Genomic DNA, 57,671 nt, shown 5'->3' on the forward strand with positions numbered 1-57,671 from the left:
GTTCGGCGAATTGCGGCGGCATACCTGACCGGCCTGTGAGCCGCGCTCGGCAGGTTGCCTATCCGAACGAATGACGTTTCGGGTTCCTACTGCCCGAACCCCGTCAACCCGATCAGGCTTCCCGCCGCGAGCAGCCACAGCGGATGAATCTTGGTGCGTAACGCGAGCACGGCGCACACGCCGGTGATCGCCCACGCGATCCACGTCGGATCGGAGGCCTTCGTGATCAGCATCGCGCTCGCGGTCACGAGTCCCGCCGTGACCGGCACGAGCGCGCGCTGCGCAATGCGCCGCCATGGCCGGTCCTTGAAGCGGTCCCACGCGTGTAGCGCGGCCACCGTCACGAGCGAGGACGGCCCGAACTTCGCCACTGACGTCACGAGCATGCCGGGCCAGCCAGCCACATGCCAGCCCACGAGCGTCACGATCATCATGTTCGGCCCAGGCGCGGCCTGCGCGAGTGCGAAGAGCGCGCTGAACTCGCTCGCGGTCATCCAGTGATGCACTTCCACGACCTGGCGCTGCATCTCCGGCAGGATCGTGTTGCCGCCGCCGAACGCGAGCAGCGAGAGCTGGCTGAAGATCGTGGCGAGCGCGATTAGCGTGGCGCTCATCGTGCGTCTCCCGAGCGGCGGGCGGCGCGGGCCGCGACGGCGATGCCGATCGGCGTGAGCACGAGCATGGTGGGCAAGAGCGGCACGCGCAACAGGGCGATGGCGATGAAGCCGAGCAACGCGATTACGGCGGCGGCCGGCTCGCGGCGCAGCGGCAGCACGATCTTCACGGCCATGGCGACCAGCAGCCCGGCCGCGGAGGCGGCCAGGCCGACGAACAGGTGCCGCACATGCGGGTCGTTCTGCGTGCGCTCGTAGAGCACGCCTAGCCCGATCACGACGAGCGACGGGCCCGCGATCAGTCCGAGCAATCCGGCGACGGCGCCGCGCCAGCCCTTGAAGCGCATGCCGAGCGCCACGGAAAGGTTGATCACGTTGCCGCCCGGCAGGAATTGGCACAGGCCAAGCAGATCGGTGAATTCGGAGGCCGAGAGCCAGCGGCGCTGCTCGACAATGGTGCGGCGCGCGAGCGGCAGCGCGCCGCCGAAGGAGGTGAAGCCGAGGCCGAGAAAGCCAAGGAACAGATCGCGCACGCTGGGTGTGCGGGGCGCTTCGTTGTTGAGAGTGACGTTGGCCTCGGACGAGGCGGAGGCGGGATTGTGTTTCATGCAGAGACCTCGATGGCAAGTTCGAAGCGTAGCGCCGAACGCCCCTCGCGCAAAACGATTTCTCGGCCGGGTTCTTGTGACCTAGAATCACAAGCATGGCTCGCTCCCTTCCTCCCTTTCCCGCGCTGCGCGCGTTCGAAGCCGCGGCACGGCACAACAGCTTCACCGCCGCGGCGGCCGAGCTCCATGTGACTCATGGTGCAATCAGTCGCCAGGTTGCGGCGCTGGAGACGTGGGTGGGCGTGCAGGTGTTTCATCGGCATGGCAAGCGGGTCGCGCTGACCGAGGACGGGCGGCGCTATCTCGGAGCCGTGCAGGGCGCGTTCGAGAGCATCGCGCGCGCCACGACGGAACTGCGCGATACCGGCGTCGTCCACGTGCTGCGCGTGAATGCGCTGCCCACCTTCGCCATGAAGTGGCTGCTGCCGCGACTTTCGCAGTTCCAGCGTCTCGCGCCCAACGTCGAATTGCGCCTGGCCACTTCGAATGCGCCCGTCGAGACGCTCGATGCATTCGACGTTGCCGTGCGGCGCGGCCCGGCGCATTGGCCGGACTGCGCCAGCCGCTATTTTCTCGACGAAACGGAGTTGCCGGTGTGCAGTCCAGCGCTATTGAAGCGTACGCCGATCCAGTGCGCTAACGATCTCGCGCGCCATGTCCTGCTGCACTCGGATACGCGTCCCGACGCGTGGCGCACGTGGCTGGCCGCTGCCGGCGTCACGGCCAAGTGCAGGAAGAAGCAGTCGTTCGATCATTTCTATCTGGCCTTGCAGGCCGCCGAGGACGGCCTCGGCGTGGCGCTCGGCCCGCTGCCGCTGCTTGACGACGAACTGGCTTCGGGGCGGCTCGTCGCGCCGCTCGCCGGCCCGCACCTCGATGCGCGCGGCTATTGGTGGGTTGCCCGGCGCGAGGTCGCGGACGTGCCCGTCGTCGCGCAGTTCTGTCGATGGCTGGAGGAGCAGGCGAGTGCGCTGCCAGGCAGCACGAACGTGATGGGATGAGCGTGGGCGGGCGTTGCGCGCAAGCCACTCGCCTGAAAGCGCGAAGAAAGACTTGCGAGTGCGCCGGGCTTGCCCAGCGTGAGCGATGTGAGCGGCGCGAACGGTGCAAATGCCGCGCGCACCGGATCGTAGTGCAGCGCTTTTGCCGCGATGCTGCGGCGCACTCGAGCGCGGCGCGGGGCGCCGACGCTCGAGCGACGTCAAACATCAAAGATAGAACATGCGGTCTTCGTCGGGTTCGGGGCGGTTCGGATGTTCCTTCTCCGCTTCCTCGCCGCTGTCCTCATAGAACTTGAGCACGGCTTCGAGCACCTGGTCCGGGTCGTCGATCACCTGCATCAGGTCCATGTCTTCCGGATTGATGAGGCCCATCGGCACGAGCGCCGCGCGGAACCAGTCGAGCAGACCCTTCCAGAAGTCGGCGCCCACCAGAATGATGGGGACGTGGCGCGATTTCTTGGTCTGGATGAGCGTGAGCACCTCGGCCAGCTCGTCGAGCGTGCCGAAGCCGCCCGGCATCACGATCACGGCGTCGGAGTTCTTGACGAAGGTGACCTTGCGCGTGAAGAAATGACGAAAGCGCAGCGAGATGTCCTGCCACTGATTGCCCGACTGCTCGTGCGGCAACTCGATGTTCAGGCCCACGGAGGGCGACTTGCCCGCGTGCGCGCCCTGGTTGGCCGCTTCCATGATGCCGGGGCCGCCGCCGGAGATCACGGCGAAGCCCGCGTCCGACACTTTTCCCGCGATCGTTTTGGCGAGCTGGTAGTACGGCGAGTCCGGTTTCAGGCGTGCAGAACCGTAGATGCTGACCGCTGGCCGGATCTCGGACAGGTATTCGGTCGCCTCGATAAACTCTGCCATAATCGTGAACATTTGCCACGATGCGCGCGCCTTCTTGGCCGTCGCGCGCTCTTGATCTGCGAGTGAACGCAGACTCGGAATCACTTTTCTCTTGTCCATAATGCCTGAAGAACTACGCGTGGATACAAAGTTACAGCTACACACTCGGCTGGAAGGTAAGACCCTGCTGCTGGTCGACGGTTCTAGCTATCTCTATCGTGCCTTCCATGCGATGCCGGATCTGCGCGGTCCTGACGGCGAACCCACAGGCGCGCTATACGGCATCATCAACATGCTGCGTCGCATGCGCAAGGACGTTACGGCAGAGTATAGCGCGTGCGTGTTCGATGCAAAGGGCAAGACGTTTCGTGATGACTGGTATCCGGAGTACAAGGCGAACCGGCCTTCCATGCCCGAGCCGCTCGCGGCGCAAATCGAGCCCATTCACGAAGCGGTGCGTGCGCTCGGCTGGCCGCTCCTGATGATCGAAGGCGTCGAGGCCGACGACGTGATCGGCACGCTCGCCTGCCAGGCGGAAAAGCATGGCATGAAGGTGGTCGTCTCCACCGGTGACAAAGACCTCGCGCAGCTCGTGACCGAGCACGTCACGCTCATCAACACGATGACCAACGAGATGCTCGACCGCGAAGGCGTGATCGCGAAGTTCGGCGTGCCGCCCGAGCGCATCGTCGACTATCTCTCGCTGATCGGCGACACCGTCGATAACGTGCCGGGCGTGAACAAGTGCGGCCCGAAGACGGCGGTGAAGTGGCTCACGCAGTACGGCACGCTCGACGGCATCGTCGGGCACGCCGATGAAATCAAGGGCGCCGTGGGCGGCTATCTGCGCGACGCGCTCGAATTCCTGCCGATGGCGAAGAAGCTCGTCACGGTCGAGACGTCATGCGATCTTTCTCCGCATCTGGAGTCGATCGAAGCTTCACTCGTCACGCGCGGCGAAGCGCGCGAAGAACTGCGCGATATCTTCGCGCGTCACGGCTTCAAGACCTGGCTGCGCGAAATCAATGAAGCCGATCAGACCGTGCCGGCCGCAACAACCGGCGATGCGCCCGAGAAAGATGCGGGCGTGCAGCCCGCGTTGCTCGTCGAGGTGCCGCGCCACTACGAAACGATCCAGACGTGGGCGCAGTTCGATGCGTGGCTCGGGAAGATCGAAGCGGCAAAGCTCACCGCGTTCGACACCGAGACCACCGCGCTCGATCCGATGGTCGCGAAGCTCGTCGGCATGTCGTTCTCGACCGAGCCGGGCAGCGGTGCGTATCTGCCGCTCGCGCATCGCGGGCCCGACGCGCCCGAGCAACTGCCGCTCGACGAGGTGCTCGCGCGCCTGAAGCCCTGGCTCGAAAGCGGGACGCACAAGAAGGTCGGCCAGCACATGAAGTACGACGAACAGGTGCTCGCGAATTACGGCATCGAGCTGAACGGCGTCGAATACGACACGCTGCTCGAATCGTACGTGCTCGAATCGCATCGCACGCACGACATGGACAGCCTCGCGCTGCGCCATCTCGGCATCAAGACGATCAAGTACGAGGAAGTCGCGGGCAAGGGCGCGCAGCAGATCGGCTTCGACGAAGTGCCGCTCGAAACGGCCGCTGAATACGCGGCCGAAGACGCCGATGTCACGCTGCAACTGCACCTCGCGCTCTATCCGCAGATCGCGCCCGAGAAGGGCCTCGACTACGTGTATCGCGAGATCGAGATGCCCACTTCGCGCGTGCTGCGCAAGATGGAGCGCAACGGCGTGCTGATCGACACGGAACGCCTTGAAAAGCAGAGCGCGGAAATTGCGGTGCGGCTCGTCGAACTCGAGCAGGGCGCCTATGCGCTCGCGGGCGGCGAGTTCAATCTCGGCTCGCCGAAGCAGATCGGCCAGATCTTCTTCGAGAAGCTGCAACTGCCGGTCGTGAAGAAGACGCCGAGCGGCGCGCCTTCCACCGACGAAGAAGTGCTGCAAAAACTCGCCGAAGATTATCCGCTGCCCAAGCTGCTGCTCGAGCATCGCGGCCTCGCCAAGCTCAAGTCCACGTATACCGACAAGCTGCCGCGCATGGTCAACGCGCAAACGGGCCGCGTGCACACGAATTACGCGCAGGCCGTGGCCGTGACGGGGCGTCTCGCCTCGAACGATCCGAATCTGCAGAACATTCCCGTGCGCACGGGCGAGGGCCGGCGCATTCGCGAGGCGTTCATCGCGCCGCCGGGCTGCAAGATCGTGTCTGCCGATTATTCGCAGATCGAACTGCGCATCATGGCGCACATTTCGGGCGACGAATCGCTGCTCGCGGCGTTCAAACGCGGCGATGACATTCACCGCGCCACGGCGGCGGAAGTGTTCAGCGTGACGCCGCTCGAAGTGAGCAACGACCAGCGGCGCATCGCGAAGGTCATCAACTTCGGGCTGATCTACGGCATGAGCGCGTTCGGGCTCGCGTCGAATCTCGGCATCACGCGCGACGCGGCCAAGCTCTATATCGACCGCTATTTCGCGCGTTATCCGGGTGTAGCGCGCTATATGGACGAGACGCGCATGGACGCGAAATCGCGCGGCTACGTCGAGACCGTGTTCGGCCGCCGCCTGTGGCTGCCTGAAATCAACGGCGGCAATGGTCCGCGCCGCCAGGCCGCCGAGCGCGCCGCCATCAACGCGCCGATGCAGGGCACGGCCGCCGATCTCATCAAGCTCTCGATGATCGCCGTGCAGAAGTGGCTCGACAAACGCAAGATCGGCACGAAGATGATCATGCAGGTCCACGACGAACTGGTGCTCGAAGTGCCCGACGAGGAGCTCTCCGAAGTGCGCAAGTGCCTGCCCGAACTGATGTGCTCGGTGGCGAAGCTGAAGGTGCCGCTCGTAGCCGAAGTAGGGGTGGGGGCGAACTGGGAAGAGGCGCACTGAAAGGCGTACTAAAGAGAGGCAGCGGGCGCGCATGAACGAGAAGCGCCCCGTCTGCGTGCATGCGCACCGAACGATCGTGCTTGCTGCCGTAACGAATCGGTCGGCGAAAGAGTCGTAACCAGGCCGTAACCGTAGCCGCGCCATTACGCAAGCGGCCGGTGCAGATGTCGTTAATGCGCACCGCGCGTCTTGCCGCGGTGCGCCGCGTCGGCCGACAATAAGCCGGAGACCGACGCCCGCGCTGCCGATGCGCGCCGATATTGAATATCGGATGAGCGTCGGACCTTCCATCGCCAGTCGACATGCACGGAGAGTCTATGCACCGCTTTATCGTTGTGGGAGGAGGCGCCGGAGGTCTCGAGCTGGCAACGCGGCTGGGCGATCGTTACGGCAAGGCGCATAAGGGACGCGTGCCACAGGCGAGCGTGACGCTGGTCGATCGCAATCCGACGCATATCTGGAAGCCGCTCTTGCACGAAGTGGCGGCGGGCAGCATGGACCCGTTCACGCAGGAGCTCGAGTACGCGGCGCAGGCGCGCTGGCATGGCTTCGAATTCCAGCAGGGCGAGCTGACCGGGCTCGACCGCACCGCAAAGCGCATCACGCTCGGCGCGGTGCAGGACGAGGACGGCGGCGAGATGCTGCCCGAGCGCGTGCTCGAATACGACACGCTCGTGCTCGCGATCGGCAGCACGACGCATTTCTTTGGCGTGCAGGGCGCGGCGGAAAACTCCATCGCGCTCGACACCGTCGCGCAGGCCGAGCGCTTTCGCAAGCGTCTCATCGCGGCGTGCATGCGCGCCGAGCATCAGGAACCGGAGCCCTGGATTCACGGTCAGCACGATCACGAAGGCAACGAAGTGCCGCGCGTGCAGATCGCGATCGTCGGCGCGGGCGCAACGGGCGTCGAGCTTTCCGCCGAGCTGCGCAACACCGCGCAGGTGCTCTCGGCCTACGGCCTGCACAAGCTCGATCCAAGCCATGACGTGGGCATCGTGCTGATCGAATCGGGGCCGCGCATTCTGCCTGCGTTGGCCGAGCGCGTGTCGTCGGCCACGGCCGAGCTGCTGCGCAAGCTCGGCGTGCGGATCATGACCGGCGAGCGCGTGATCGAAGTCGCGCCCGGCGTCGTGCGCACGGCGAGCGACAAGTCCGTGCGCGCCGACCTCACGGTCTGGGCGGCGGGCATCAAGGCTCCGGCGGTCCTCTCGCAGCTCGACGGTCTGCCCGTGAACCGGCTCGGCCAGCTGGTCGTGCGGCGCACGCTGCAAACCGAAATCGACGACAACATCTTCGCGCTCGGCGACTGCGCCGCCTGCGAGTGGCCTGGCAACGAGCGGGGCGTGCCGCCGCGCGCGCAGGCCGCGCATCAGCAGGCGTCGTTCCTGCTTCGTTCGATGGGCGACCGGCTCGCCGGCAAGCCGCTGCCCGAGTTCACGTATCGCGACTTCGGCTCGCTCGTCTCGCTCGGCCACTTCAGCGCGGTCGGCAATCTGATGGGCGGCCTGATCGGCGGCAGCATGCTGATCGAAGGGCTCTTCGCGCGCTTTATGTACATGTCGCTGTACCGGCTGCATATCGCGGCGCTGCACGGCTATGCGCGCATGGTGCTCGATACCTTCGCGCACTGGCTGCGGCGCACGACGCTGCCGCGCGTGAAGCTGCACTGACGCCGGCAAGGCGCCTGGTGAGGGCGCGGCGCCGGCTTGTATGGTTGTTTTGCGGTTCTTTTTGTATCGTGCTTTCGAAAGGAGCATCGCATGCTCAAACCTGAAGTCGACAGCCTCGTCCCGCACGTGCCGTTCGACCGGCGCACGTTCATCAAGGCCGCACTCGGCAGCGGTTTTGCCGTTGCGGTGCTGCCGGTCTCCGCGCAGACCATCCATACGGACAGCGTGGGCCTCGAAGCCGGCGAGATCGCGTTCGAGTCGAGCGGCACGCTGATTCCGGCATACCGCGCGCAGCCGCGCGGCAAGACCCATCTGCCGGTGATCATCGTGATCCACGAGATCTTCGGCGTGCACGAGCATATCGCCGACGTGTGCCGGCGCTTCGCTAAGCTCGGCTATCTGGCCATTGCACCGGATCTGTTCGAGCGCGAGGGCGATGCGTCCGTGTATCCGACCGTCCAGCAGATCGATCAGAACATCGTGAGCAAGGTGCCCGACGCGCAGGTGCTCGGCGACATCGACGCAGCGCTCGACTGGGCCGGCCAGCATGGCGGCGATCTCAAGCGCGTGGGCATCAACGGGTTTTGCTGGGGCGGGCGGTACGTATGGCTCTATGCCGAGCACAATCCGCATGTGAAGGCCGCGGTGTCATGGTATGGGCGCGTGGCCGGCAATCACACCGCGAATGCGCCGCAAAATCCGCTCGATCTCGCGGGCGAACTGCAGGTGCCGGTACTCGGGCTCTATGGGCGTCAGGACAACAGCATTCCGCAGGACACGCTCGAGCAGATGAAGGCCGCCATCGCGCAAGGGCCGCAGGGCGGCCGCGGCTCACAGTTCGTCGTCTACGATGACGCGGGCCATGCGTTCTTCGCCGATTACCGGCCAAGCTATCGCAAGGCCGATGCCGAGGATGGCTGGAAGCGTGCGATCGCGTGGTTCAAGGAGCACGGCGTCGGCTGATCTGATGGGGCCGCCGCCGTGCGAGGGCAAGCATGCTTGCGTTGGGCGTGAGCGATGGGCGAGCCTCAGGGGTTCGTGCCCGTCGCCACAGGCCGCGACGGATCCGAACACCATTCGCTCCACGAGCCCGCGTAGAGCGCCGCGCCGTGCATGCCGGCGATCTCCATGGCCAGCGCGTTGTGGCAGGCGGTCACGCCCGAGCCGCATTGGAGCGCCACGTGCTCCGGCGTCTTGCCCGGCAGCAGGGCGCCGAACTCGTCGCGCAGCGTGTGGGCGGACTTGAAGCGGCCGTCGGCGGTGAGGTTGTCCTTGAAGAAGCGGTTGAGCGCGCCGGGAATATGGCCGCCCACGGGATCGATCGTTTCGTTTTCGCCGCGATAGCGGTCGGCGGCGCGCGCGTCGATCACCGTGAGTTCATGCGTCGTGAGATTGCGCTCGATGGCCTGCGCATCGACGGTTACCTGTAGCGGCGCGCCGGCCTTGAAGGTGCCTTGCGTGGCCGCAGGGACATCCTTCGAGAGCGGGAAGCCGGCGGCCTCCCAGGCCTGCAGGCCGCCGTCGAGCACGGCGACCGAATCGTGGCCGAGCCAGCGCAGCAGCCACCAGAGCCGTGCCGCGTACATCCCGCCCTGCGCGTCATAGGTGACCACCTGCTGCCCCGCGTTGAGCCCCCAGCTCATGAGCGTGGCGACGAGCGATGCGCGATCGGGCAGCGGATGACGGCCGTTCTTCCCGGTCTTCGGGCCCGAGAGGTCGCGGTCGAGGTGGAGATAGCGCGCACCCGGCAGATGGCCGGCCGCGTAGGCGGCTTCGCCCGCGGCGGGATTGGCGAGATCGAAGCGGCAGTCGAAGACGAGCACGCTGCCAGGCGCCGCGGTGAGGCGCTCGTGGAGGTTGGCGGCCGAGATCAGCGTGGTGTAGTGCGTGTGGGGCATGACGGCTCCTTGAATCGTGCGTGGCCGGCGGTTCGCAGTGGTCTTTGCCGTGCCGGCCCGATGCCGTCAGTCTAAACAAAAAGACGGGCCGAAGCCCGTCTTTCCGTGTTGTGCCGATGCGCCCGCGAAGGCTGCGCTCAGATCGTGCCGAGCTCGCGCCGCAGGAACTCGTGGAAGTGCTGCATGCCGTCTTCCATCGGGCTCTGGTACGGGCCGACTTCCGAGACGCCACGCTCGAAGAGCGCGCGGCGGCCGGCGTCCATGCGCTCGGCGATCTCGTCGTCTTCGACGGCCGTTTCCATATAGGCGGCGCGCTCGGCATCGACGAACTCGCGCTCGAACAGCACGATTTCCTCGGGATAGTAGAACTCGACGATGTTCGTGGTTTTCTGCGTGCCGTTTGGGATCAGCCACGAGCAGATCAGCACATGCGGATACCACTCGATCATGAGACCCGGGTAGTACACCATCCAGATCGCACCGAACTCGGGCGGCTCGCCGTTACGGAAGCGCAGGACTTCGTCGTGCCATTTGCGGTACGTCGGGCTGCCAGGCTTGCCGAGCTGACTGTGCACGCCCACGGTCTGCACGCTGTACCACTCGCCGAACTCCCACTTCAGGTCGTCGCACGAGACGAACTGGCCCAGACCCGGGTGGAACGGCACGACGTGGTAGTCCTCCAGATAGACCTCGATGAAGGTCTTCCAGTTGTAGTTGCACTCGTGGATCTCGACGTGATCGAACATATAGTCCGTAAAGTCGAGATGTTTGGCCGGCCCAAGGCGTGCAAGATCGCGCGCGACGTCGCGCCCGGCCGACTCGAAGAGCAGGCCGTTCCACTTCTGCAGCGGCGTGCTGTTCAGGTTCAGGCAGGGCTTGTCCGCGAAGTGCGGCGCGCCGAGCAGTTCGCCCTTGAGGTCATAAGTCCAGCGATGCAGCGGACATACAATGTTGTCTGCCGTGCCGCGACCGTTTAGCATGATGGCCTGACGGTGGCGGCAGACATTCGAGAGCAGCTCGATCTCGTTGCTCTGGTTGCGAACGAGCACGCGACCCTCTTTCTCGCTGGGCAGCGCAAAATAATTCCCCGCCTCGGGCACCATCAATTCGTGGCCGACGTAGCGAGGACCTTTCTGGAAAAGCGTTTCGATCTCGCGCTTGAGAAGCGCTTCGTCAAAGTAAGCCGTGACTGGCAGCTGGCTGTGAATGGACTTCAGCTGCAATGCATTGCTCAGATTGGACATTCCCACTCCCGATGAAGACGTGAAAGCAGTGAACAACCCAACCATCGAAGATTCGATTTAGGGAGCCGGGCATTGTATCCTGGTTGCTCCCAGTGGGGTAGCTAAGTTGCTGATTTTTGCAGGAATTGCGTCGAGAAAACGCCAGGAATCGGGTACAAACCGCGACAATAAAGCGCAAAATGCGACCTTCCGGCACCGATTCGCGCCAGCCTTCGCCATGTGGCAGGGAGGGCACAGGAGCCGGCGAGCGGGGTGGGCTGGGGGCTTTTGCCGTAGAATGTCCGCCTTGTTTCATTTTGGCGACCACCCATGGCGAAATCCGCATCGAAAGACCGCGCCGGAACGGACGCAGGCACGGACGAACCGGCTGTGGCCGACTCCCTGCCGCAGAGCTACGAGGCGGGCCTCGCCGAGCTCGATGCGCTGGTGGCGCGCATGGAAGGCGGCAGCTTGAGCCTCGAAGAGTCGCTGGCCGCCTACCGCCGCGGCGCCGTACTGGTGAAGTTCTGCCAGCAGCAGCTCGAAAAAGTTGAACAACAGGTGCGCGTGCTCGACGGCGAAACGCTGCGGCCCGTGCCCCTCAATACGACAGGCAGTTCCGCCGCTGGCGGAGACGACGATCTATGACATTTGACCAATGGACCCGGCAGGTGCTCGACCGGGTCGAGAGCGCGCTCGATCACTATTTGCCGGCTGCCGACGTGCAGCCCGCGCCGCTGCACGACGCCATGCGCTATGCCGTGCTCGGCGGCGGCAAGCGCGTGCGCCCGCTGTTGTGCCATGCCGCGGGCGAACTGACCAGCGCGACGCCCGAGGCGCTCGACGCGGCGGCCTGCGCGCTGGAGATGATCCACGTCTACTCGCTCGTGCACGACGACATGCCCTGCATGGACGACGACGACATGCGCCGCGGCAAGCCCACCGTACACGTCAAATATGACGAACCGACGGCGCTGCTGGTCGGCGACGCGTTGCAGTCGCAAGCTTTCGTCACGCTGACGTCGGATGTGCCGGGTCTGGGTGATCAGGCGCGGCGCCAGGCAGCGCTCGTGCGCGAGCTCGCGCTTGCGAGCGGCTCGATCGGCATGGCCGGCGGCCAGGCGATCGACCTCGCGAGTGTGGGCCATTCGCTCACGCGCGCCGAGCTCGAAACGATGCACCGTCTGAAGACCGGCGCGCTGCTGCGCGCCGCCGTGCGCATGGGCGCGCTAGCCGGCGCAACGCCGTCGGCCGACACGCTCGCCGCGCTCGACAAGTATGCAGCGGCCGTGGGCCTCGCCTTCCAGGTGGTGGACGACATTCTCGACGTCACCGCCGACTCGGCCACTCTGGGCAAGACCGCTGGCAAGGACGCGAAGGACGGCAAGCCGACCTACGTCTCGATCATCGGCCTTGATGCTTCACGTGTGCTCGCGCAGCAGTTGCGCGCCGACGCGCACGCGGCGCTTGAACCGTTCGGCACGCGCGCGCAGCGCCTCGCCGAGCTCGCTGATCTGGTTGTGAACCGGGTGAGCTGATTGCGCCAACCCGCCCGCGCGCATGAACGGAAAGTCATGTCATGCGCGGACAGAAGTGCGGGAGCGCTCGATTTCCTACAATGGAACGACGATGTACGACTTGCTGAAAACCATTGACGACCCGGCGGATTTGCGCCGCCTCGATCGCCGCCAGTTGCAACCGCTCGCCGACGAACTGCGTGCCTTCGTCCTCGACAGCGTCTCGCAAACGGGCGGCCACCTGTCGTCCAACCTCGGTACGGTCGAGTTGACGATCGCGCTGCACTACGTGTTCGACACGCCGCGCGACCGCATCGTCTGGGACGTGGGCCATCAGACCTATCCGCACAAGATCCTGACGGGCCGCCGCGACCAGATGTCCACGCTGCGCCAGTTCGGCGGCATCTCCGGTTTCCCGAAGCGCGACGAGTCCGAATACGACACGTTCGGCACCGCCCACTCGAGCACCTCGATCTCGGCGGCGCTTGGCATGGCCGTCGCGAGCAAGCTCAAGGGCGAGAACGCCATGGGCATCGCCGTGATCGGTGACGGCGCAATGACCGCCGGCATGGCCTTCGAGGCGATGAACAACGCGGGCGTCGAAGACGACGTGCCGCTGCTCGTCATCCTCAACGACAACGACATGTCGATTTCGCCGCCCGTGGGCGCGCTCAATCGCCATCTCGCACGCCTGATGTCGGGCCGCTTCTACGCCGCCGCGCGTGCGGGCGTGGAGCGCGTGCTGCGCCATGCGCCGCCGGTGCTCGACCTCGCGCGCAAGCTCGAAGAGCACGCGAAGGGCATGATCGTGCCGGCCACGCTGTTCGAGGAATTCGGCTTTAACTACATCGGGCCGATCGACGGCCACGATCTCGATTCGCTGATCCCCACGTTGCAGAACATCAAGGAGCTGCGCGGCCCGCAATTCCTGCACGTGGTGACGAAGAAAGGCCAGGGCTACAAGCTCGCCGAAGCCGACCCGGTTCTCTACCACGGTCCCGGCAAGTTCAACCCGGCCGAAGGCATCAAGCCGTCGACGGCGCCGAGCAAGAAGACCTATACGCAGGTCTTCGGCGAATGGCTCTGCGACGCGGCCGAGCTCGACTCGCGCGTGGTCGGCATCACGCCGGCGATGCGCGAAGGCTCGGGCCTCGTCGAGTTCGAGAAGCGCTTCCCGGACCGCTATTACGACGTCGGCATTGCCGAGCAGCACGCGGTGACGTTCGCGGGCGGTCTCGCGGCCGAGGGCCTCAAGCCCGTCGTCGCGATCTACTCGACCTTCCTGCAGCGCGCCTACGACCAGCTGATTCACGACGTGGCGCTGCAGAACCTGCCCGTGGTGTTCGCGATCGACCGCGCGGGCCTCGTCGGCGCCGATGGCGCGACGCACGCGGGCGCCTACGACCTCGCGTTCATGCGCTGCATCCCGAACATGATGGTCATGGCGGCGTCGGACGAAAACGAATGCCGCCAGATGCTCTACACGGCGCTCCAGCAGGATTGCCCGACGGCCGTGCGCTATCCGCGCGGCGCGGGCACGGGCGTCGCGACCGTCAAGCAAATGGCCGCGCTGCCGGTGGGCAAGGGCGAAGTTCGCCGCGAAAGCAATGCACCCGCAGGCAAGCGCGTCGCGATCCTCGCGTTCGGGACGATGGTTGCGCCGTCGCTCAAGGCCGCCGAGGAGCTGGACGCCACCGTGGCGAACATGCGCTTCGTGAAGCCGCTCGACGCGGCGCTCGTGCGCCAGCTCGCCGAGACGCACGACTACCTCGTGACCGTCGAGGAAGGCTGCATCATGGGCGGTGTGGGCTCGGCCTGCGTGGAAGCCCTGCTTGAAAGTGGGGTTATCAAGCCCGTACTACAATTAGGCCTCCCCGACCGCTTCATCGACCACGGCGACCCGGCCAAACTGCTGGCCGGCTGCGGCCTCGACGCGGCAGGGATCGCGAAGTCGATTCGCGAGCGTTTCCTCGACAAAGCCGCGAGCGCGTCCGGCAAGTCGGTGATGCGCGTCGCCTGAGTGGGATAGCGCCTTGCGGCGTGGCCGGCCTCGCATGATCTGGCCGGCTCGCGAGCCGCGGCAGTCCATTCACAATTGAACCGGCGGCCGGGTTGCAGACCCGGTTTCGCCAGCCAGCGCCGGCTCTTGCCGGCGCTTGCCATTTGCGCGCCGCCAGTTTGTTGGCGCGGCCTGAGGACAAGAACATGAATCAGATGAACCCGGCCTTCGTGATGCCGGACGTCCAGAGCTCCGTCGATACCCGTCAGATCCCGATCCAGCGCGTGGGCGTGAAGGGCGTGCGCCATCCGCTGACCGTGAAGACGGGCGCGGGCGACGTCCAGCCGAGCGTCGGCATGTGGAACCTCGACGTTCATCTGCCGGCGGACCAGAAGGGCACGCACATGTCGCGCTTCGTGGCGCTGCTCGAAGAAAACAAGGTGCCGCTCGAACCGGCGACGTTCCGCACGATGCTGGCCGCGATGCTCGAGAAGCTCGAGGCGCAGGCGGGCCGCATCGAAGTCTCGCTGCCGTACTTCGTGAAGAAGGTCGCGCCGGTCTCGGGCGTGGAAAGTCTGCTGGACTACGAAGTGACGCTCACGGGCGACGTGCGCAACGCTCAGACGCGCCTCTTCCTGAAAGTGCTCGTGCCTGTGACGAGCCTGTGCCCGTGCTCGAAGAAGATCTCGCAGTACGGCGCGCACAACCAGCGCTCGCACGTGACGATCGATGCCGAGCTCGCGGGCGATCTGCCCGTGGAAGACCTCATCCGGATTGCCGAAGAAGAGGCGTCGTGCGAACTCTGGGGCCTGCTCAAGCGCCCCGACGAGAAGTTCGTGACGGAGCGCGCGTACGAGAATCCGAAGTTCGTCGAGGATCTCGTGCGCGACGTGGCCGTGCGCCTGAACGCCGATGCGCGCGTGATCGCCTATACGCTCGAAGCCGAGAATTTCGAATCGATCCACAATCACAGTGCGTATGCCGTGATCGAGCACGACAAGCGCGTGGCGGGCTGATCGTCAAGCCGATCGCGCCGCGACAGACGCCAGATGCAAGAAAGCCGCCCACGAAAGGGCGGCTTTTTCATTGGCGCGAGGCTTTTACTGCTGCGCGAGCGACGCCAGATCCCAGCGCGGCTTCACCGTGAACGCGTAGTCGCGCGTGGCCTGCTCGGGCCAGCGCGCGAGACGTAGCGCGCCCGCGAGCGCGATCATTGCGCCGTTATCGGTGCACAGCGAAAGATCGGGGTAGTGGACTTCGAAGCCGCGCTTTTGCGCCGCGGCCGAAAGCGTTTCGCGCAACTGCTTGTTCGCGCCCACGCCGCCCGCTACCACGAGGCGCTTCATCTTCGTGCGCTTGAGCGCGGCGATCGACTTGGCGGCGAGCACGTCGACGGCGGCATCGACGAAGCCGCGCGCGATATCGGCCTTGCCTTGCTCGCAGATGTTCGGGCCGAGCTTCTTCACGTGCGTGAGCACGGCCGTCTTGAGGCCGCTGAAGCTGAAGTCGAGGTCGCCCGAATGCAGCATCGGGCGCGGCAGCTCGATGGCGCCCGGCGTGCCGAATTCGGCGAGACGTGAGACTTCCGGGCCGCCCGGATAGCCGAGGCCGAGCAGCTTGGCGGTCTTGTCGAACGCTTCGCCTGCGGCGTCGTCGAGCGTTTCGCCGAGGGTCTCGTAGACGCCCACGTCGGTCACGCGCATCAACTGCGTGTGGCCGCCCGAGACGAGCAGCGCGACGAAGGGAAAGGGCGGCGGCGCGTCGACGAGCAACGGCGAGAGCAGATGTCCTTCGAGATGGTGGATGCCGACGGTCGGCCGGTTCCACGCCATGGCGAGCGCGTTGGCGACGCTCGCGCCCACCAGCAGCGCGCCGGCGAGCCCGGGGCCCTGGGTGAAGGCAATGGCGTCGATGTCGCCGCGCGCGGCGCCGCTCTTCGCGAGCACTTCCTCGAGCAGCGGCAGCGCGCGGCGGATATGGTCGCGCGAGGCGAGTTCGGGCACGACGCCGCCGTACTCGCGGTGCATGGCGATCTGCGAGTGCAGGGCGTGGGCGAGCAGGCCGCGCTCGCTGTCGTAGAGCGCGAGGCCGGTTTCGTCGCAGGAGCTTTCGATGCCGAGAACGAGCATGGTGGGGCGTGCGGCGGCACGGGCGCCTGGCAACGAAGCCAGGCGAAAAACCGCCGCTAAATCAAAGTGAAAGGCGAACTTTAAAGTATAGCAGCGCGGGCGAAACCCGGCTGGGGGCGTCCGGCGCGCACGGGACCAACCCTGCGCCACCGCGGCGGCGGGCGCAGGTAGAATGCGCGCCATGGAATCATTCGACATCGCCGTGATCGGCGCAGGCGCGGCCGGCATGATGTGCGCGGCGGTGGCCGGTCAGCAGGGCCGCCGCGTGGCGCTGATCGACCACGCGCCGCGACTCGCGGAAAAAATCCGCATCTCGGGCGGCGGACGCTGCAACTTCACGAATCTGCACGCGAGCCCCGCCAACTATCTCTCGAACAACCCGCATTTCTGCCGCTCGGCGCTCGCGCGCTATACGCCGCGCGACTTCCTCGCGCTCCTGCGCCAGCATCGCGTGACCTGGCACGAGAAGCACAAGGGCCAGCTCTTTTGCGACCAGTCGAGCGAGGCGATCATCGACGTGCTGCGCGCCGAGTGCGACGCCGGCGGCGTGGCATGGCGCCGCCCGCTGCCGGTCGAGGCGGTGAGCCATGCCGACGGCGCGGGCTTCACGCTCGGCACGCCGCAGGGGCCGATTGGCGCGAAAGCGCTGGTGATCGCCACGGGCGGTCTGTCGATCCCGAAGATCGGCGCGACCGATTTCGCTTATCGAATCGCAAAGCAGTTTGGCCACAAGCTCGTCGATACCCGTCCCGCGCTCGTGCCGCTCACGTTCGCGCAGCAGGACTGGGCGCCCTACGTGCCGCTCGCGGGCGTCTCGCTCGAGGTGCACGTGGCGACCGGCGAGCGCAAGACCGGCGGCGCCTTCGACGAGGATCTGCTGTTCACGCACCGCGGCCTTTCCGGGCCCGGAGTGCTGCAGATTTCGAGCTACTGGCAGCCGGGTCAGCCGATTCGCGTGAATCTGCTGCCCGAGCGCGCCGCGACCGATGCGCTGATCGAGGCGAAGGGCGTGACGAAGCGCCAGATCGGCAACCTGCTCGCCGAGTGGGTGCCGACGCGCCTCGCGCACGCCTGGCTCGATACGCATCAGGTGCCGCTGGAAGCGCGACTTGCCGATCTGCCCGACAAGACGCTGCGCCGCATCGGCGAGGGGCTCGCGCAATGGACGCTGACGCCGACCGGCACCGAAGGCTACAAGAAGGCCGAAGTGACGCGCGGCGGCGTGGATACGCGCGAGCTCTCGTCCGCGACGATGATGAGCCAGCGCGTGCCGGGCCTGTACTTCGTGGGCGAGGCCGTCGACGTGACGGGCTGGCTCGGCGGCTACAACTTCCAGTGGGCGTGGGCTTCCGGGGTGGCCGCCGGCGAGGCCGCGGCAGAGTTCACGACGGCGGCGGGCAAGGTCTGACGTTCGCTAGCGGCGGCATCGCACGATTACGATTTCGACGGACGCGGCGCGTCGAGTCTCGGGGGGCTTGACGCTTGTCATTGTTGACCTGGCGGTGGAGGTTCACGCTGGAACACTGATCCATTGGGAAGAGGTGCGAAACGTGAATCAACCAGATCAACAGGAAGAGTGGGTGCAGTGCGGCGTGCCGCTACGGCGCATCATGATTGCGGTGGACGATTCGAAGGCGTCGATGCAGGCGCTGCGCTTTGCGGCGCGAGTGGCGCCGCGCGACGCCGACGTGCGCATCGTCTGCGCCGCCGAGCAGCCGCGCGCCTGGCAGGCCGGCGGTGCCTATACGGCGGGCGACGCCTGGCTCAAGGACACGCTCGCGGCCGCGCGCCAGGAGTTGCGACTCGAAGCCGAGCGCACGCTCGAGCAGGCCATGGCCGCGTTCGACGGACAAGTCGCATCGGTTTCGGGACACGTGCTCAATCTCTCCGGCGAGGCCGGCGCGGTGGTCCACGCATTGAGCGCGGCGGCCAGCGAATGGCAGGCCGACGTGCTGATCGTCGGCGCTCGCCATCGCGGGCGCATGAAGCGCTGGGTGGACGGCTCGGTGTCGGGCGCGCTGGCCGTTTGTGCGCCGTGCCCGCTGCTGGTCGTGCCGGCCGAATACGAGACCTGCGGCGAGCCGCGCTTCGCGCGCATGCTGGTGGCGACGGACGGCAGCGAGGCATCCGCGCAGGCGATCGAGGCGGCCATGCGGCTCGTCGAGCCGCAAATCGCGTTGCGAGCGATCTATGTTGTCGACCGCAGCAGCGTGGCCGGCGGTCCGGTGGCCGCGCCGGGGCTCGAGGAAACGCTCACCGGGGTCGGGCGCAACGCGCTCGCCGCTGCGCGCGAGCAACTCGAGCCGGCTGGCTGCGCCTGCGAAACGGCGCTCGTGGCGACCGGCCTCATGCGCGACGACATCGCCCACGCCGTCCTGCGCGACGCCGAGCACTGGAACGCCGATCTGGTCGTGCTGGGCACGCATGGTCGCCGCGGCGTCGCGCGCTGGCTGCTTGGCAGCGTGGCCCAGCGTGCCGTCGAGATCACGCATCTGCCGTTGTTGCTCGTCGGGCCTGGCGAAGGCTGATGGGCCGCGCAAGCTGCATCGGCTCTCTCTTTTGGGAAGCAGGCCGGGCAGTTCGCGCGCTTGGGGCGTGCAGTGGGCTGGTCTGGTTTGGCTATTCTCGCGGCCCGCGTCAGGTTCTTCGGGCACACTGATTCCGGTCCGTGAAGCCGCATCGAAGCCGTTCCGAAGCCCTTTGACAAGCGATAAACGAAGCAGCAAACGAAGCGGCGAACATGGGCCTGCGGGCCGCCGGGATTGGGGTTTCTCCCCCAGCCGGTCACACAATGGGCAAGCAGGGAACTGCTATACTTGATTCTCTTTACCTCCTGATCCGTTATTGGAAAATGACGACCATCCGCGTAAAAGAAAACGAACCCTTTGAAGTTGCCATGCGCCGCTTCAAGCGCACGATCGAGAAGAATGGTCTCTTGACCGAGCTTCGTGCGCGAGAGTTTTACGAAAAGCCTACGGCTGAGCGCAAGCGCAAGAAGGCAGCGGCGGTGAAGCGCCACTTCAAGCGCCTTCGCAGCCAGATGCTGCCCAAGAAGCTGTACTGATTTCCGCGTCGCCATGGCTTCCGTCTATCTGGAATTCCCATGGCAACGCAAGCAGCCGGCACTGCCGCCGGGCCCGTCCGGAAACCCGGACCGGAGCGGCAACAAGGCCTGCGCTGTCTATATGGTGTGGCCGCAGCTGTGTCGAATCCGCACCGACCCGCCTGGAAACGCTTCCAGGCGGGTTTTTGCATTCTTGTGATGTTTCGGTGCGATGGTTTGGCAGGGAGTTTGGCTCAGTGGCCGCACTGCCCGGGTTCGCCCGGGGATTGTGCAACCCCAACGCAATTCAGGTGAGTGATGAGTCTCAAGGACCAGATCAACGACGACATGAAGGCCGCGATGCGCGCGCGCGAAAGCGAGCGTCTCGCCACGATTCGTCTGCTGCTCGCCGCCATCAAGCAACGTGAAGTCGACGAGCGCGTGACGCTCGACGACGCTGGCATTACGGCGGTCATCGACAAGATGATCAAGCAGCGCAAGGACTCGATCAGCCAGTTCGAGGCGGCGGCCCGCATGGACCTCGTCGAGAAGGAAAACGCCGAGCTGCAGGTCCTGTCGGCCTATATGCCCGAGCAGCTTTCGGACGCGCAAATCGCGGCCGAAGTGCAGGCAGCGGTCGCCCAGGTGGGCGCGAGCGGCCCGCAGGACATGGGCAAGGTCATGGGCGTGCTCAAGCCCAAGCTGGCGGGCCGCGCCGACATGACAGCGGTCTCCGGCCTCGTCAAGGCCGCGCTCGCGAAGTAAGGGCCGCGCCTCGCGCGGCGCCGGCCCTTGCGCCGTGCGCCGCTGCGAGGTCCGTACGGGCCGTGCTAACGCACGTGCCCGGCCTCTGATACCCGAGCGACGAGCCCTGATGATTCCGCATTCGTTCCTGCAGGATCTGCTCAACCGCGTCGATATCGTCGACGTGGTGGGCCGCTACGTGCAGCTCAAGAAGGGCGGCGCGAATTTCATGGGCCTGTGCCCGTTTCACAACGAAAAGAGCCCGTCCTTTACCGTTAGTCCAACGAAACAGTTTTATCACTGCTTCGGCTGTGGCGCGCACGGCACCGCGATCGGCTTCCTGATGGAGCACGCGGGCCTCACGTTTCCCGAGGCCGTCAACGAACTCGCGCAGTCGGTCGGCCTCACCGTGCCTCAGGAGCCTTCGCCGATGCGCGGCGGCGCCTATGGTGGCAGCGGCGGGGCGGGCGCCGGGTCCGGCGGCTACGCGCCGGGCGTCTCGAAGGCCGTCTCCAATGCGCTTTCGGACCTCATGCAGACGGCTTGCGACTACTACCGCAAGCAGCTACGCAACGCGCCGAATGCCATCCAGTATTTGAAAAAGCGCGGCCTCACGGGCGAAATCGCGGCCCGTTTCGGCCTCGGTTACGCGCCCGACGGATGGCAGAACCTCGAATCCGCGTTTACCGATTATCGCGACGATGCGCTGGTCGAAGCCGGCCTCGTCATCGTCAGCGAAAAGCAGGACGCGCAGGGCCAGGCGCGCCGCTATGACCGTTTCCGCGACCGCGTGATGTTCCCCATCCGCAACGTCAAGGGTCAGGTGATCGGCTTTGGCGGGCGCGTGCTCGACGGCGGCGAGCCCAAGTATTTGAATTCCCCGGAAACGCCGCTATTTAACAAGGGTAGCGAACTGTACGGGCTGTTCGAGGCGCGACTCGCGATCCGCGAACAGCACTACGTGCTGGTAGTCGAAGGGTATATGGACGTGGTCGCGCTCGCGCAACTCGGATTCCAGAACGCGGTGGCCACGCTGGGCACCGCGTGCACGCCCATCCACGTGCAGAAGCTGATGCGTCAGACCGATACGGTGATCTTCAGCTTCGACGGCGATGCGGCGGGCCGGCGCGCCGCGCGGCGCGCGCTGGACGCGTGCCTGCCTCATGCGGCGGACAATCGCACGATCCGCTTCCTGTTCCTGCCCTCGGAGCACGATCCGGACAGCTACGTGCGCGAGTACGGCACCGAGGCGTTCAAGGAGCAGGTCGACCGCGCCATGCCGCTCTCGCAGTTCATGTTGAATGAAGTGCTGGTGGGCAAGGAGCTGGATCAGCCGGAAGGGCGCGCCCGCGCGCTGTTCGATGCGAAGCCGCTGTTGCAGGCGCTGCCGGCCAACGCGCTGCGCGCGCAGATCATGCACATGTTCGCCGACCGTCTCGACGTGCCGTTCGAGGAAGTTGCGGCGCTCTGCGAAGTCGACGCCCGCATCGCCCAGGCCGCGCGTCAGGCGCCCGCGCGCAAGGACCGGCACCTCGTGACCGGGATCGAGCGCAAGGCGCTGCGCAACCTGGTGATGCATCCGCGCATCGTGGCGCAGCTCGACGAAGAGGCCGAACAGGCGCTCATCACGCTCACGCGGCACGGCGAACTGTTCGAGGAAGTGACTACGCACGCACGTGCGCTGGGCGACGCAGCCGAGTTTCAGCTCCTTTCGGACCTGTTGCGAAACGGTGCGAACGCCCCCACCTTCGAGGAGATTTTTCGCGAAATTCTGGACTATGATGAAAACGTTCGGGATTTGCTGATGAAAAATCCAGAAGATGGCGCCGTGATCGAGGAGCGCCGCGAGCAGGAGCGGCTCGTGGGCGAGGAACTGGCGGCGGCAATCCTGAAAATGCGCTTCGACGCTTGCAGCGAGCGGTTGGACGTGCTTTCGCGGCAGTCGCGTCATACGCCCGAGGAGCTGGCCGAATATGTGAAACTGAATCAGACACGGGCTGACATGAAACGTCAGCTCGGGCTGTAGGGAAGGAACGTGCGCGGGCGATTATTACCGTGCGTGCTATAATAAAAGGTTTTCAGCGGTTTGTTTTTGTTGTTTGTTTTTGTTTTTTCCGGGCGGGCAGCTCAAGTATCACTCGGAGGTCATTCGCCGGGCGATACCCCAAGATGTCCAGTTTCCAGCAAGGGCGGAATGGCAATGGCAAAGACTACAGGCGGAAAAAAGGCGACAGGCAAAGGCTCGACGGAGCCGACCAGCAAGGTCACGAAGGCCCAGGACGCACCACCCGCCAGTTCCCGCCGCAAGGCGGCGACCGCCAGTCATGAAGTCCCCGCAGTCCGGAAGAAAGCCATGGCTGCTTCGGCCGCGCGAGCGGCGCCAAATCGTGCGGCGAAAGCCGCGACTCACCCGGCAACGAAGCGGTCCGGTGGTCCGAGTAGTGCAAGGCAAGTGCCTGCCGTTGCGGACGATGCGGCAGAGCGCGAGGCTCCAGTATCCACGGTTCAAGAGGCTGATGTCCAGCAGCCGCGAGTCGAGACTACAGCCGGTACGGCGAACTCCATGACGAAAAAGCTGAATGAAGTGTCCGTCGATGACGACGCAAACCAGAGCGAAGAAAGCACGCCCACCGCGGGCAAGGGTGAAAAAACCACCCGTGCGCGCGACCGGCGAGCGAAGGAAAAGGCGCTGCTGAAAGACGCATTCGCGTCATCGCAGCCCGGGACCGTCGAGGAACTCGAAGAGCGGCGCAACAAGCTGCGCGCGCTCATCAAGCTTGGCAAGGAGCGCGGTTACCTCACCTACGCCGAAATCAACGATCACCTGCCGGACAACTTCACCGAGACCGAGGCGATCGAAGGCATTATCAGTACCTTCAACGACATGGGCGTGGCCGTCTACGAGCAGGCGCCCGATGCCGAAACGCTGCTCCTGAACGACAACGCGCCCAACGCTTCTTCGGACGACGAAGTAGAAGAGGAAGCCGAGGTCGCGCTCTCCACCGTCGACTCCGAATTCGGCCGCACGACCGACCCGGTGCGCATGTACATGCGCGAAATGGGCACGGTCGAGCTGCTCACGCGCGAAGGCGAAATCGAAATCGCCAAGCGCATCGAAGACGGCCTCATGCACATGGTCATGGCAATCTCCGCTTGCCCGACCACCATCGCCGACATCCTCTCGATGGCCGAGCGCGTGGCGAACGACGAGAGTCGCGTAGATGAGCTCGTCGACGGCCTGGTCGATCCGAACGCCGAAGACACCGACGGCTTCAATGCGAAGGAAGCCGAAGAGATCGAGAACGAGCAGGAAGAAGACGAAGAGGAAGAGGAAGAAGAGGAAGAAGAAGAGGACGACGGCGCAGCCCAGGCGACGGCCAATGCGGCGCAGCTCGAAGCCCTCAAGCGCGCCTCGCTCGAAAAATTCGCGCTCATCAGCGAGTGGTTCGACAAGATGCGCCGCGCGTTCGAGAAGGAGGGCTACAAGTCGAAGTCCTACCTCAAGGCGCAGGAAACGATCCAGAACGAGCTGATGTCGATCCGCTTCACGGCGCGCACCGTCGAGCGTCTGTGCGACACGTTGCGCGCGCAAGTGGATGAAGTGCGCCAGGTCGAACGCCAGATCCTGCATACGGTCGTGGACAAGTGCGGCATGCCGCGCTCGGAGTTCATCGCGCGCTTCCCGGGCAACGAAACCGATCTCGACTGGTCCGACAAGATCGTTGCCGAGAGTCACTCGTATAGCGCGATCCTCTCGCGCAACATCCCGGCGATCCGCGAACAGCAGCAGCGTCTGCTGGACCTGCAGGCGCGCGTGGTGCTGCCGCTGAAGGACCTGAAGGAAACCAACCGCCAGATGGCGGCCGGCGAACTCAAGGCCCGCCAGGCGAAGCGCGAGATGACCGAGGCCAACCTGCGTCTCGTGATCTCGATTGCGAAGAAGTACACGAATCGCGGCTTGCAGTTCCTCGACCTCATTCAGGAAGGCAACATCGGCCTGATGAAGGCGGTGGACAAGTTCGAATATCGCCGCGGCTACAAGTTCTCGACCTACGCGACGTGGTGGATCCGCCAGGCCATCACGCGCTCGATCGCGGACCAGGCGCGTACGATCCGCATTCCGGTTCACATGATCGAGACGATCAACAAGATGAACCGCATCTCGCGGCAGATCCTGCAGGAAACCGGTCTCGAGCCGGATCCGGCCACGCTCGCCGAGAAGATGGAAATGCCGGAGGACAAGATCCGCAAGATCATGAAGATCGCGAAGGAACCGATCTCCATGGAAACGCCGATCGGCGACGACGACGATTCGCATCTGGGCGACTTCATCGAGGACAACAACACGGTGGCGCCGGCCGATGCCGCGCTGCATGCTTCGATGCGCGATGTGGTGAAGGACGTGCTCGACTCGCTCACGCCGCGCGAGGCGAAGGTGCTGCGCATGCGCTTCGGTATCGAGATGAGCACCGATCACACGCTCGAGGAAGTCGGCAAGCAATTCGACGTCACGCGCGAGCGGATTCGCCAGATCGAGGCGAAGGCGCTGCGCAAACTGCGTCACCCGAGCCGTTCGGACAAGCTCAAGTCCTTCCTCGAAGGGAACTGAAGGTTGTTTGAGATGGGTCCGGGAACGCGGTTAATTGCGTTCCGCGGATAGTCAGGCGGGGGCGGTTCGTGTAGTATGTCGGCCTGCCGTCGAAAAGCCCGGCCTCTGTGTAGACCGGGCTTTTTTGTTGACTTCCCCTCGTTGTAGCTTCGTGGGCCGGACGCCGTGTTGGTTGCAGGCAGCGGACTCATAATCCGCCGGAGAGATCCCGTCGTCGGTTCGAACCCGACCCGGCCCACCATTCGTTATTCCATCAACTTCTGGGACGTTCCGTTCGGATCTCCCAAACCCTTGCTGGGTGGTCACTTGAGACCATTTCCTGCTCCGTCGATTGCTGTTGCGACCCGTTGACTTCCTTAGTTTCGTGGGGGTAGTTTTGGGGGTATGCCGTCCTTCTCGGCAGGAGATACCCCCATGCCCCTCTCCGATACCACTATTCGCGGCGCCAAGCCCGGCGTCAAGCCGGTCAAGCTGTCCGATGCCGGCGGTCTCTATCTTCTTCTGACTCCAAGCGGATCTCGCCTGTGGCGTATGAAGTACCGTTTTGCAGGGAAAGAAAAACTGCTTGCGCTCGGCGCCTATCCGACCGTATCGCTAAAGGACGCCCGTCACCGGCGCGACGAGGCGCGGAAGAAGCTTGCAGCGGGCTACGATCCAGGCGAAGCCAGGAAAGCAGAAAAAGCGACGGCAAAAGATCGCGCCGCGAACAGTTTCGAAGTCATTGCGCGAGAGTGGTTCGAATTGACGAAAGGCAAATGGGAGGCGGAGTATGCCAGCCTCATCATGCATCGTCTGGAGCGCGACATGTTTCCGTCTATGGGAGGGCGTCCAATCGCTGAGATCACGGCCGTAGAGCTATTAGCCGCGCTACGGAGGATCGAAAAGCGAGGCGCGATCGATACGGCACATCGTGCCTTGCAGAAGTGCGGCCAGATTTTCCGCTACGCGGTGGTAACCGGGCGAGCAGACCGCGATCCAACCGCCGACCTTCGCGAAGCTCTCAAGCCAGCACCGAAACAGCACTACGCGTCGATCAAGGATCCGAAAGCTGTTGGAGCACTGATGCGCGCGATTCGGGACTATGTAGGTGGCTTTGAAACGAAATGCGCACTGCTAATCGGCATTCTGACCTTTGTACGCCCGGGCGAGCTTCGAAAGGCAGAGTGGACCGAATTCGACCTGGACCATGCTGAGTGGCGCCTCCCTGCTGTCCGGATGAAGATGGGAGAACAGCACATCGTGCCTCTCTCGACGCAGTCGCTAACGATCCTAAAGGATCTTCATTCGGTAACTGGGCATGGACGTTACCTTTTCCCAAGTGTTAGAACCGCTTCTCGGCCAATGAGCGAGAACACAGTGAATGCCGCTCTTCGTAGGCTTGGATATACGCGAGAGGAAATGACGGGTCACGGGTTCCGCAGCACTGCATCCACATTACTCAACGAACTGGGGTGGCACCCGGATGCAATAGAGCGGCAGCTATCACACGGCGAAAGAGATGAGGTGCGCGGCGCTTACAATTTCGCTGAGTATCTTCCTGTCCGAAAGAAGATGATGCAAGCGTGGGCTGACCATCTCGATCAGTTGGAACGTGGAGCGAGATTGTTGAGGATAGGACTTTCCCGCACAAGCTGACATCAGCTAGATGCAAAAAAGCGAATCGAAGAAACCCGCAAGCACGGCGACGCGTGGCGACGTCCTCGCCAGCGAGAGCTAGGTATTTTTCTGTTGAATCATCGAAAGCATCGAAGGTGTACTCGCCTTTGGCCGATACTTATTGATGTCACGAAATTGTTATCGCTTTCGGATATTGAAGAGATAATCTAATTCAATATGTTTCCGCTCGGGTTTAGTTATCTTTGAGTATCACCGATACTCGGATGCCGCGCATCATTTAACGGAAGTTAGTGGAATATAATGGAGTGGGAGTAACTTAGGATCCTCTGCAGTGGTCTGCAGAGGTCCGTCGATTCCCTGATTTCCCGTACAAAAACAAGGGTTTATTGACTATTTTGATCCGCTGCCGTCCGTCGGCAGTGCTGCGTCGCCGACGGCATGAGCGACGGTATAGCATCTTTCTCTGCAGACGATCCATTTTGATACCGTCACCGCGCGTGACGGTATCAAACACGGTATCAGTTCATGGAGGATTGCATGCTGACGGACCTCGAATTGCGGGCGCTCAAGCCCACCGGCAAGATATACAAGGTTGCTGACCAGCGTGGCCTGTATGTTGCGGTTACCTCGTCCGGAGCGGTGAGTTTCCGCTTCGACTATCGTCTGAATGGGCGCCGGGAGACCCGGGTCATAGGCCGCTACGATCCCGGGCTACCAGCACGCGGCCCACGTCCTTCTGACGAACTTTCCTTTGGCATGTCGCTGCGTCTTGCGGAAGCAAGGCTGCTCCTTGAGAGGGCTCGTCGGGAAGTGGAACAGGGCGTCAGTCCGTCGAGAAACAAGGTTGAAAAGCGTGCAGAAGCGGCCGAAGCGATGACGTTTGGAAAGTGGGCCGAAAAATACTTCGCAGAAGCCATGCTCGCGGAATCGACCCGTGCGATGAGGAAGTCCGTCTACGACCGGAATCTTGCAGCGGAGTTCGGGCGGCTGAAGCTCGAAGAGATCACACCTTCAAGACTCCTGATGAGGTGTGAGAAGATCAAGGAGCGTGGTGCGGCGGCACCGGCCGTTCAGGCACGCGACATCGTCCTCCAGGTCTATCGTTTTGTGCAGGCAAGAGGGTTGAAGGTAGCCAATCCTGTAGAAGACATTCGTCCCTCCGCTATTGCTACCTTCAAGCCGCGGGACCGGGCACTTACACCGTCAGAAATTCATGTGTTTTTCAAGGGGCTCGAGAGGACACCTACCCTGCCAACGCTGCGTCTAGCCATCAAGTTCATGCTACTGACAATGGTGCGCAAGTCGGAATTTATTCTCGCCAGTTGGAGCTAGTATTCTGTCCCAGAAATAACTTTGCATATGTCCAGATTGTTCTATGATCGAGTCACGGCGTGCAGGAGGCGATCATGGGACGCAGAGGAATCGAAGTTGTCGTGTCGGAGTTGGAGCGAGAACAATTGCTGTCAATGAGCCGCTCGCGTTCGCTGCCTCACTCTCTGGTGCGTCGGGCAAAGATTGTCTTGATGGCAGCTGACGGTCATACGAGCCAGGAGATTGCAACGCAGTGCGAAGTTACTGCACCGGCGATCACGCACTGGAAGAAGCGGTTTGTTGCGCAGGGGCTTGGCGGTCTGCATGATGAAGCCCGTCCAGGGCGGCCTCGCACCCATGACGATGAAGCGGTAGCGGAACTGCTGGCGAGGATACTGCATGAGAAGCCGGACGGGGCAACGCACTGGAGCGTGCGCTCCGCTGCAGCGCAGACAGGGATTTCGAAGAGTTCGGTGGCCCGATATCTGTCGTTGTTCGGTGTACAGCCCCACCGTTCAAAGAGCTTCAAGCTGTCTAACGATCCCTACTTCGTAGAGAAGGTGCGCGATATTGTGGGGCTGTACCTGAGCCCGCCGACTAATGCCCTCGTGCTTTGTGTCGACGAGAAGAGCCAGTGCCAGGCGCTAGAACGTACGCAACCGATGTTGCCGATGGGGCTGGGGTATCTCGAGGGAGTGACGCATGATTACGTTCGGCATGGCACCACCACGCTATTCGCCGCGCTCAATACGGCAACGGGTGAAGTCATTGCGCAGTGTAAGCCGCGCCACCGACATCAGGAATTCCTGGCGTTTCTCAAGCATGTGGACCTGGCGGTGCACGCGGATCTCGATGTGCATCTGATCGTCGACAACTACGCGACACACAAGCATCCGAAAGTCCGGGCGTGGTTGGCCCGGCATACGCGCTACCACATGCACTTCACGCCGACCTACTCAAGCTGGCTGAATCAGGTTGAACGCTGGTTTGGCCTGATTACGCAGCAGGCGATCCGTCGAGGATCGTTCAAGAACGTGCGCCAACTCGTTACCAGCATCGAGCGGTACATCAAGCAGTACAACCAACACGGCCGCGCGTTCGTATGGACCGCGACTGCCGATTCAATCCTCCAGAAAGTGGCTCGGCTATGCAAAGTTATTTCTGGGACAGAATACTAGGTGGACTTTAATAAGGCGATCTGGACCATTCCGAAGGACCGGATGAAAGCAGGGCGTGCGCACAACGTCTATCTAAGCCAGCAGGCCCTGGACATCCTGGTCACCTTTAAGACTTGTTTTGGCGCGAGCGCGTATTTGCATCCGGGTCGCTATGAAACTGAATTGCCGATAAGTGCCGCCACTCTGAACCGCGTCGTTGACAGTGCAGTCAGGCTAATCCGTGAGAGCGAGGCACCAGACTTTGAATCCTTCTCTGTTCATGACCTACGGAGAACGGCGAGTACGCAACTGCATGAAGCCGGGTTCAACAGCGACTGGATAGAGAAATGTCTGGCGCACGAACAGCGTGGGGTACGCGCCGTATACAACAAGGCTGAATATGCCGAGAACCGAAGGACGATGCTACAGACGTGGGCCGACATGCTCGAAGGGTGGATCGTGAAGAATCCTGAAACGGATGACGCTGCTCAGGTGCGGATTACCGAAGGAGGCCTGCGCTCGATAGTGTAGAAGCTGGGGCTTGGCGAGCACAACTGTCAATCGAACGTTTTCATTTGCTCTGAAATTTGCTTTCCTACAGCGAGATTGCTTCTTCGTAGATGAATATTAATAAATAAATCGACATGATCATTCCATAAAATTAATTAGTTATATATTATTATTTGATATATGGATAGCATCCCGTAAGAGCGCTGTGGAAGAGTGTACCGGTTGCGCAACCGTGAGCTTTGTCTGAACGCTTTTGTGCGCAGGGTGCGGACGTCACTTCGCCTCCACTGGGCGAATTGCAGCTGAAGAAAACGGTCGAGGAACTCTGACCTCGACCGTCGGTTTGTGATGCCAAGTTACATTATTGCGCCAGGTATCCACCGTCCACCGGCAGTTCAATGCCTGTGACATAACTGGCTTCGTCGCTCGCGAGGAAGAGCACCCCATAGGCAATCTCAACCGGCTGAGCCTTCCGCTTCATCGGTGTGGCTGTGACGACGACATCGTTAACGGCACTTGCCTGCAAGGCAACCAGGGGCGTGTCCGTGATGCCTGGGTGAACCGAATTACAACGGATTCCATCCGAGACATAAGTAATTGCAACGTTTTTCGTCATTGTGCGCACCGCTCCCTTCGTGGCGTGATACGCATGTGCGCCTGGAACTGCCGCATTTCCCCAGATCGAAGAGAGGTTCACGATGGAGCCGGTTTTTTGTTGTTGCATTGTCGGAATCACGGCTCGGGTTCCAAGAAATACGCCAGTTTGATTGACGCCTATCACACGCTCCCACGACTTGACGTCGAGCATGTGAGCGGACTCGTACGTAGCGATGCCCGCATTGTTCACGAGAATATCAATTCGCCCATGGCGCTCGAGCGTGCTGGCCACCACGCGCTGCCAGTCCTCCTCGTTAGCGACGTCGATTTCTTCAGTGGTAACGCCTTTCTGGAATGGTTCGTCGGGCGCGCTGAGGTCTAATGCGACGACGTTGGCCCCCTCCTGGACGAACAGCTCTACGATTGCCCTTCCGATTCCACGGTTTCCGCCGGTAACCATCGCCACCTTGTTTTTCAGTCTCATCCTAATCTCCCGGTGTGATGGATCGGAAAGGCTAGATTGCCCATCCGCCGTCGATGGCGATTTCGGCGCCCGTGATGAATGCGCTTTCGTTGCTCGCCAGGAACGCAACAAGCGCGGCCACCTCGTCAGGCGTGCCGTGACGCTTTAGTGGGGCGGACTCGGCACCGAACTGGTTTATCTCATCGGGATTTTCCTTGAGCATGTCGGTCGCGATAAAACCCGGATGAACCGAATTCACCCGGATTCCGTGCGGAGCCAGCTCTGCAGCCGCAACCTTGGTCATGCCACGCACTGCCCATTTTGTGCCGCCGTACGAAATTGCATTGGCGAATCCCCGCAGGCCGGCAACGGACGAAATGTTGACGATCGCTCCATGACCGCTAGCGCTTAATGGTTCGATTGCGTGTTTCATGCCGAGTAGCGTGCCGAGTTGATTGACGCGAAAATGCTGTTCGGCAAGTTGTGTGGTGGTCTCGCCGAGCGGCGCGGGCTTGTAGATGCCGGCGTTGTTGACGAGCACGTTGCATTGCCCGAAAAGACTGGCCGCACGTTCGAAGACGTGCGCCCAGGCCGTTTCGTCCGTGACGTCATGCTTGACGAAGACCGCGCGCTCGCCGAGCTGGCGCGCGAGTGCCTCCCCTTCATCGACCAGCAGATCGGTCAACACCACGTTCGCCTCTTCGCGATGAAAGCGCTTCGCTTCCGCTGCGCCCTGGCCGCGGGCGGCGCCCGTGATGATGACGGTCTTGCCTTCGAATCGGTTCATGATTGAGTTCCTTGCTTCGCAATGCTATTCGTTGAGGAAAACGCCAGATAGCGATAACGCTTCAGTAGTGGCGCGAAACGTCTTTGGCTAGCCACGGGTAGCGTGCCGTATCCGCACCCGCGTAGTCCGGGTCGAGGTAGATGTGGCAGCGTTGAATCTTGAAGTCGCGGATTTCAAATACGTCGCACCACCGTCCCGCATGCGTCGTGCCGGCGCGCCAGGTCTGGCCGGTCTTGAGGCGGCCGTGGGAAGTGGCCTCGACCACGACGAGATCGCCCTGCTGGATGAAGTTGGCATACGTCACGTCGTGGCAGATTTCGGCCAGAATGCCGAGCAGATCGTCGAACAGTCTCGCGATCTCCTCGCGGCCGTTAGCAATACCCCATTTGGGGAAGTAAACCAGGGCGTGTTCGTCGAAGAGACTCAGGATTTCGTCGCCGCGGTCCATGCGTCTGAAGTACTCGAGCGCCACGGCTTTGCGTTGCTCATCGGTCATCGGTTCGCTCTGCATGTTGTCTCCTTGTTGCGCGCAGCGGTTTGCGGGGCCGCTGCGGCGGGGTTGCAAGAACAGCTGGAAAGGTCGCGGGTCAGTGCGTGGCTTCGGCGGGCCTGGTCTGCTTGACGGCTTCGGCGTGTGCTGCGTGTGCCGCGCGCCACGCGAACGCGATGATCGGACCCAACGTGCCTCCGCCCGCCCAGTAGGCGCGCGCGGAGGCAGACGCCACGCAGCTGCCCACGCCATACAACCCGGGAATGGGCGCGCCCAGATCGTCCAGCACTTGTGCGCTGGCGTTGGTCAGCGGACCGCCTTTCGTGTCGAGCGTGCCGCCGGCAACGAGCGCCGCGTAGTACGGCCCCGTGTCGGAGAGCGGATACAGCGTGGGATTGCCATGGTCGAGCGGCTCGCCCGTCGGGCCATTGAACATGCGTTCGACCAACCGGTCGCCGCGCTGGAAATCGTGGTCCTTGCCTTCGCGCGCAAGCGCATTGAAGCGGGCGATCGACGTACGAAGCTTCGTTGCGAAACTCCCGGAGAGGCGTGTATTCCCCGTGAGATGCGCATACTTCTCCAGACGCGCGCGGATGGCGCCGATCAGTTCGTCGAGGGTTTCGCCGCGCAGTTCGAACGCCTCATTGCCTGCAGCGGGACGGATCAAACGGCCATACTCCGTACTGGCGGAATGGGTCTGGCTGCGTTGATCCCAGATCGCGATCTGAACGAAGTTCGGGTACTCGGCACGTTGCGGATCCCATTCGAAGAATTTCTGTGCGATTTCGTTATAGGCGAGCTTTTCGTTGACCACCCGCTGTCCGGAGCTGTTCACCCATAGCATCGAATCTCCGCCGACCGAGAAGGTGCCCGTGAAGTCATCGCCGCCCGCGGCGACGCGTTCCAGCGCGCCCGGGCACATCCACGCATAGTTCATGTTGCGCAACTGGGCGCCGCTTGAACCGGCGATGCGAACAAAGTCGCCCTCATTGCTGCGCGCGGCGCAACCGCCGACGAAGGGCGCGTGAAGGAAGTTGGCGCGCAGGGCAGCGTCATGCGTAAAACCATCCGTCGCGAAAATCACAGCCTTGCGCGCACCGAGCGTGATCCGCTTGCCGCTTGCGTGCGTGCCCTGCACGCCGGTGACTGCGCCGTCGACACTTCGTACGAGTCGCTGCACGCGCACACCCGTCATGACTTCTACGCCGTCGCGCAGTGCGGCGGTTCGCATCGATTCGACTGCGACCTTTCCGCCGTCGGACATCGACTCACATGCGTCAGCGGGCACGAGCACCCGGCCACGCGGCGCCTTGTTCTCGGGGAGTTCGGCCCAGTAGTCGGTCACGTCGGCGCACTGCCGGTAGCGCAGGGCGCCCCGCTCATGCAGCGCCTCGGCAGCAGGGGCCGCGCTTTCGTAGATGGCTTCAAACGCTTCGTATTCCCACTGCTCCAGGCCGAGCAGCGGTGCGTCGGGTTTGTAGCGCTCGGGACGCGCGAGGCGCGCCATGTAGCGCAGGCAATCTTCCTTGACGTCGACGAGGCCGGCTTCCCGCATCGGCCGGTTATTGGGCACCCAGTACCAGAATGCCGCCTTGCGCGCGCTGCCGCCGATCGTGTCGGCCTTTTCGACGAGCGCCACCGAATTGCCCAGCCAGCGCGAGAAGAGAGCGGCAGGCAGGCCGCCGCCGCCCGCACCGACGACGATGACGTCGTATTCACTGTCAAGCGCTGAGGGCGCTGCGGCCGGCACGGCTGCTAGCCGCCCATTGCGGGCTTCCCTGCATTGTCTTCCTCCATATGTTTTCGATGTCAGGCAGCGCGCCGGGGGGACTCGCGCCCGCCTTCGTAAAAATATACTCTAAGATAAAATATATGCAAAAAATAAAAAACTATCGTTGTAATCGGATGGTATATATCGGCAACCGCGCGGAGAGAGCGGATGGAGGGGCATCGGAAGGATGGGAAATGCAGGCCATCGCAGCGGGGGCGCGAGGAGGGAGCAGGTGGCAAGCATTTGTCGCCACGACCGGGGGGCAGTGGCGCGGGAGAAAAGTTTGAAGCCGTCAGCGAGCGCTACGGCATAGGCGGGGGCGGGCTTTCGTGCGCAGCGTCCAGAGATGGCCGGGTGTGAATCAGGCCGCCGTGCGCCGTTTTCGTGCGCTGGCGGCCGCAGTCGTCGCCCCCTGCGGAGTGCTTTGTGGCGCGTCGGTGTGATCCGCGCGCTCAAGGACCAGTTTGGCCGTGGTAGAGAAATGGTCCCGCAGCAATTTGCACGCGAGATCTGCGTCTCGCGCAAGCACCGCCTTGACGATTTCTTCGTGCTCTTTGCCGACATCGCGTTCGATCGCGTGCTGGTTACGCAGTGACATATGGCGATAACGCGCCGTCTGCGTACGCAGGGTCACAGCAAAGTGCTTTAACCACTTCGACCGGCAGCCCGCAAGCAGAACCATGTGGAAATTGTCATGCGCTCGCTCCCACGCGGGATTCATCCGGGGCGGCTCTCCGATCGTTGTCGGCAGGCTGTTCACCAGGTGAAACGCCGCAAGTACAGAGCCTTCCCATTCAAGGTTGCCGCTTTCGATCGCGTCGCGCAGCGCCTCGGATTCTATGCCCTGTCTCACCGAGGTGACATCTTCCAGATCTTCCCGGGAAATCTGCGTGACGCGGAAGCCGCGCTGGTCCTCAGCCTCGACGAAGCCGCTCATCGCGAGCCGGGAGACAGCTTCGCGCAGCGGAATCACCCCCGCCTGGTAGCGCTCGGCCAACTCGCGGATGTTGAGTTTCGAACCAGGCGGCAGCACTCCCGTGACGATGTCCTGAAGGATAGCGTCCGCCAGCACCGACGCCATCGTCCGCGGCGAGTTGCTATCGGTGTTGTCGAAATTGATGTCCACGGCGTTCTCCTCTTGATGCCTCGATTATATTCAAAAGCAGAAGTGTATCCATAAGTTCGGGTTAACGATAAAAGACAAAAATATATATATTTTGTACTTTTGTATCTGTTGACGCCGCCCCCGGCGGTCGTCCTCTCAAACCGCTCTGGAGAAGTCATGCGTTACGTTAATTTTTCAGCCGACGGCCAGCCGCGCCAGTTGGGCGTGCTTCAAGGTTCCACTGTCACGTCGCTCGGCGACGCCACTCTCGAAGACCTGCTGGCGCAAGGCACCGATCTGCTTGCTTACGCGAATGCGCGACGCGAGTCCGGCAAAGAGTACAAAGTGGACGACGTCACGTTATTGCCGCCGCTTACGAACCCGGGAAAGATCATCTGCGTCGGCCTGAATTACGCGGACCATACCAAGGAAAGCCCCTATGAGCAGCCGTCGTATCCAACCCTTTTTCCGCGCTTCAATACCAGCCTGATTGGTCACCGCGCGCCGATGATCCGTCCGCTTGTTTCCGATTCCCTCGACTTCGAGGGCGAAATGGCCGTGGTGCTCGGGCGCGGCGGCCGTCATATTCCGCAGGAGCAGGCGCTGGACTGCGTGGCCGGCTATTCGGTGTTCAACGACGGTTCGGTGCGCGAGTATCAATTCAAGGCGCCGCAATGGACTGTTGGCAAGAATTTCAACGGCACCGGTGCTTTCGGCCCGACGTTGGTCACGTCCGACGAAGTCCCGTCGGGCGGCAAGGGCCTGAAGCTCGAAACGCGCCTGAACGGCAAGGTGGTGCAGTCCGCCAACACGAGCGACATGCTGTTCGACGTGGGGTCGCTCATTGCAATCGTCAGCGAGGCCATCACGCTGGAAGCGGGAGACGTGATCGTCAGTGGCACGCCGGCCGGCATCGGCTGGGCGCGCGAGCCGAAGCTCATCATGCGCGACGGCGACGTATGCGAAGTTGAGATCGAGGGGCTCGGCGTGCTCACGAACGTGGTGCGCGACGAGGCGCCGCGGCGCTGAGACGGCGCTTCGCGAACCAGACGGGCAGACCTACAGGAAGGAGATGACATGAGACAGATTCGCGTCCCAGTATTCGTGGTGGGGGCGGGCCCCGCAGGTTTGACGACGGCCGCGTTGCTGGCGAAGTACGGCGTGGAGGTGCTGGCCATTACACGCTATCCCGGCACCGCGCATTCGCCGCGCGCGCATATTACGAATCAGCGCACGGTGGAAGTGTTTCGCGACCTCGGTATCGAGGACCGCGTGCGCGCGCTTTCCACCGCGAACGAACTGATGAGCAACAACGTCTGGGCGACGAGTTTCGCGGGTACGGAGATCGCGCGCCTGCAGACGTGGGGCACCGGCACGAAGCGCCGGGCCGACTACGAGGCGGCGAGTCCGTCCCGGATGTGCAATGCGCCCCAGCACCTGCTCGAGCCGGCCATCCTCACGGCCGCGCGCGAATATGGCGCGAAGGTGCTGTTCAACACGGAGCTGGTGTCGATACGGCAGACCGACGAGGCCGTGTATTCGCGGGTCGTCGACCGCTTGACCGGCGAAGAATTCGAAGTGGTCTCCGACTACGCGGTGGGCGCGGACGGTGCGCAAAGCCTCGTCGTCAAGGAAGTCGGCTTCGAACTGGAAGGCGAGATGGGCCTCGGCTGCGCGGTGAACTGCTGGCTCGAGGTGGATCTGGAAAAGTACTGCGCGCACCGCCCGGGCGTGCTCTACTGGATGACCCAGCCCGGCAGCGACTACTGGGTGGGCAGCGGCACGTACATTTGCGTGCGGCCATGGAACGAGTGGGTGCTTCTCTTCATGTACAACCCGAAGGACGGCGAGCCTGACCTCAGCGAGGAGGCCGTGATGGCGCGCGCCCGCGCGACGATCGGTGATCCAGACATCCCGATCCGCGTGAAAGCCGTGTCCAAATGGACGATCAACCGCATGGTCGCGCGCAGCATGGTGAAGGGGCGCGTCGCTATCGCTGGCGATGCCGCGCACCGCCATCCGCCCGCCAACGGCCTCGGCTCGAATACCTCGGTACAGGATGCATTCAACCTTGCCTGGAAACTTGCGATGATCGTCAAGGGTGAGGCAACGCCTGCGCTGCTGCAGACATATACGGACGAACGCCAGCCGGTCGCCGAGGGCGTCGTGAACCGTGCGATCAAGTCGGTGGGCGAGATGCTGCCGATCGCGAATGCACTTGGCTTCTCTGCGGGTCAGAGCGCCGAACAGGGCTGGGCCTCGCTCGACGAGTTGTTCTCCGACTCCGAGACTGGCCGCGCGCGCCGCAAGGTGCTGGCCGAGGCGGTGGAACTCCAGAACTATCAGTTCAACTGTCACGGCGTGGAACTGGGGCAGCGCTATACGTCGGCGGCAATCGTGCGCGACGGTGCCACGTTCCCCGCGCCCACGCGCGATCCCGAGCTTTACCACCACGCTACGACCACGCCCGGTGCCTCCATTCCCCATGCATGGATCCAGCAGGACAACGCGCTCGTCTCGACCCTGGATCTCGTGGGCCATGGTGTGTTCACCGTGCTGACCGGTGCAGGCGGAGACGCCTGGCTCGCGGCGGCGCAGCAGGTGGGCGCCGAATTCGGCGTCGCGGTGAACGGTGTGCGGATCGCGCACGGTACTTCGACGTTCGACGTCTACGGTGACTGGGCGCGGCAGAGCGAGATCGAAGACCACGGCTGCGTGCTGGTGCGTCCGGATCGCTTCGTCGCGTGGCGGTCGGTGGGCGAGGTGACCGACCCGGCGGTGGAATTGCGCCGCGTGTTCGCTCAGATACTCGGCCGCGCGTCAGGCGAAAAAAGTACGGCAGACGCGCGCCGCACCACGGCCACGGCTTGAAGGAGGTTCGCTCATGACATCCTCGACGACGCAGCGCGCAGCGTTCGGCATTCACAGCATCGATCATTTCGCGCTCGAGGTGCCGAGCCTCAATGAAGCGACGCATTTCCTCACGGCGTTCGGCTTCGGACTCGAAAACGCGGGCGACCAGCTTTTGCTGCGCACGCCGGCCAGCGACCATATCTGGGTGCGCGTGCGCGAAGGGGCGCGCAAGCGCCTTGCGTATCTTTCGCTGAACTGTTTCGCCGACGACTTCGAGCCGCTCCGCGCGCAGATCGTACAGGCGGGAGGCCGCGCGGCCGCTCCCGCCGTCGGGTCCGGCACCGATGGCTTCTGGTTCGAGGACCCGGACGGCAACTTGATGCAGCTTCGGGTGGGCGAGAAGACCTCGCCCGGCTTCAAGGTCTGGCCGCAGCCGGCGGCCAGACTGGCGGGTCTGCGCGGTGCCTCGATGCGCGCGGATGCGCCGCCTGCGCGACCACAACGGCTTTCACATGTGCTGATGTTCACGCCAGACATCGAGCATGCCGTAGCGTTCTACGAACAGGCGCTCGGCATGCGGCTTTCCGACGGCTCGGCAGGGATCGTGGCGTTCCTGCACGCACGTCACGGCAGCGATCATCACCTTATCGCATTTGCACAGGGCGAGGCGAAGGGCTGGCATCACAGTGCATGGGATGTTGCTGACGTCGACACGGTCGGCATAGGCAAGATGCAGATGGCGCAGGCGGGTTACGTGGAAGGATGGGGCGTGGGACGGCACGTGCTGGGCTCCAACTACTTCCAGTACGTGCGCGATCCGTGGGGCGCTTACTGGGAATACTCGGCGGACATCGATTTCGTGCCGCCGGGTTTTGAATGGCCGTGCGGCGATCACGCGCCCGAGAATTCGCTCTATCTATGGGGCCCGGACGTACCAGCGTATTTTTTCGAGAACACAGAGCAGTAGCAAACGTCGGTAGGGCGAACGACGGGCTGTGCCCATTGATGTACGGAGTGGGTATTTTTATTTTAGTTAGATATACGAATTAAAAAGAGGAGACACAATGGCAGTCGGAAGAACACTGGTCGCAAGGCGAGCCCCAAGACGTGCCACAACCGCCGTCGCTCTACTGGTGTGCGCTGCGTCGGCCCACGCCCAGAGCAGCGTGACATTGTTTGGCCTGATGGACGCGGGCGTGAGCTACGTGAGCAACGAAGGAGGCCACGGCAATCTGAAATTCGATGAAGGCATCTATGCTCCCAGCCTGTTCGGGATGCGCGGCAGCGAGGACCTGGGCGGCGGCACGCACGCTGTGTTCGAGCTGCTGGACCAGTTTTCCATGGCCAACGGTGCGACGATCGGCAATGGGCTGTTTGGCCGCAGCGCATACGTTGGATTCGATGACACACGCCTCGGCACACTCACGTTCGGCAATCAGTACGACTTCATGCCTGATTTCCTTTTCTTTACCGGCGACGATGCGGCGCGTGACCTGGGCGGTCTCTATAACCTGCGCAACGGACCATTCCAGAAGCTCGCGCTGCCAAACAATCCTACCGGCGCGTTCGACTGGGACCGACTGGCGGGGAGTCAGCGCGTGGCGAGTTCGGTCAAGTATGTTAGCGCGGTTTTCGAGGGCTTGCGCGTCGGTGCGCTTTATGGATTCGGTGGCGTACCGGGGGCGTTTGGCTCGAACAACACCGTGAGCTTCGGCATGGATTACACGCGCGGACAGTTCGGCGCCGATGCCGCGTACACCAGCGAGAAGTACGCGGCAGCTCTCGGCTCGCCAGCGACGAGCGTGCGCAACTGGGGTGCCGGTGCGCACGTTGGTTTTGGCGCGATCACCGCGAACACGCTTTTCACGACAGTGCGCAATTCAGCGTCTGGTGGTGCGGTCTGGATGGGCGAGGCCGGCGCTGTGTGGCACACCGGCGGCCCGCTCCTCTTCGGTGCCGACTATATGTACATGAAGGGTAACGCGACGCTTGACAACAACCACGCGCATCAGCTGACGGCATCGGTCCAGTATTGGTTGTCAAAACGCACGATGGTCTATGCGAGTGGAGTCTGGCAACGTGCGAACAGTGGTGCTTTCGCCCAGATCAACGGCGTTCTCGATGCAGATGGTGCCTCCGATGGTGCGAACCAGGCAATCGCACGTGTGGGTATCCATACAGTTTTCTAGCCGCCACATGGCGGAGAACGACATACAACGTTTGGAGAAAGACATGACTACACCAAATTCTACGTCCGGTTGGGACACCACCTATGAATGGAAAATCGTCGCGCTGCTTTCGCTTGGATTCGGTCTCGTAGGAGTCGATCGTTTCATGATCATGCCACTCTTTCCGGTAATGATGCGGGACCTGAAGCTCGACTATCAGGATCTTGGCCACATCACGGCCGCACTCTCTGTGGCATGGGGCGTGTCCGCGCTGTTCACGGGTAGTCTGTCCGACCGTTTAGGTCATCGCAAGGTCATCATTCCGGCGATGCTCGCGTTCTCTTTGCTCGCCTGCGCGAGCGGGCTCGCCTGGAGTGTTGGCAGCCTTATGCTGATCCGCGCCTTGATGGGGATTGCCGAAGGTGCATATACGCCGTCCAGTATAACGGCGACACTCGATGCATCGGAGCCACTACGACATGGACGTAATGTTGGCATCCAGCAGGCGGCGCTACCGTTGCTTGGCCTCGGTGTGGCACCCGTGCTCGTTACGCAGATGGTTCGTTTCGTGCCGTGGCACTGGATCTTCGCAATGGTCGCAGTGCCTGGTCTTCTGGTCTGCGCTCTGACATGGAAAGTTCTTCGCAACACCACTCCGCGTATGGCAGCGGTACATACGCAGACGCACGATGCCGCCACGCACCGCTGGTACGAGGTGCTGCGCTACCGCAATGTGCCACTTTGCTTCGTGGGAATGCTGTGCTGGCTGACCTGCCTGATCGTCCTGAGTGCGCTACTGCCAAACTATCTGACCGATTATCTGCATCTTTCGCTTCAGCAAATGGGGTTCGTGCTTTCTGCAACAGGTGTCGGTGGAACGCTGGGCGGTCTTGCAATGCCCTCGCTTTCCGACCGGATCGGGCGCCGGCCGGTAATGGTACTGTCAGTGATAGGCGCTTTCATATCACTTTGGGCCTTCGCCCATACAGGGGCGAACCCGACGGCGCTGTTCATCGGCTTGCTCGCGACGATTTTTTTTGTTTTTGCGATGATCACGCTAACCGTTGGTCCCATTAGCGCAGAGGCCGTGCCGGCGAAACTGATGACGACTGCATCGGGACTTGTGATTGGCGTCGGGGAGGTTTTTGGCGGAGGCGTTGCACCTTCCGTTGCAGGGTACGTGGCGAAGAATTTCGGAATCGAGTACATCATGCAACTCGGTATGGGTGCTCTGATAATCGGTCTCTTTGTAACGTTGGCACTCAAAGAGACGGCACCAGTTCGACGTGCGCATGCAGGGGCGATGGCGCCCCTTCCTGACTAACACACGTCGTCTGCAATTCAGGCGTGCCAAGGCTTCCCGGCAGCGCGCCTGAAGACGTGCTCCCTCGAGTGCGGGACTCACCTTCGCTCGGCCAGCCAGCGCAGTGTGCAAAAACGGTGCCTCCAAAGGATGACTATGCGCCCTACGATGGGGTCATGAATCGGTTTCCTTGCGCGAAAGCACCGACGTCGCATTACTACGTTGACGCTCGCATTGCTCAGCCAGAAAGTCGAGTAGTACCCGTACCGAGGGCAAGAGGCCGCGCCGGGAAGGAAACACTGCATGGACGATCCCGGCGGGCGGCCGCCACTTCGGTAACACCTGAACGAGGCGACCTTCCTCGACATCTCGCCAGATCATGATCGTTGGCACCTTGACTATCCCTACCCCTGCTAATGCAGCTTCACGAAGTGTCGCCATATCGTCTGTCACTAATTTCGGGCTATGGGGCAGCACGGATGTTTGCCCATCTGGCCCTTCGAGCTGCCATTGATGAATCCGTCGCGGCGGCCCAAGGTCGAGGCTCGGTAGGCCGACGAGGTCTGCAGGCGACCGCAAATCCCTGTTTATGAGCTCAGGAGCACCGACGAGGCATTGGGTGCTGTCGTCCAGCTTGCGCATCACGAGATCAGTGGAGTCCAGCGGTGGAAAGCGTACGCGAATGGCGATGTCGATTCCTTCTGCTATAACGTCCACCCGTCGGTTCGTTGCGTCGAGCTGAAGGTCCACGCCCGGATTCTGGATCATGAACCTTGCGAACAATGCGCCGAACTGGAAACCGAGCAACGCGACGGGGCAGCTTACGCGGACGGTTCCGCGAGGTTCTGCTCGCAACTCGGCGACCAATTGGTCAGCGGCTTCCGCCTCGACAAGCATTGCGGTACAGCGGTCGTAATATTCGCTTCCTACTTCGGTGACCGAAAAGCGTCGCGACGAGCGGTTGAGCAGCCGCACACCCAGTCGTTCCTCTAGCAGTTGCATTCTCCGACTTAGCTTCGATTTCGGCATGCCCAGTGCACGGCCGGCCGAAGCAAATCCGCCATGATCAACAATCTGGGTGAAGAAATACATGTCGTTTAGATCTCTCATCGTTCCGCATATAGGACGCTGCGTCAGGAAGTTGCTATCTTACACGCGCAGCGTTCTCCCACTATATTGATTTCAGTGAGTACCCTCTTTGCACGGGAGAACAAAGGTGAAGAAAAAAGTCTTGGGCCTTTATGGTAATAATCGTGGTCACTGGGTCGGCGATGGATTCCCGGTGCGCTCCCTTTTCTCATACAACACCTTGGGGCAGCACGTTAGCCCTTTTCTCCTGCTTGATTTTGCCGGGCCACATAGCTTCACGCCGACGACCAGCCGACGCGGCGTTGGCCAGCATCCGCATCGCGGGTTTGAAACTGTCACGATTGTTTATGACGGAGAGGTGGAGCATCGCGACTCTTCGGGAAACGGCGGCGTCATCGGGCCTGGCGACGTCCAGTGGATGACAGCAGCGGGTGGAATCCTTCATGAGGAGTACCACTCGCCTGGCTTTGCGAAAAGAGGTGGCCCATTCCGCATGGTTCAACTTTGGGTGAACCTTCCGGCAAAAGACAAAATGAGCCCCCCGGGATATCAGGGAATCGTCGCCGCTGACATTCCGGTCGTTGACCTTCCGAACGGTGGTGGGACGGCTCGGGTAATTGCAGGTGAGTTTCACGGACACCACGGGCCGGCACGAACCTTTACGCCTATCAATGTCTGGGACATGAAACTCGAGCCCAACGCCGAACTGGTGCTCCCGCTTCCAGAGGGCCATACGGCGATGCTCGTAGGATTGAGCGGGAGCGTAACGGTCGGAGACAACCATGTGCTATCCGAGGCCCAGATGCTGCTGCTTGGGCGTCCTGGCGACAGTGTGTCCTTGCATGCCGACAGTCACGCTGCGGTGCTGGTCCTTACCGGCGAACCGATAGACGAGCCTATTGTTGGTCACGGCCCATTCGTCATGAACAGCGAAGCTGAAATCCATCAGGCAATCAGCGATTTAAACAGCGGTCGCTTTTTGCCGTGATGATCGCCGCACGGGCCGATACCCTTTATGAAAGCGTCGCGCCGGACAAGAGGTTAAGCCCGTAGCGCTCTTTGGTGATGGGGGATGGCGTCGAGATTGAAGTGAAAGATAAGTTATCCATAGAGTTTATGCTGGCATCGGTTTACGTCGTCGAGCATCAGACCGCAAAGGACGCAACTTGTCCTTTCACGTGCACGGTAGCGCCGAACGAAGGTGCGGTATGTAAATCTGCGCACGAAATCGAACTGAAACCGATAGGTAAGCGTAGCCTAGAAGCTGCGGAGACGAAACCGTGAGACCGCTCAACAGCGAAGAAATCCACGCGTTTTTGCTAGTGGTTGAGAAGCGCAGTATCACCGAAGCAGCGCGCTATCTGGACCTCTCGAAGTCGGTCATTAGCAAGCGGATTAGTGATCTCGAACGAGACCTCGGCGCGCAATTGCTAATACGTTCGACCCGAGGCGTTGCGCCGACCGAGTCGGGATTGATTTTCTACGAGGCGGCAGCGGATTCGATGCGCAGACTGAGCGCTGTAGTCGAGACCATCTCGGAGCAGACGATTGGCCTGTGCGGTGAATTGCGGATTGTCGCCCCCGTGAGTTTCACTCAAGTCTGGCTTGGCAGGGTAATAGCGGAGTTCGCATCGAGGTATCCAGACCTCCGCATAGTGGCAGCGCTTGATGAAAGGATAGTCAATATCGAAGCTGAGCGGTTCGATCTCGCAATCTGTAACGCCCGGCCGACGGACGGCGGCTTGATTGCCCGACGCATAGGCGTTAGTAGACGTGCGCTCGTTTGCAGCCCGGCGTATATCCAGAAGCATGGTTCACCTAAGACGATCGAAGATATCGCAACGCACCGATGCGTGTGTTACAGCAACGTACCGGTCTCGCAGACATGGTCATTTGATCCTGCTGCTTCGGAAAGTCAGCCGCGAACGCTTTCGCCCAACAGCGTTTTCTTCTCCAACAACGGGGAAGTCTTGCGCGACGCTGCAGTAGCTGGAGTGGGACTGGCAGTTTTGCCAACTCTTATTGTCGCGCGAGATCTCGCGGAAGGGCGACTAGTGAGAGTCCTGCCGAACGCCCGACCTGAAGACGACATTATCTATGCCGTTTATCCTCGTAACCGATTTACTTCTTACAAGTTGCGCGCATTCATCGAACATATACAACTTTCAGTGTCAAGCGTGTCGTGGGACACGCTCGATTTTGCCGATGCACGCGAGGAAACGACGTGAGCATTCCAGCGCACTGGTTGTGATATTTTCACCGCGTCTGCTGGACAGCCAAGGCTGTCCAGCAGCAAACGAACTCGCTTTTGTCTCGGCAGGCGACACGGGTATTTAGGATCGCGAATGGATGGGTGTTGTGAATTTAAGTTCGCCGACGCGCCTGCGCAAGGCCGTCTCGTTGAACTAAAAAGCGACTTCCTGGTATTTTCTATCTATATCACCGCACTGAACTGAGTGCCGTTCGAGAATCAAGAACAGCGAGTTTCCCGTTAATGCCTTTGCCCGCGCCAAATGTTCCTCTGCAGAGGGACTCAGCTAGGCGCGTTAGCATGTTTGCCTTGGGATGTCGGCACTAATGTGACTGCTGTCGCCGGGAAAATCCGCGAGCATGCTCTTCGCACGGAGGATTCAGATGGATGACTTTCATATCGTGGTCGTTCTGTATGCGAAAGAAGGGCGGGAGTCGGAGTTGCATGCAGCGCTAGTTGCTGTCGTAGAGCCCTCCCGACGCGATCATGGGAATCTTGGTTATGAACTGTTCAGCGACCAGGACGACCCTCGGCGCTTTGTGTTCGTAGAGCACTGGGAAAATGCGGAGGCGCAGGAAAAGCATCATACGAAAAGCCCGCACATACTAGATTTCAACCGGAGCGGCAGTGACGCCGTGGAAAGGGTTGAATTCTTTTATAAATTGGACCGGGTCGTATAGCGCTCCCGCTCAATCTGCGGTGATTTCCATGCGCAATGATGAGGAGCACTTGGCCAGCAAGTAGCACGTCTCCAGATTTGCTGTTAAGTCCGGAGAGGTCGGCGAAGCCGCTCACCGGAATTCAGGGCGGCATTTCGCCACGTTGAACAACGATTCCACGAAGGTTCGGCTCCAACTTGCAACAGGTGTCGTATTGCGCTCGCGCCCCCTCCAACTCGCCCCCTTCGACAATGCTATCGTTTCATGATCGTGTCGATGCGCCTGCCCCGCTTGACGAACAGCGTGACGGGCGTTTTTTCGCAGATTTCCGCGAGGCGCGTTCGCTGGTCGTCGTCGATAGCGGCCTCGACAGAGACGACCCGTCGGATATATTGGTTACGGTCGTGGTCGATGTGCAACTCCACTTCGACTTCGATTCGTCCGGGCGGCCAGGTTTTCTTCTGCATGTACATTCGAAGCGTCGCCGCGGTGCAGGCCGCAAGCCCGGTCAGCACGAACTCGAACGGCGCGGGTCCGCGATCCTGACCGCCTTCATGCGGCCCCTCGTCGCCGACCAGCTGATGCGTGCCTGCGTGGAGTTCAACCACATAGTTGGGGGAGTCCTTGCCGAGCAGGGCGCTTGAAGTTGCCAGATTCATGGATGGTCCTCACTCGTCGTGCCGAACATGGCTCTCCTTCAATCAAGCATAATCTTATGCAATGCGCCGGAGTTTGTACACGTCGGCCTTCTCCACGGCGTTGACTCCGCCTGCATGGAAACGCAGAATATGTTTGCCCTCGGTGTGATGCTTCTCCCGCAATGCCTCTTCCGACCAGTGTTCAACGATCACGAAACGACGCGTATCACCCTGATCCTCAAACAACTCGTACCGCAGATTGCCCTGTTCCTTCTGGGATGGATCGACGAGTTCGGTGAGGTCAGCACGTAACTGTTCCTCCTGCCCTTGCTTTGCATACAGGACGGCGACGATATGAAGATCCTTCATGAGAGTTTGCTCCGTTTAAGGTTTCGGCTCGGCTAAGCACTGGTTGGCTTTCATGCACACTAGAGTCGGACTACGAAGTTGCCCGGGCCCGACGCGATCAGAATGACAAATCCGCCAATGATGCTGATGTGCTCGAGGAAGCCAGTCAGCATGAGCGTGCGCTGCGTGCCTTGCTGGTTCCAGAAGTCATAGAAGACCACTGCAGTTGCGAGCGTGAAGATCGCTAGCAGCACCGATGCGATTGTCGTCTGATATCCGGCGATAATGGCCACGCCGCAAACAAGCTGAACCAGAATCGTGCAACCGAGCGCGAGATGTGGGAAGGGGAGTTTCTTTGCCTTGACCTCGTCCAGGCCGTGACTGAAGAACAGGAGTTTGTTCATGCCACTGAGGACATACATCAGTGCGATGAACACCCTCCCGGCAAGCAAGTAGTAGTCAGACATAATTTTCGCCGGATTGTCAGAAACGGCTGTAATGTGAAGGCGCGGCATCAACGCGCGGTGCGATGAATGAGGGTGTCTCCTGGCCGCGGCCATCGCGTCACTGCGCCTCAACGACACGCCGGGAGTGCAGCCGTGCTCCCGGCGTGGGAATCGCAAGAGAAATCGAGGCGCTTGCGTGATGTGGGAAGACGCTGTATCCGGGCGATGACCCAGACACTGCCTGTCGTCGATGCCGGCTTGCGGCGATCATGCTCTTTTCACTTTGCACTTGCTCGCGCGGATTTCCTTCTTGCATTGCAGCACCTATGCAGACAGGTGTTGCCTGCTCCACTTTGAGGCTTATCCCTCGAAGTCTTTTTCCGGATTGGAGCCGTCGGCGTTCTGGAAAACATCCATGAAACCGGGTACGGTCTTTTCACGATTCCAGTCGCGTTGGAGCTCGCAATAGAGTTGCGTTTTGCTGATGAGCATGGCGCCTGCCTGCTCCACGCGGCGCAGCGCTGCCTCATGCGCGGCCACCGAGGTTCCGCCAACGGCATCGGCAACCACATAAACTTCGTAACCTTCCTGTATCGCGTCCAGTGCAGGGAAGGTCAGACATGCCTCGGTCCAAAGCGCGGTCATGATCAGCTTCTTGCGGCCAGTCGCGGTGACTGCCTTCTTGAATTCGACATCCTCCCAACTGTTGATGGAGGTCCGGTCGTACGTGGGATAGGCACCGAGCACATCCATGAGCGGCTGGATCGCCGGCTTGTTTCTGCCTGTCGCGACGTTGACAGTCGAATGGACGATAGGGAGGCTGTAATTGACGGCGGCCATCGCCGTGTGGACGATATTGAATATCAGTTCCTGCTTGTCCATGGAGCGGATAGAACTGACCTGGATCGGTTGATAGTCGATAACGATGAATGCCGAGTTCTGGGGCGTCAGCAGATGGTCCTTGAGAGGATCGCGGATTGCTTCACTGGTCATGTCTATGCTCCTTTTAAATCGCGGTTTGCGACGAGATCAGGTCTTTGCAGCTCCCGTATAACGGACGGGTTTCGACAGCATATGCGAACTGTCGTGGATACTGTGAGGGGCATTCATCGAACATGGTGTTCGCTGTATTGGAACGGTGCGTTTCGTGAGACGAATCGTCAGTTGAGACAGGTCGTGCATTCTCTATCGGGCGCCCAGTTCGCAGATCGCCAGCCGCGATAAGTGTCGGCAGCAGGGCGATTCCGAACCCCTGAACCGCCGCATCCCGGAGCGCTTCACCATTGTTCGAAGTGAATGCACTGGGCGGATTGACAGTGCGGGGCACGTCGCGAGGCGAGGCGAGGCGGAGACAAGGACCACGTCTGCACCATGGAGGCATTGCTGTAGCAAACGCATCTGTGCGGCGTCGGTTGTTCCGCGGGATGTGCCTCAGTGCAGCTAATAGTCAGGCCTTGGAGATTTTCACCTCGTACCCAGCCTCGTTAAAGGCGACGAGGAACGGGCATCAGCCAGGAGTCGACCGATACCGCCATTGCTTTCAGATCCACATCGGTCTTTGCATCGGCCGTCGACGGTCCAGATGGCTTGGGTGATGACCTCTGTGTCACGATCACCGAGTAACTCTTTCAATTTGAATTCCATGCTTTAAATCCTTCGGTATCCTGATTGTACATATCAAATGCCGTAGCCGGCGCACGGGCAACGGAAGGGAGCGAGCGTCGCACCGGTTTTCTGATCATCCATTTCCTGGCACGGGCGGATTGCGATATCCAGGCAAAGCCTGACCTTGGCCGGGCGGCGCGCGCGAACAGGGCCAGTCTGGAGCGATTCAGTCCAACTGGAAGACGGCTTGTGGCGTGATCATTGCCAGATAGTTCACAGGTGGCGGCCGGCCAATCGGTCGAAATACGGGTTGCCCACGATGAATACTGAGCCCGGATATCGCGCAATAGCCACGCCGGCGCGCCATGCTCAGACGCCAGCGTTGCTCCCCATAGTGGCACCTTCTGCTGTCGACCCAACGGATGAGAAGATGCTCCCGCGACGACTCCAGAATGGTGATCTTCAAACCGGTGGTGGTCGCATCCTGAATGGTTTCTTCCATCGCAACCTGCATGGTTGAGCTATCCCTAACTAGCGGTAGACAATCGCCAACTTGAATGCCATCGGGTTACGCTTTCGCGTTGATCGTCTGAAGCGCCTACTCGACGTTACAGCCTGAAAAGCAGTTTGATGGCGACGTGGACCGTGATATAGACGACGGCGAGCACCGCAACCGACGACAGGTAAAGTGCAACGGCCCAGCCAATCTGCCGACGTAGCGGTTTGTGGAAAATGAACTCGAGCCACAGTGCCGTCACAATCAACACACGACGGTGCGACGGCCGTTCCAGTATGGTCTGAAGGCTCACGTCTCACTCCCCGTGAAGAGATTGACCTTGCCTCGAAACACCCAGTAGGCGAACGCGTTGTACGCGAGCACGACCGGGAGCATGACCAGCGCACCCACGGCGACCATCAACTGGCTTCCATGCGACGCGGCGGTGGTTTCGAATGGAATGCTGAAAGGTACCGCGTAAGGCCAGATCGTAATAACGAATCCGATCAGGAGCACGGCGACTGTCGCAAGACTGAAAGTAAGAGGCTGGCCGTCGGCGTGACCATGCAAGGATGTGAACGCGAGGAGCCAGAATCCGACGGCTGCCACACCCGGCAACACCAGCGTGAGCGGATGTGTTTGCCATCGCGCGGCGACGGCGGGCGTGCCTGCGGCCAGTGCGCAGACAGTGCGGTTAGCAGCAGGAAAGCGAGCAGCGCGACACGTAGGACGGATCGCTCGTAACGCTGGACCCGTCCCGCGGTTTTCCAGCGGATCCACGCGGCGCCGAGGGTTGCGTAGCCGGCGACTGCGGTCATGCCCATCAGGCAATTAAATCCGGTAAATACGTCAAAGGTATGTCCGACAACCCGCCCCCCGACGGTCGAGACGCCTCCCGAAAGGAGGTCGCCTGCAACCAGCCCCTGGCAGAATGCAGCGATTGTCGATCCGGCGCAAAAGGCATGGTCCCAGAACCGCTTGAAGGGCGTATGGGCGCGGAATTCTAGGCCGACGCCGCGAAGGCCCAGCGACACGAGCATCAGCATGAAGGGCAGGTAGAAGGCGGGGGCCAGAATGGCGTAGGCGAGCGGAAAGGCGCCGAACAGCACAATGGCGGCGAGGATCAGCCACGTTTCATTGCCATCCCAGACCGGCGCGATGCTCTCGACCAACTCATCGCGCTCCTCGTGGCGACGAGCGGTGAGCAGCAGAATACCCACGCCGAGATCGAATCCGTCCAGCAGAACGTACATCGTGATGGCGAAGGCGACAATGAGAATGCAGACGAGGCTTAGCGGATCATTCATGATGGATCTCCATCAAAGCCGGCGAGGCGATTGGCCTGCTCCGGGGGCATCAGCACGCGTTTGAGTGACCCACCATACGGAGACGCCCCGGTCGCGACTGCCGGACCCTTGCGGATCACCCGCGCCGTGATACCGACAAACGCCGCCAGAAAGCGCGCATAGGAAAGCGCGAAGAGCGTGATGGAAAAGGCGATGTTCGAGGCGGGCACCGGTGAAACGGCATCGGCGGTGCGCAGATAGCCGTAGATCACCCAAGGCTGACGCCCGATTTCCGATGTGTACCATCCTGCGATCGTGGCGATGAAACCCACGGGCATCATGTACTGGACCACGCGTTGAAACCAGGTGGCCGAGAACAGGCTCCCTCGCAGGCGCAGCCAGACACTCAGGCATGCGACTGCGAACATCAGCAGGCCGAGCAGGAACATCGTGCGAAACGCATAAAAGACGGGCGCCATCGGCGGACGATTGAGCGCGGGCGTGTTCTTCAGCCCGGGCACTACGCCGTCGAAAGACCGTGTCACGAGAATGCTGCCGAGAAACGGGATGCCCAACTGGATGCCATTGCGGGCTTCGCTCTGGTGCGGGGTGATGAAAAGCAGATAGGGCGCGCTCGAGGTGGAGTCCCAATAACCCTCCATGGCCTGGAATTTGGCTGGCTGATAGTCGAACATGCGAAACGCGACCGTATCGCCGAGGGGAAGCTGCAAGGCGATCGCGATGGAGGCGAAGCCCAGGCCCATGGAGAAGGTGCGCCGGGCGAAATCCAGATGTTCACGTCTGAGCAGGTAATACGCGCCTACGCCGGCGACAAAGAACGACGCCGTGATGTAGGCGGCCAGCAGCATGTGCGGTAGCCTCACCAGATAAGACGGATTGAAGATTACCCGGAAGCGGTCAACGACCTGAAACTGGTGCGTCGCCGCATCGAATACGACACCGTCGGGCGTGTGCATCCATGAATTGGCCGCCAGAATCCACGAGGCCGAGATCGTGGTGCCGAGCACTACCATGAGAGTGGCGAAGAAATGCAGTCTGGGTCCGACGCGCCCCATGCCGAAGAGCATGATGCCGAGGAACCCGCCTTCAAGAAAGAAAGCCGTCAGCACTTCAAGCGCGATAAGCGGGCCGATAACGGGACCCGCCAGGCGCGCAAAGCCGGCAAAATTGGTCCCGAACTCGAACGACAACACGATGCCGCTTACCACCCCTACGCCGAATCCGAGCGCGAAGATCACGAGCCAGAAGCGATAGATGCGCAGATACAGTTCATCTCTCGTCATGAGCCATAGACCCTCGACCACTGCAAGAAACGTCGCGAGGCCGATCGACATGGCTGGAAAGATGATGTGAAATGTCACCGTCAGGCCGAACTGTATGCGCGAAAGTACCACCGGATCGAGTGTCATCGACTGTTCCTCCGTTTCGTCACGAAGATGTTCAGGTCAGTTTGTTTGGGGGCTGACGAGGCGGCGGCGCGGCCAGGGCTTGCGTTTGCACCTCGGTGTCGGTGTGCCGCCACGCATGGACTGCCAGAACAATGAATGCAATCAGCGCGGCGAGGCCGAACGCATCGCCGAAAATCTTGAGCAGGGCCATTGCGCAGACGACGCCAACGGCAGCAAGTGTTGCGATCGCGGCAACCCGCGTCAGCCTTGAACGCGCTTGTTCAGTGTTCATGCGTAGCTCCATGCCTTGCAGGCCTCGCGGCCGTCGTCCAGATTCGTGACGCCATTTGCGCGTGAAAGCACCGCCTCTGGCTTTTGCCAGCGCGCGGAGAAACACCCCCGGGCTGCTGGAGTGTACGGTTGCGCCGCGTAAGCGGGTAGTGTAGGAATGCGAAACATGGAGTTTCGTGATACAGAACACCACGGCTCCGTATCGGCTTCACTGGGATGTCTTGGCATGCCGTTCGCCGGGCCGGTACGGGAGGATCGTCACGGTGCACGTTGTGCCAGCCGCAAGCAACAGACTGTCGGGAACGTTATCCAGATCAATGCGCACGGGCACGCGCTGCGCGAGACGCACCCAAGTGAAGACGGGATTGACATCGGCCAGCAGCGTCGAGCCGGACGGGTTGTCGCGATCGCTGATACCCCGCGCAATGCTTTGCACGTGGCCGGCGATCACGGTGCCACCCGCCAGCAGTCGCACCTCTGCGCGGTCACCAACCCGTACGCCGGGCAGCCGGGTTTCCTCGAAGTAGCCGTAGACCCAGTACGAGTTCCTGTCGATCAGCGCGAGCCGGGCGTTACCTGCGGTGGCATAGTCGCCGGGATACAGGTTCAGATTGGTCACGTAACCGTCGACCGGCGAACGGACTTCACTGCGTGTGACGTTCAGCCGCGCGACGTCGCGGGCGGCGAGCGCGGCCTCATAGTTCGCCAGCGCCTGCCGTGCCTGCGAACTGGCATCTTCCCGGCTCTCGGTCGAAATCACGGAACTGCTCAGTTTTGCCCGCCGGGCCGCCTGCTGCGTACGCATGTCGAATTCCGACTTGCGCAGCGCAACCTGCGCCTCTGCCTGTTCGAACGCATATTGAAACCGCTGCTGGTCGATCCGGAACAGGACGTCGCCCCGGCGTACGGCCTGATTGTCGCTGACCAGCACCTCCGTGACGATCCCGGACACGTCCGGTGCGACGTTGATCACGTTAGCGCGAACACGGCCATCACGGGTCCAAGGCGCATACATGTAGTGGTTCCATAGCGTGTAGCCAAGGAGGATCGCCACGGCCAGAAGCAGCAGCGTGAAGAAGAGACGAAGCAGTGGTTGAAGGCTCATGATGACGTGATGACAGGAGCGGCCGCCAAACGGCTAGGTGCCCAGCAGCAGGGCGACCCCGCTGAACAGACAGACGAACATTGCCGCTCGGAACAACGCGGGATGCCAGACGTGGCGATAGAGGCCCACAGCAGCCAGCCCGCGGTCGATTAGCCAGTAGGTAATAACGGAGCCTGCGAAAATGGGTAGCAGGCCGGGTATCAGCAGCGAAAAAAATGAGATCTCACGGGGCATGCGCGGATCCTCCCGGGGCGGGGCCATGCGGCGGCGCACCTGATTCGGCGCCTCCACCAAGCGCCATCATCAGCTGCGCCCAGGCGTCCAGGCGCGCTGCACGCGCGAGCGCGAGACTTTGCTGGGCACGCAGCAGTTCGGTTTCGGTTGCGAGGACGTTCAGATAGTCAGACATACCGGCGCGATAACCTTTTTCCGCATAGTCGAATGCCTGCTGCGCCGATTGCACCGAGGTCTCGATCTCCGCCTGTTGAGTGGCGAGTGACCGGAGAGAAACAACCTGGTCGGCTACGCTGCGAAACGCGGACAACACAGTCTGGTTGTAAGTCGCGACCGCCAGGTCGTAGCCGGAGACCGCGACGCCGTAACGTCCCGTTCGGACTCCCCCGTCGAAGATGGGCAGCGAAATGGCCGCGCCGAAGGTATGGCCGAGCGCGTTATTGCTGACGAACGTGAAAAAGCCGCCGAACGCGGCCGACGCGAGGCTTGCGCTCGCGATCAGGTCGATGTTCGGATAGAAGTCGGCTCTGGCCGCCTTGATGCCTTTGGCCGCTGCCTCGACGCGCCAGCGTTGCGCTACGACATCAGGGCGATGCCCCACCAGTTCGGCGGGCAGTGTCGCGGGCAGTGCGACTGGAGCGTCGAGTCGGAGAGTGGGGCGCGTGAGCCGGTCGCCAGCCGCGGGGCCCTGGCCGATCAACGTGGCAAGTTCGTCGCGCGTGAGGGCGATCTGCCTGTCGATCTGCGCGATCTGGGCACGGGTGGTCGCCAGTGGGGTGCGCGCTTCGCTGAGATCCAGCCGGCTCGCGAGTCCCGCACGATTACGCTGGTCAATGATGTCATAGATCCGTTGCTCGCGGCCGAGTGTGGCGGATGCGTTGTCGCGCAACTCGTACTGCTGGGACAGCGTGACATAGGTACGCACGACTGACGTTTCGAGCAGAAGGCGAGCTTCACGATAATCGGCGGCAGAAGCCTGCACCGCATCGAGCGCGCCTTCGAGCGTTGCGCGGTTCTTGCCCCACAGATCGAGGTCGTAGCTCAGGTCCACGCCGACTTCGTTGCTCCATACCGTGTTGCCACCGGGCGGGTTTGGGTTGGCATACGCCGCGTAGCGCTCACGCGAGAAGACGCCGTTCGCCGACACCGTTGGCTTATCGGCTGCACCGGCTATGCGCGCGATGCCATTGGCCTGATCGAGGCGCGCCTGAGCGATGTCGATTTCCGGGTTGTCCGTGATTGCCAGTGTGACGAGACGGTCAAGCTGCGGATCGCCCCAGCGTGTCCACCAGCCATCCTGCGGCCATTGCGCGTCGGCGAGCGCCGCGCGGATAGCTTCACCGGTCCCTACCTGCGTGCTGTCCTTCAGCGTGGAGCGCGGGGCGATGCCATCCGTACCTGCGCAGGCGGATAGCAACGCGACGCTGGCGAACACGGTGAAGAAAGATACACGCATCGGGTAACAAGTCCTCTTGGGTGTGAGCGAAGCGGATGATGCCAATCGTTCGTCATCGGTCAGATACGCTACCGTCCAGATCGAGCGGCAGCAGACGGTCCAGAAACGAAAGACGAATAAAGTTCAGCGATGCACGCATGCGCACCAGGAATTTCGTTTCCACATTCGGCTTTTTGTCGATCTCATTGATCCCGTCAAGCACCGCCAGCGCGTGACCGATTGCCCGGACGGCATCTTGGACAACACGCTTGGAGGGCGCAGAAAACGCCGCTGAAATCGCTGTGCGCAAAGTCGTTTCGGCTGCCGGCCAAGTGGATGGCAGCGCGGCCGCTTGCGCCGTCTCGCGTAATTCGATGAGATTGCGGCCGATCTCCATTGAAGCAAACGACCACGCGAGCAGTTCGCCCTGGCCAAGACGGCCGGCAGGCGGCCGGATGGCGATCTGCTGCATGAAGTCGCGCACCCCGCTATCGAAGCGCAGCATGAGTCCGGACAGTCGGCCATAGCAGGCGTCTTTCGCGACCAGTCTGCGTAGTTGGCGAAGGTATAGCCCCGTGACCCAGTCCCCGCCATAAGGCGCCACGATGGAGTAAGCGAGCGACGCCACGCCGATGCCGAGCATCGTCGAAAATCCGGCGTCGAAAGTGATGGTGGGTGCGTAGACACTCGGATTGGTAAGATTGCTGAGAAAGCAGAAGTAGATGTTGAAGCCGAGCCCGATGGTGGCCGTCTTCGGAAAACTGTTCAGGTAGCTACCGAATATGATGAACGGCGCGATCGCCGCGGCAAGCGCGGCGAAGCCATCGAGACGCGGCAGCAGATAGAAATTGAAAAGCAGACTGGCGAGCCAGGAGAGGAGGCAGCCGGCGACCATCTGTCGCGTGGCCTGTGCTGGCGCTGGCATGACCGAATACAGCGCGCTGGCGATCGTCGCGGAGATCACCGCACTCGTCGCGCCGGTCCATCCCGATGCGATCCAGAACAGCGAGACGACAGCGATGGCTAGGATTGCCCGGCCACCCGCCGCCGCGGAGACCATGCGGTTGGCGGTGGTGACAATTCGTACCGGCTGTTCAACGCTTGCCCGCGTAGGTGCCGTATAGAGCTGGCGGATCGCGATGAAATCCGTCAGATAGAGACGCAGGCTCGTCACTGCTTCTTCCAGCTGGGCTGCGCCGCTATCGAAATACTGCAGCGACTGCGGACCGGCGCCGCGAACCACCAGGCGGTTAGCGTCGCAGGTCTGCGTGAACTCGTCGGTCCACTTGTCGAGATTGCCCGCGAACAATTTGCTCTGGCTCAACTCTGCAGCCGGTGACTCATCCGAATCGGGGATGAGCATGGCGAATGCAGCACACAGTCGGTCGACGGCGGCCGTCGCCTGCGGGTCCCCGATCGCGCGCAGGCAGTGGCGGAACTGATGAAGCGAATGGAATCGTGCGCCCGCGTCGAGGAACCGGCCCGCGAGCCGGATCATCGCGTCGTTGTGCGCACGCAGAGCCGGATCCTCGAACACCGCGGCGCTGCGCAGGTTCTCCAGTTGCGCGCGCTCTGCCACGAGGCGCAGGTGGGTGCGGCCCAGTTCGTCCGATGAGAGGTCCATCGTTAACGTCGAGCGGACAAACAGGATGAAGCCGGCGAAATGTTTTTCGCCGGTTCGCAACAACATGTCGCGAACTTTTTGCGGCAGTATCAGTGCGCTAACCAGGCTTGCGCACAGAATTCCGATCGACACTTCGCTCAAACTGGTGACGACATTGTCGAAGATGGCGTATGGATGATCGATGGCAGGCAATGCCGTGATGCAGGTGGCGTAGCCGGCAAGCACGAATCCATACGACTGATAGTTGCGGTAGTACGCAGCACCCCATACGCACAGGCCGATCCACAGCGACAACGCCACGAGGAACAACACGCGCTCCTGAGGAAAGAGCGCAATCAGGACCAGCGCTGCGAGGTTGCCCGCCAGCATGCCCAGGCCGCGATAGAAGCCACGTGCCATGACCATGCCGCTCTGCCGGTGCATCATCAGGATGACGACCGTGACCATCGCGGTACGGGGCGCGACGAGTTCAAGGCGCATCGAGATGCCGGTCGCCGCGATAACGGCCAGAAGCGTCTTGAGCACGTGTATCAGTATCGGGCCTTCGGTCCGACCGAACAGACGCACGACAGCCGTCGTGTTTTTCAGGTTTCCGAATGCGGCGGCCGGCGGCGTGGTCATGACTCGTTCTCCTGTGTGCCGATCCTCAACTTCTCGCTTTCCCAGGATTGGACCGCAGGGTTGCGCGCGACTTTGTGCGCAGGACCCGCCGTTCGTCAGGCGAGAACGCGTCGAATACGAGACAGGGCACAGCGCCGCGACGACCAGGATTCAGCCGCATACGCACCGAACGGAACTCCGCGGGTGAATTACCAGGACGTTCAGCAATCTGGAGCATCCTCCCGCAGCTCGTTGGAGAACTGTACGGAAGCACGGCGGAAAGCGGTAGTGCGGGAATGGGAAACTCGCCGTTCGTGTTTATGGAACGCAAGATGGTCTGAGCGTAGCTGGTCGCACCTCCGCATGCGTTGTAGTGCAATTTTAAGACGAGTGGCTTGACGTGCGGAGCCTAGAAGTTGTACTGCAGACAAAGCTGACTGAAATTGATCCCGGGATTCGGGTGTTCAGGTCGACATTTGATAGATGCTGGAAACGAAACCCCACCTGATAGTTCTGATTGGCGTCGGACTGTGCGCCGACGCCAACCATATCAGCGAACTGGAAAGACGAGGATAAGCTTCGGTCGTCTGTCTCGCAGACATGCGAAAGCATACGTACACCATCGGCAGCTTCAATATGAGGAGAAACCAGCCCGAGGACTTGATGAATCTAAATACCGGCGCAATACCAAACTCCCAGATGCGAAAATTGACAGCTTGGCTTTCCCGGATGTTCCAGTAAGAAGCGTGGGGTTCTGCGACCAGAGTAAAGTGATAGGCACCAATCTGCCGCCACTTGAGGCCCGGGTCCCAGGCAATATCGAGATCCGCCTTCTTGACGTCGTGATCAGCACCACACGCGGCGAACTGCAGGCCAAATTGGTCGGCTTGTGCGCTGATATTAGCAAAAATCGTTGGCACGAACGCGCTCATAAGTAAGTACCGTCACTATTCGGCGGGGATTCCCGCTGCTTTTTGCAGGCATTCCGGGACGTTGAGATATCTTGTTTGAAGCGTTCTGAAGAGTCATCTTTTGTCGAAAGTGGCAATGGTGACCGGCCACAAGAAAGGATGAAGTGTAAGTCAGGCTGTGATATCTGGAGGAATGCAGAATAAATGGTACAAAGCTAATTGGCTGGATCGAAAGTTAGAACGGCTCCCGCATCGGCGCTTCTGGTTCGTCCTGATTTCAGGTCGGGAGTTTTG

The 57,671-nt window shown here is 61.9% G+C and carries 49 protein-coding genes, 1 tRNA gene and 3 pseudogenes; 27 read left to right on the top strand and 26 right to left on the bottom strand.

Features of this window, described 5'->3' with window-relative positions; all coding sequences use genetic code 11:
• Positions 1-86: 86 nt before the first annotated feature.
• Together U5775_RS33170 and U5775_RS33175 are read right to left on the bottom strand one after the other, a co-directional pair.
• Positions 87-614 carry a chromate transporter gene (locus U5775_RS33170; protein ID WP_322062361.1) on the bottom strand — a complete coding sequence of 176 codons (528 nt, stop codon included), beginning with the start codon at positions 612-614 and terminating at the stop codon, positions 87-89.
• The gene (locus U5775_RS33175) at positions 611-1,222 is read right to left on the bottom strand and encodes a chromate transporter (protein ID WP_322062362.1); all 612 of its coding nucleotides are present in this window, start codon (positions 1,220-1,222) and stop codon (positions 611-613) included. Before U5775_RS33175 ends, U5775_RS33170 begins: the two co-directional genes overlap by 4 nt.
• Before the next feature lie 95 nt (positions 1,223-1,317).
• Here U5775_RS33175 and U5775_RS33180 point away from each other — a divergent pair, with 95 nt between their 5' ends.
• Positions 1,318-2,223 (top strand): transcriptional regulator GcvA, encoded by a 906-nt coding sequence (locus U5775_RS33180; RefSeq protein WP_322062363.1) that lies wholly within the window; start codon positions 1,318-1,320, stop codon positions 2,221-2,223.
• Between the two features lie 207 nt (positions 2,224-2,430).
• On the opposite strand, the gene U5775_RS33185 is transcribed toward U5775_RS33180, so the two are convergent.
• Positions 2,431-3,186: a TIGR00730 family Rossman fold protein gene (locus tag U5775_RS33185; RefSeq protein WP_322062364.1), complete on the bottom strand. Its 756-nt coding sequence runs from the start codon at positions 3,184-3,186 to the stop codon at positions 2,431-2,433.
• Between the two features lies 1 nt (position 3,187).
• Between U5775_RS33185 and polA the strand changes: the two genes are divergently transcribed.
• The 3 genes from polA to U5775_RS33200 all read left to right on the top strand — a co-directional run bounded on the left by polA (position 3,188) and on the right by U5775_RS33200 (position 8,619).
• Positions 3,188-5,986: a DNA polymerase I gene (gene polA, locus U5775_RS33190; protein ID WP_322062410.1), complete on the top strand. Its 2,799-nt coding sequence runs from the start codon at positions 3,188-3,190 to the stop codon at positions 5,984-5,986.
• Between the two features lie 317 nt (positions 5,987-6,303).
• Positions 6,304-7,656, top strand: coding sequence for an NAD(P)/FAD-dependent oxidoreductase (locus U5775_RS33195; protein ID WP_322062365.1), 1,353 nt, complete (start codon positions 6,304-6,306; stop codon positions 7,654-7,656).
• A 90-nt stretch (positions 7,657-7,746) separates the two neighbouring features.
• Positions 7,747-8,619, top strand: a complete 873-nt coding sequence (locus U5775_RS33200; RefSeq protein ID WP_322062366.1) for a dienelactone hydrolase family protein — start codon at positions 7,747-7,749, stop codon at positions 8,617-8,619.
• Between the two features lie 65 nt (positions 8,620-8,684).
• Here the strand turns inward: U5775_RS33200 and U5775_RS33205 are convergent, their stop codons facing one another.
• On the bottom strand, positions 8,685-9,554 hold the full coding sequence (locus U5775_RS33205) for a sulfurtransferase (RefSeq protein WP_322062367.1): 870 nt from the start codon (positions 9,552-9,554) through the stop codon (positions 8,685-8,687).
• A gap of 137 nt (positions 9,555-9,691) precedes the next feature.
• Complete coding sequence (locus U5775_RS33210; RefSeq protein WP_322062368.1) at positions 9,692-10,798, bottom strand: aromatic ring-hydroxylating dioxygenase subunit alpha; 1,107 nt, start codon at positions 10,796-10,798, stop codon at positions 9,692-9,694.
• A 309-nt stretch (positions 10,799-11,107) separates the two neighbouring features.
• On the opposite strand from U5775_RS33210, the gene U5775_RS33215 reads away from it, so the two are divergent.
• From U5775_RS33215 to folE2, 4 genes are all read left to right on the top strand, one after another.
• Positions 11,108-11,425, top strand: coding sequence for an exodeoxyribonuclease VII small subunit (locus tag U5775_RS33215; protein ID WP_322062369.1), 318 nt, complete (start codon positions 11,108-11,110; stop codon positions 11,423-11,425).
• A complete protein-coding gene (locus tag U5775_RS33220; protein ID WP_322062370.1) occupies positions 11,422-12,315 on the top strand; it encodes a farnesyl diphosphate synthase in 894 nt (297 codons plus the stop codon). The genes U5775_RS33215 and U5775_RS33220 overlap by 4 nt, the downstream gene beginning before the upstream one ends.
• A 91-nt stretch (positions 12,316-12,406) precedes the next feature.
• Positions 12,407-14,314: a 1-deoxy-D-xylulose-5-phosphate synthase gene (gene dxs / locus U5775_RS33225; protein ID WP_322062371.1), complete on the top strand. Its 1,908-nt coding sequence runs from the start codon at positions 12,407-12,409 to the stop codon at positions 14,312-14,314.
• A 185-nt stretch (positions 14,315-14,499) separates the two neighbouring features.
• On the top strand, positions 14,500-15,309 hold the full coding sequence (folE2, locus tag U5775_RS33230) for a GTP cyclohydrolase FolE2 (RefSeq protein ID WP_322062372.1): 810 nt from the start codon (positions 14,500-14,502) through the stop codon (positions 15,307-15,309).
• Positions 15,310-15,393: 84 nt separating this feature from the next.
• Here the strand turns inward: folE2 and tsaD are convergent, their stop codons facing one another.
• Positions 15,394-16,422: a tRNA (adenosine(37)-N6)-threonylcarbamoyltransferase complex transferase subunit TsaD gene (gene tsaD / locus U5775_RS33235; RefSeq protein ID WP_322062373.1), complete on the bottom strand. Its 1,029-nt coding sequence runs from the start codon at positions 16,420-16,422 to the stop codon at positions 15,394-15,396.
• 181 nt (positions 16,423-16,603) lie between these two features.
• On the opposite strand from tsaD, the gene U5775_RS33240 reads away from it, so the two are divergent.
• From U5775_RS33240 to U5775_RS33290, 11 genes and pseudogenes are all read left to right on the top strand, one after another.
• Positions 16,604-17,830 carry an NAD(P)/FAD-dependent oxidoreductase gene (locus tag U5775_RS33240; RefSeq protein ID WP_322062374.1) on the top strand — a complete coding sequence of 409 codons (1,227 nt, stop codon included), beginning with the start codon at positions 16,604-16,606 and terminating at the stop codon, positions 17,828-17,830.
• A 142-nt stretch (positions 17,831-17,972) separates the two neighbouring features.
• Positions 17,973-18,950 (top strand): universal stress protein, encoded by a 978-nt coding sequence (locus tag U5775_RS33245; RefSeq protein WP_322062375.1) that lies wholly within the window; start codon positions 17,973-17,975, stop codon positions 18,948-18,950.
• A gap of 323 nt (positions 18,951-19,273) precedes the next feature.
• A complete protein-coding gene (gene rpsU / locus U5775_RS33250) occupies positions 19,274-19,486 on the top strand; it encodes a 30S ribosomal protein S21 (RefSeq protein WP_013434742.1) in 213 nt (70 codons plus the stop codon).
• A 297-nt stretch (positions 19,487-19,783) separates the two neighbouring features.
• Positions 19,784-20,230 carry a GatB/YqeY domain-containing protein gene (locus tag U5775_RS33255; protein ID WP_322062376.1) on the top strand — a complete coding sequence of 149 codons (447 nt, stop codon included), beginning with the start codon at positions 19,784-19,786 and terminating at the stop codon, positions 20,228-20,230.
• A gap of 109 nt (positions 20,231-20,339) precedes the next feature.
• Entirely contained in the window at positions 20,340-22,235 is a 1,896-nt protein-coding gene (gene dnaG / locus U5775_RS33260) for a DNA primase (RefSeq protein WP_322062377.1), read from the top strand.
• A 174-nt stretch (positions 22,236-22,409) separates the two neighbouring features.
• Positions 22,410-24,818: an RNA polymerase sigma factor RpoD gene (gene rpoD, locus U5775_RS33265; protein WP_322062378.1), complete on the top strand. Its 2,409-nt coding sequence runs from the start codon at positions 22,410-22,412 to the stop codon at positions 24,816-24,818.
• A 153-nt stretch (positions 24,819-24,971) separates the two neighbouring features.
• Positions 24,972-25,059, top strand: a tRNA-Ile gene (locus tag U5775_RS33270).
• Between the two features lie 173 nt (positions 25,060-25,232).
• Entirely contained in the window at positions 25,233-26,453 is a 1,221-nt protein-coding gene (locus U5775_RS33275) for a tyrosine-type recombinase/integrase (RefSeq protein WP_322062379.1), read from the top strand.
• Positions 26,454-26,972: 519 nt separating this feature from the next.
• Positions 26,973-27,761, top strand: a pseudogene (locus U5775_RS33280) (tyrosine-type recombinase/integrase); the annotation flags it as partial.
• Between the two features lie 80 nt (positions 27,762-27,841).
• The gene (locus U5775_RS33285) at positions 27,842-28,924 is read left to right on the top strand and encodes an IS630 family transposase (RefSeq protein ID WP_322062380.1); all 1,083 of its coding nucleotides are present in this window, start codon (positions 27,842-27,844) and stop codon (positions 28,922-28,924) included.
• Positions 28,925-29,434: pseudogene (locus U5775_RS33290) on the top strand (tyrosine-type recombinase/integrase); the annotation flags it as partial.
• A 340-nt stretch (positions 29,435-29,774) separates the two neighbouring features.
• Here the strand turns inward: U5775_RS33290 and U5775_RS33295 are convergent.
• The 5 genes from U5775_RS33295 to U5775_RS33315 all read right to left on the bottom strand — a co-directional run bounded on the left by U5775_RS33295 (position 29,775) and on the right by U5775_RS33315 (position 34,647).
• Entirely contained in the window at positions 29,775-30,494 is a 720-nt protein-coding gene (locus U5775_RS33295; protein WP_322062381.1) for an SDR family NAD(P)-dependent oxidoreductase, read from the bottom strand.
• A 31-nt stretch (positions 30,495-30,525) separates the two neighbouring features.
• Positions 30,526-31,260 (bottom strand): glucose 1-dehydrogenase, encoded by a 735-nt coding sequence (locus U5775_RS33300; protein ID WP_322062382.1) that lies wholly within the window; start codon positions 31,258-31,260, stop codon positions 30,526-30,528.
• Positions 31,261-31,321: 61 nt separating this feature from the next.
• Complete coding sequence (locus tag U5775_RS33305; RefSeq protein WP_322062383.1) at positions 31,322-31,771, bottom strand: nuclear transport factor 2 family protein; 450 nt, start codon at positions 31,769-31,771, stop codon at positions 31,322-31,324.
• A gap of 76 nt (positions 31,772-31,847) precedes the next feature.
• The gene (locus U5775_RS33310; protein WP_322062384.1) at positions 31,848-33,500 is read right to left on the bottom strand and encodes an FAD-dependent oxidoreductase; all 1,653 of its coding nucleotides are present in this window, start codon (positions 33,498-33,500) and stop codon (positions 31,848-31,850) included.
• Positions 33,501-33,882: 382 nt separating this feature from the next.
• Positions 33,883-34,647: a GntR family transcriptional regulator gene (locus tag U5775_RS33315; protein ID WP_322062385.1), complete on the bottom strand. Its 765-nt coding sequence runs from the start codon at positions 34,645-34,647 to the stop codon at positions 33,883-33,885.
• Positions 34,648-34,803: 156 nt separating this feature from the next.
• Between U5775_RS33315 and U5775_RS33320 the strand changes: the two genes are divergently transcribed.
• The 5 genes from U5775_RS33320 to U5775_RS33340 all read left to right on the top strand — a co-directional run bounded on the left by U5775_RS33320 (position 34,804) and on the right by U5775_RS33340 (position 40,971).
• Positions 34,804-35,655, top strand: coding sequence for a fumarylacetoacetate hydrolase family protein (locus tag U5775_RS33320; protein WP_322062386.1), 852 nt, complete (start codon positions 34,804-34,806; stop codon positions 35,653-35,655).
• 48 nt (positions 35,656-35,703) lie between these two features.
• Complete coding sequence (locus tag U5775_RS33325; RefSeq protein ID WP_322062387.1) at positions 35,704-37,497, top strand: FAD-dependent monooxygenase; 1,794 nt, start codon at positions 35,704-35,706, stop codon at positions 37,495-37,497.
• 13 nt (positions 37,498-37,510) lie between these two features.
• A complete protein-coding gene (locus tag U5775_RS33330) occupies positions 37,511-38,446 on the top strand; it encodes a VOC family protein (protein WP_322062388.1) in 936 nt (311 codons plus the stop codon).
• A 97-nt stretch (positions 38,447-38,543) separates the two neighbouring features.
• The gene (locus U5775_RS33335; RefSeq protein ID WP_322062389.1) at positions 38,544-39,668 is read left to right on the top strand and encodes a porin; all 1,125 of its coding nucleotides are present in this window, start codon (positions 38,544-38,546) and stop codon (positions 39,666-39,668) included.
• 43 nt (positions 39,669-39,711) lie between these two features.
• Positions 39,712-40,971 carry an MFS transporter gene (locus U5775_RS33340; RefSeq protein ID WP_322062390.1) on the top strand — a complete coding sequence of 420 codons (1,260 nt, stop codon included), beginning with the start codon at positions 39,712-39,714 and terminating at the stop codon, positions 40,969-40,971.
• 153 nt (positions 40,972-41,124) lie between these two features.
• On the opposite strand, the gene U5775_RS33345 is transcribed toward U5775_RS33340, so the two are convergent.
• Complete coding sequence (locus U5775_RS33345) at positions 41,125-42,060, bottom strand: LysR substrate-binding domain-containing protein (protein WP_322062391.1); 936 nt, start codon at positions 42,058-42,060, stop codon at positions 41,125-41,127.
• Between the two features lie 106 nt (positions 42,061-42,166).
• Between U5775_RS33345 and U5775_RS33350 the strand changes: the two genes are divergently transcribed.
• The 3 genes from U5775_RS33350 (at position 42,167) to U5775_RS33360 (ending at position 44,970) form a co-directional block, all read left to right on the top strand.
• On the top strand, positions 42,167-43,027 hold the full coding sequence (locus U5775_RS33350; protein WP_322062392.1) for a pirin family protein: 861 nt from the start codon (positions 42,167-42,169) through the stop codon (positions 43,025-43,027).
• 292 nt (positions 43,028-43,319) lie between these two features.
• Positions 43,320-44,267, top strand: coding sequence for a LysR family transcriptional regulator (locus tag U5775_RS33355; RefSeq protein WP_322062393.1), 948 nt, complete (start codon positions 43,320-43,322; stop codon positions 44,265-44,267).
• Positions 44,268-44,673: 406 nt separating this feature from the next.
• Positions 44,674-44,970, top strand: a complete 297-nt coding sequence (locus U5775_RS33360) for a putative quinol monooxygenase (protein WP_322062394.1) — start codon at positions 44,674-44,676, stop codon at positions 44,968-44,970.
• Positions 44,971-45,203: 233 nt separating this feature from the next.
• Here the strand turns inward: U5775_RS33360 and U5775_RS33365 are convergent, their stop codons facing one another.
• From U5775_RS33365 to U5775_RS33435, 14 genes and pseudogenes are all read right to left on the bottom strand, one after another.
• The gene (locus tag U5775_RS33365) at positions 45,204-45,608 is read right to left on the bottom strand and encodes an OsmC family protein (protein WP_322062395.1); all 405 of its coding nucleotides are present in this window, start codon (positions 45,606-45,608) and stop codon (positions 45,204-45,206) included.
• A 54-nt stretch (positions 45,609-45,662) separates the two neighbouring features.
• Entirely contained in the window at positions 45,663-45,956 is a 294-nt protein-coding gene (locus U5775_RS33370) for a putative quinol monooxygenase (RefSeq protein ID WP_322062396.1), read from the bottom strand.
• A gap of 59 nt (positions 45,957-46,015) precedes the next feature.
• Positions 46,016-46,402, bottom strand: coding sequence for a DoxX family protein (locus tag U5775_RS33375; RefSeq protein ID WP_322062397.1), 387 nt, complete (start codon positions 46,400-46,402; stop codon positions 46,016-46,018).
• 339 nt (positions 46,403-46,741) lie between these two features.
• Positions 46,742-47,374, bottom strand: coding sequence for a hydrolase (locus tag U5775_RS33380; RefSeq protein WP_322062398.1), 633 nt, complete (start codon positions 47,372-47,374; stop codon positions 46,742-46,744).
• A gap of 838 nt (positions 47,375-48,212) precedes the next feature.
• Complete coding sequence (locus U5775_RS33385) at positions 48,213-48,488, bottom strand: DUF3331 domain-containing protein (RefSeq protein ID WP_322062399.1); 276 nt, start codon at positions 48,486-48,488, stop codon at positions 48,213-48,215.
• Positions 48,489-48,594: 106 nt separating this feature from the next.
• A complete protein-coding gene (locus U5775_RS33390) occupies positions 48,595-48,795 on the bottom strand; it encodes a hypothetical protein (protein WP_322062400.1) in 201 nt (66 codons plus the stop codon).
• Positions 48,792-49,789: pseudogene (gene cydB, locus U5775_RS33400) on the bottom strand (cytochrome d ubiquinol oxidase subunit II). Before cydB ends, U5775_RS33390 begins: the two are co-directional and overlap by 4 nt.
• Positions 49,786-51,198 (bottom strand): cytochrome ubiquinol oxidase subunit I, encoded by a 1,413-nt coding sequence (locus U5775_RS33405; RefSeq protein WP_322062401.1) that lies wholly within the window; start codon positions 51,196-51,198, stop codon positions 49,786-49,788. Before U5775_RS33405 ends, cydB begins: the two are co-directional and overlap by 4 nt.
• Positions 51,199-51,229: 31 nt before the next feature.
• Positions 51,230-51,469, bottom strand: coding sequence for a hypothetical protein (locus tag U5775_RS33410; protein WP_322062402.1), 240 nt, complete (start codon positions 51,467-51,469; stop codon positions 51,230-51,232).
• Between the two features lie 207 nt (positions 51,470-51,676).
• Positions 51,677-52,573, bottom strand: coding sequence for an HlyD family secretion protein (locus tag U5775_RS33415; protein ID WP_322062403.1), 897 nt, complete (start codon positions 52,571-52,573; stop codon positions 51,677-51,679).
• 33 nt (positions 52,574-52,606) lie between these two features.
• Positions 52,607-52,807 (bottom strand): DUF1656 domain-containing protein, encoded by a 201-nt coding sequence (locus U5775_RS33420; protein ID WP_322062404.1) that lies wholly within the window; start codon positions 52,805-52,807, stop codon positions 52,607-52,609.
• Positions 52,797-54,263 carry an efflux transporter outer membrane subunit gene (locus tag U5775_RS33425; protein WP_322062405.1) on the bottom strand — a complete coding sequence of 489 codons (1,467 nt, stop codon included), beginning with the start codon at positions 54,261-54,263 and terminating at the stop codon, positions 52,797-52,799. Before U5775_RS33425 ends, U5775_RS33420 begins: the two co-directional genes overlap by 11 nt.
• Before the next feature lie 52 nt (positions 54,264-54,315).
• Positions 54,316-56,487 carry an FUSC family protein gene (locus tag U5775_RS33430; protein WP_322062406.1) on the bottom strand — a complete coding sequence of 724 codons (2,172 nt, stop codon included), beginning with the start codon at positions 56,485-56,487 and terminating at the stop codon, positions 54,316-54,318.
• 360 nt (positions 56,488-56,847) lie between these two features.
• The gene (locus U5775_RS33435) at positions 56,848-57,078 is read right to left on the bottom strand and encodes an acyloxyacyl hydrolase (protein ID WP_322062407.1); all 231 of its coding nucleotides are present in this window, start codon (positions 57,076-57,078) and stop codon (positions 56,848-56,850) included.
• Between the last annotated feature and the right edge of the window lie 593 nt (positions 57,079-57,671).

The sequence above is a fragment of the Paraburkholderia sp. J63 genome, assembly GCF_905220245.1.
GTDB lineage: Bacteria > Pseudomonadota > Gammaproteobacteria > Burkholderiales > Burkholderiaceae > Paraburkholderia.

What these genes read in the sequence shown, in the direction of transcription:
- U5775_RS33435 (WP_322062407.1), bottom strand. Translation starts at nt 57,078, where the DNA reads ATGCTTTCGCATGTCTGCGAGACAGACGACCGAAGCTTATCCTCGTCT.
- U5775_RS33285 (WP_322062380.1), top strand. Translation starts at nt 27,842, where the DNA reads ATGGGACGCAGAGGAATCGAAGTTGTCGTGTCGGAGTTGGAGCGAGAA.
- U5775_RS33195 (WP_322062365.1), top strand. Translation starts at nt 6,304, where the DNA reads ATGCACCGCTTTATCGTTGTGGGAGGAGGCGCCGGAGGTCTCGAGCTG.
- U5775_RS33430 (WP_322062406.1), bottom strand. Translation starts at nt 56,487, where the DNA reads ATGACCACGCCGCCGGCCGCCGCATTCGGAAACCTGAAAAACACGACG.
- polA (WP_322062410.1), top strand. Translation starts at nt 3,188, where the DNA reads ATGCCTGAAGAACTACGCGTGGATACAAAGTTACAGCTACACACTCGG.
- U5775_RS33370 (WP_322062396.1), bottom strand. Translation starts at nt 45,956, where the DNA reads ATGAAGGATCTTCATATCGTCGCCGTCCTGTATGCAAAGCAAGGGCAG.
- U5775_RS33205 (WP_322062367.1), bottom strand. Translation starts at nt 9,554, where the DNA reads ATGCCCCACACGCACTACACCACGCTGATCTCGGCCGCCAACCTCCAC.
- U5775_RS33185 (WP_322062364.1), bottom strand. Translation starts at nt 3,186, where the DNA reads ATGGACAAGAGAAAAGTGATTCCGAGTCTGCGTTCACTCGCAGATCAA.
- U5775_RS33210 (WP_322062368.1), bottom strand. Translation starts at nt 10,798, where the DNA reads ATGTCCAATCTGAGCAATGCATTGCAGCTGAAGTCCATTCACAGCCAG.
- dxs (WP_322062371.1), top strand. Translation starts at nt 12,407, where the DNA reads ATGTACGACTTGCTGAAAACCATTGACGACCCGGCGGATTTGCGCCGC.
- U5775_RS33380 (WP_322062398.1), bottom strand. Translation starts at nt 47,374, where the DNA reads ATGACCAGTGAAGCAATCCGCGATCCTCTCAAGGACCATCTGCTGACG.
- U5775_RS33375 (WP_322062397.1), bottom strand. Translation starts at nt 46,402, where the DNA reads ATGTCTGACTACTACTTGCTTGCCGGGAGGGTGTTCATCGCACTGATG.
- U5775_RS33365 (WP_322062395.1), bottom strand. Translation starts at nt 45,608, where the DNA reads ATGAATCTGGCAACTTCAAGCGCCCTGCTCGGCAAGGACTCCCCCAAC.
- U5775_RS33425 (WP_322062405.1), bottom strand. Translation starts at nt 54,263, where the DNA reads ATGCGTGTATCTTTCTTCACCGTGTTCGCCAGCGTCGCGTTGCTATCC.
- U5775_RS33340 (WP_322062390.1), top strand. Translation starts at nt 39,712, where the DNA reads ATGACTACACCAAATTCTACGTCCGGTTGGGACACCACCTATGAATGG.
- U5775_RS33360 (WP_322062394.1), top strand. Translation starts at nt 44,674, where the DNA reads ATGGATGACTTTCATATCGTGGTCGTTCTGTATGCGAAAGAAGGGCGG.
- U5775_RS33295 (WP_322062381.1), bottom strand. Translation starts at nt 30,494, where the DNA reads ATGAGACTGAAAAACAAGGTGGCGATGGTTACCGGCGGAAACCGTGGA.
- U5775_RS33255 (WP_322062376.1), top strand. Translation starts at nt 19,784, where the DNA reads ATGAGTCTCAAGGACCAGATCAACGACGACATGAAGGCCGCGATGCGC.
- U5775_RS33275 (WP_322062379.1), top strand. Translation starts at nt 25,233, where the DNA reads ATGCCCCTCTCCGATACCACTATTCGCGGCGCCAAGCCCGGCGTCAAG.
- tsaD (WP_322062373.1), bottom strand. Translation starts at nt 16,422, where the DNA reads ATGCTCGTTCTCGGCATCGAAAGCTCCTGCGACGAAACCGGCCTCGCG.
- U5775_RS33410 (WP_322062402.1), bottom strand. Translation starts at nt 51,469, where the DNA reads ATGAACACTGAACAAGCGCGTTCAAGGCTGACGCGGGTTGCCGCGATC.
- U5775_RS33200 (WP_322062366.1), top strand. Translation starts at nt 7,747, where the DNA reads ATGCTCAAACCTGAAGTCGACAGCCTCGTCCCGCACGTGCCGTTCGAC.
- U5775_RS33385 (WP_322062399.1), bottom strand. Translation starts at nt 48,488, where the DNA reads ATGGAAGAAACCATTCAGGATGCGACCACCACCGGTTTGAAGATCACC.
- U5775_RS33345 (WP_322062391.1), bottom strand. Translation starts at nt 42,060, where the DNA reads ATGAGAGATCTAAACGACATGTATTTCTTCACCCAGATTGTTGATCAT.
- U5775_RS33405 (WP_322062401.1), bottom strand. Translation starts at nt 51,198, where the DNA reads ATGACACTCGATCCGGTGGTACTTTCGCGCATACAGTTCGGCCTGACG.
- U5775_RS33215 (WP_322062369.1), top strand. Translation starts at nt 11,108, where the DNA reads ATGGCGAAATCCGCATCGAAAGACCGCGCCGGAACGGACGCAGGCACG.
- dnaG (WP_322062377.1), top strand. Translation starts at nt 20,340, where the DNA reads ATGATTCCGCATTCGTTCCTGCAGGATCTGCTCAACCGCGTCGATATC.
- U5775_RS33325 (WP_322062387.1), top strand. Translation starts at nt 35,704, where the DNA reads ATGAGACAGATTCGCGTCCCAGTATTCGTGGTGGGGGCGGGCCCCGCA.
- U5775_RS33305 (WP_322062383.1), bottom strand. Translation starts at nt 31,771, where the DNA reads ATGCAGAGCGAACCGATGACCGATGAGCAACGCAAAGCCGTGGCGCTC.
- U5775_RS33240 (WP_322062374.1), top strand. Translation starts at nt 16,604, where the DNA reads ATGGAATCATTCGACATCGCCGTGATCGGCGCAGGCGCGGCCGGCATG.
- U5775_RS33330 (WP_322062388.1), top strand. Translation starts at nt 37,511, where the DNA reads ATGACATCCTCGACGACGCAGCGCGCAGCGTTCGGCATTCACAGCATC.
- U5775_RS33420 (WP_322062404.1), bottom strand. Translation starts at nt 52,807, where the DNA reads ATGCCCCGTGAGATCTCATTTTTTTCGCTGCTGATACCCGGCCTGCTA.
- folE2 (WP_322062372.1), top strand. Translation starts at nt 14,500, where the DNA reads ATGAATCAGATGAACCCGGCCTTCGTGATGCCGGACGTCCAGAGCTCC.
- U5775_RS33220 (WP_322062370.1), top strand. Translation starts at nt 11,422, where the DNA reads ATGACATTTGACCAATGGACCCGGCAGGTGCTCGACCGGGTCGAGAGC.
- U5775_RS33180 (WP_322062363.1), top strand. Translation starts at nt 1,318, where the DNA reads ATGGCTCGCTCCCTTCCTCCCTTTCCCGCGCTGCGCGCGTTCGAAGCC.
- U5775_RS33175 (WP_322062362.1), bottom strand. Translation starts at nt 1,222, where the DNA reads ATGAAACACAATCCCGCCTCCGCCTCGTCCGAGGCCAACGTCACTCTC.
- rpoD (WP_322062378.1), top strand. Translation starts at nt 22,410, where the DNA reads ATGGCAAAGACTACAGGCGGAAAAAAGGCGACAGGCAAAGGCTCGACG.
- rpsU (WP_013434742.1), top strand. Translation starts at nt 19,274, where the DNA reads ATGACGACCATCCGCGTAAAAGAAAACGAACCCTTTGAAGTTGCCATG.
- U5775_RS33320 (WP_322062386.1), top strand. Translation starts at nt 34,804, where the DNA reads ATGCGTTACGTTAATTTTTCAGCCGACGGCCAGCCGCGCCAGTTGGGC.
- U5775_RS33335 (WP_322062389.1), top strand. Translation starts at nt 38,544, where the DNA reads ATGGCAGTCGGAAGAACACTGGTCGCAAGGCGAGCCCCAAGACGTGCC.
- U5775_RS33415 (WP_322062403.1), bottom strand. Translation starts at nt 52,573, where the DNA reads ATGAGCCTTCAACCACTGCTTCGTCTCTTCTTCACGCTGCTGCTTCTG.
- U5775_RS33300 (WP_322062382.1), bottom strand. Translation starts at nt 31,260, where the DNA reads ATGAACCGATTCGAAGGCAAGACCGTCATCATCACGGGCGCCGCCCGC.
- U5775_RS33170 (WP_322062361.1), bottom strand. Translation starts at nt 614, where the DNA reads ATGAGCGCCACGCTAATCGCGCTCGCCACGATCTTCAGCCAGCTCTCG.